Genomic DNA, 56,225 nt, shown 5'->3' with positions numbered 1-56,225 from the left:
ATCAGCGCGTTCTTGTTGCCGGTCTTCAGGTTCCGCTCGACCGAGTCCTTGGCCGCCTGCTGGGTCTTGACGTCCAGCGTGGTGACGATGCTGTAGCCGCCGCTCTTGAGCCGCCGTTCCCGGTCGTACGAGGTGGCGCCGAAGGTCTCCTGATCCATCCACCAGCGGTAGAAGAAGTCGCAGAAGAAGCCCCAGTGGTTCTTGTTCGCCGACACGCAGCCGTTCGGCGTGCGCTTGTCCTTGACGGTCAGCTTGACCGCCTTGGCGGTGGCGGCCTCCTCGGGCGTGATCGCGCCGATCTCCACCATGTTGTCGATGACGTAGTCGCGGCGCTGCACCGCCTGCGGGTAACCGCTCTTGGTGGTCGGGTCGAACGCCGAGGGCGCCTTGACCATGCCGGCCAGCATCGCGGCTTCCTCGATCTTCAGGTCCTTCGGGTGCTTGCCGAAGTAGACCTGGCTGGCGGCGAAGACGCCGTACGCCTGGTTGCCGAACGGCGCGAGATTGAGGTAGCGCTCCAGGATCTCTTCCTTGGAGAGGTCCGCGTCGATCTGCATGGCGTACTTCATCTCGCGCAGTTTCCGGGCGCTGGTGTCCTCGGTGGCCGCCACCACGTCCTGCGGGTGGGTCGCCGAGTAGGCGATGGCCAGCCGGACGTACTGCATGGTGAGGGTGGAGGCGCCCTGCTGGGTGGCGCCGGCGCTGTTGTTGGCGACGAACGCGCGGGCCACGCCCTTCATGTCGACGCCGTTGTGGTTGTAGAACTCGTGGTCCTCGGCGGCGATGATGGCCTGCTGCATGATCGGCGAGATGTCCTTGAGCGGGATGTCCCGGCGGTTCTCGTCGTACATGGTGGCCAGCGGCGTCTTGCCGTCGGAGGCGTACAGATAGCTGATCTGCGGGGCCTTCTTGACGGTCAGCTCGCTGGGCAGCTTGTCGAAGGTCTCGGCCCCGGCCTTGGCGGCCAGGCCGGAGAGCGCCACCGCGGGGAACGCCGCGGCGGCCACGACCACGCCGGCCAGCAGGCCGCAGATCAGCAGCGACGCGGCGTTCGTCAGCAGGTGGTGGTCACGCTTCCGCATCCAGGTCACCTCGCCAGGGTACGGGAGAGCGCGCGACAAGGCACCGAGGGCGTCTCCGGCGGATTTCCCCATTTCCTGTGGGCGGCCGGCCTCGTTGTGCTAGTCGCAAACCCCTGGCGTGCGGTTGCGGTCTCTCGTTGCCGAGTCTCCCCCCTTCGGTGGGCCTCCGCAGCGTTTTCGGCGATCGAGGCCGGGTAGGTACTACTGGCTTGCTGGACGAAAGGCCAGGCTTGTCCGGATTAATGGATTTGCCAGACAACGTTGCGTAATCAGTTAACTACAGAGCATGATGGTTCGGCGAGCAATCGCATGTTGCCCGTGGTGCCTCGGGGGAGGTTGTCGCGGGTGACCCGGGGGGTTGATGCCTGGCGGCCGGCTGCAGGCCGGCGGCTGGACTGCAAGGGGGGACAGGAACAGATGGGCATGATCACAGACTGGCCCACACTGGCGGCGTGCCAGGACGGCGACCCTGACGCGCTGTTCGTGCAGGGCGCCGAACAGAACGTCGCGAAGCGGATCTGCCGGAGCTGCCCGGTGCGGTACGAGTGCCTCGCGGACGCACTCGACAACCGCATCGAGTTCGGCGTGTGGGGCGGCATGACCGAACGGGAACGGCGGGCTCTGCTGCGCCGGCACCCGCAGGTCGCCAGTTGGCGCAAGATGTTCGAAGCCGCGCTGCGGGACAAGGAGAAGTCGCTGGTCACCGCAGGCTGATCGCGGCGCCGATCGTGCGTAGCCCGTCGACGTCATGCACGTCGGCGGGCTGTGCCGTGACCGCCACGGTCGGCACCTCGGGGAACGCGTCGGTGAAGACCCGGGCCACCGCGCGCTCGCGTACCGCCTGCTGGGCCAGCGCGGCGTGCGCCCGCAGCGTCTCGACGGTGCTCTGGTGGCCACCGAGCTCGGCCAGCCGGGTCGCCGCCGCCAGGCTCTGCTCGACGGTGGGCGTCTCGACGACCGTCCGGTGCACCCGGTTCAGGACCAGCCCGACCAGCGGCATCCGCTCCTCGCCGAGCCGCCCGGCGAAGTAGGCGGCCTCCCGGACCGCGTCCGGCTCCGGCGCCGCGACCAGCAGGAACGCCGTCTCCGGCGCCTGCAGGACCCGGTACGTCTGCTCGGCGCGCTGCCGGAAGCCGCCGAACATCGAGTCGAAGGCCGCCACGAAGCCCGACAGGTCGGTGAGCAGCTGCGCGCCGAGCACCTTCTGCACCACCCGGGAGAACATCCCGAAGGAGGCGGTGACCAGGCTGAACATGCTTCGCCCGCCGCTGCGGGCCGGGGCCATCAGCAGCCGCAGCATCCGGCCGTCGAGGAACCGGGAGAGCCGGGCCGGCGCGTCCAGGAAGTCCAGCGCCGACCTCGACGGCGGCGTGTCGACCACGATCAGGTCCCACTCGCCGCGGGCGTGCAGCTGGCCGAGCTTCTCCATCGCCATGTACTCCTGCGTACCGGCGAAGGTGGAACTCATCGCCTGGTAGAAGGGGTTGGCGAAGATCTCCGCCGCCTTCGCCGGGTCGGTGTGCGCGAGCACCACGTCGTCGAAGGTGCGCTTCATGTCCAGCATCATGGCGTGCAGCTCGCCGCCGCTGGCCTCGACGTCGATCCCCTTCACCTGGCGCGGGGTGTTGTCCAGCTCGGTCAGCCCCAGCGACTGCGCCAGCCGGCGCGCCGGGTCGATGGTGAGCACGACCGTCCGCCGCCCGTGCCGCTCGGCCGCCCGCAGCGCCAACGCCGCCGCGGTGGTCGTCTTGCCCACCCCGCCCGCCCCGCAGCAGACCATGATCCGTACGCCCGGGTCGGCGAGGATCTGGTCGACGTCCAGGCGCGGCGCCGGGTGATCAGTTGGCACGAACCGAGCGTATCGGCATTGGCACGCCGGCGACCGGTGGCAGCGGCCGAGTGTGAGTCAATCGGCGCTGTCCGGCCGGCCGGCGTCGGCTCCGGCGAGGCGGCTGGCCAGGGCGTCCAGGCCGGCCCGGTCCACCCCGTCGGTCAACAGCGGCAGCTCGGTCAACGGCAGCCCCAGCTCCAGCAGCTCCGAGCGGAGCGACTCCTCCAGCGCCCGTCGGGTGGCCTGGTCGCGGGCCTCGGCGTGCAGCCCGGCCACCGTCGCCCGGTCGGTGGGCAGCCCGGCGGCGGCCAGGCCCCGGCGCAGGTCGGCCTGGGTGACCCGGCCGGCCAGGGCCGGCGGCCGGGTGCCGTTGACGATCACCCGGCCGACCGGGATGCGCAGCTTGGTGAGGTCGGCGACGGCGTCGACGGTCTCCTGCACCGGCATCTCCTCCAGCAGGGTCACCACGTGCACCGCGGTCATCGGGGACCGCAGCAGCGCCGCCACCCCCTCGCTCTGGGTCTTGATCGGGCCGACCTTGGCCAGCCGGGCGGTCTCGGCGGTGACGTTCAGGAAGGGGCCGATCCGGCCGGTGGGCGGGGCGTCGAGCACCACCGCGTCGTACACCCGGCGCCGGTCGGCCGTCCGGGTGGTGGCCTCCTTGACCTTGCCGGTGAGCAGCACGTCGCGCAGCCCCGGCGCGATCGTGGTGGCGAAGTCGATCGCGCCGAACTTGCGCAGGGCGCGGCCGGCGGCGCCGAGCTTGTAGAACATGTCCAGGTATTCCAGCAGCGCCTCCTCGGCGTCCACCGCGAGCGCCCGCACCTCGCCGCCGCCGGAGACGGTGGCGATCCGCCGCTCCTCGTAGGGCAGCGGCTGGGTGCCGAAGAGCTGGGCCAGGCCCTGCCGCCCCTCGACCTCGACCAGCAGGGTCCGCCGGCCGCCGGTCGCCAGGGCCAAGGCCAGGGCGGCGGCGACGGTGGTCTTGCCGGTGCCGCCCTTGCCGGTCACCACATGCAGCCGGCTCGGCCACGCCGCGCCGAGCTGGTCCGCCAGTCCCTCGCCCGATCCCACCCGTCGAGCCTATCCACCCAGTTCAGCCCAGCCACCGGCGCCGGTCAGGCCACCTCGCAAACCCACCAACCCGTTTTCTGTACGACGGTGAAGCGGAGCTCCTGCTCGGAGATCTTCTCGTCGCCGGTTGTCATGATCAACTTGGCCGAGACGAGCGTGTGGTCGTCGTTCTCCTCGACCACCGCGGGCGGGTCCCAGCGGAAGACCGGGGACTGGTAGGTCTGCGCGTACTGCTCGACCTCGGCCACCTTGCGGTCGATCTCGGCCCGGTCCCGGGCCTCCCGGCAGACCAGGCCGGCCGCCGCGGCGGCGTCCTTGTCGGTGTAGACGGCGCGCAGGAACGAATCGACCGCGGCGACCGGGTCCGGCGCGCCCTCGCCATCCTCGGCGTCGCGCAACAGCAGGAAGGCGGAGAGGCCACCGCCGCCGCAGAGCAGCAGCACCACCGCCAGCGAGATCGAGGCGATCAGCAGGCCGCGCCGCTTCTTCGGCGGCACCGCGCCGGCCGGCGGCGGGTAACCCGGCCCGGCCTGACCGGGCGGCGGATACCCCGGCATCGGCTGGCCGCCGGGGTATCCGGACGCTGGCTGGCCGGGGGGATAGCCGGGCGTCGGCTGACCGCCGGGGTATCCGGAGGTCGGCTGGTTGCTGGGGTATCCGGAGGTCGGCTGGTTGCTGGGGTATCCGGAGGTGGGCTGGTTGCTGGGGTATCCGGAGGTGGGCTGGTTGCTGGGGTAACCGGAGGTCGGCTGGTTGCTGGGGTATCCGGAGGTGGGCTGGTCGCCGGGGTAACCGGAGGTCGGCTGGTTGCTGGGGTAGGCGGGCGGTGGCTGGGCGCCGGGGTACCCGAAGGGAGGGCCGGAAGGTTGGGCCGACGGCGGCGGGTCGCTGGCGGGCTGCCCGGTGGGCGGATCGGTCGCCGGTGGGCCGGCCGACCACGGGTCGCGAGGTGGCTGCGCTGCGCCGTCGCCGGGTGGCTGCGTCATGATCTTCATTCCCCCGCTGTGGGCCTGGCCCGCCGGTGGCCGGGTGGTCGGCCGGTCGTCGATGGAGCTGGCGCTGTGCACCTGCGTGGTGACGGAGCATAGGCGCTCGCCCGAGCGTGAGGGTAACGCCCTCCTGCCAGTCCCGGACCGGGCGGCCCGGGCGGCCCGTAGGCTGTCGCCTCAGAAGCCACGCCACCGTAGAGCAATGCCGCAGAAAGGGAGTCCGCAAGCGATGCAGAAGTGGGAGTACGCCACAGTTCCGCTGCTGGTGCACGCGACCAAGCAGATCCTCGACAACTGGGGCGAGGACGGCTGGGAACTGGTCGCGGTCATCCCCGGCCCCAACCCCGAGCAGTTGGTGGCCTACCTCAAGCGGCCCAAGTCGTGACCGGTCCGCACGGCAAACTCGCCGAGCTGGGGCTGAGCCTGCCCGAGGTCGTCCCGCCGGTGGCGTCCTACGTGCCGGCGGTGCAGTCCGGCCAGCACGTCTACGTCTCCGGCCAACTGCCGATCGCGGACGGGAAGCTGCTGGCCACCGGCAAGGTCGGCGACGGGGTCTCGGCCGAGCACGCCAAGGACCTCGCCCAGCGCTGTGCCCTCAACGCGCTGGCCGCCATCGACTCGCTTGTCGGCCTGGAGAACGTGGTCAAGATCGTGAAGCTGACCGGCTTCGTCGCCTCGGCGAACGGCTTCACCGGCCAGCCCGCGGTGATCAACGGCGCCTCCGACCTGTTCGGCACCGTCTTCGGCGAGGCCGGCCGGCACGCCCGCAGCGCGGTCGGGGTGGCCGAGCTGCCGCTCGATGCCCCGGTCGAGGTCGAGGTCATCGTCGAGGTGGCCTGACCGCGACCGAACGCGGGTTCGACCGAAACTCGCAACCGGATCGTCAGGGGCGGGTCGTACCATCGCAGCCATGGCCGGGCATGTGACCGTGCCGGTGGCGGCCTTGGCCGACCGGCTACCGGGGTGGGTGACGCTGCTGCGCGCCCCGAACCCGGGGCCGATGACGCTCGACGGCACCAACACCTGGCTGCTGCGCCGGCCCGGCGCCGACCGCGCCGTGGTGGTCGACCCGGGCCCACTCGACGAGGCCCACCTGGCTCGCATCGTCGAGCACGGGCCGGCCGACGCCGTGCTGATCACGCACGGGCACGCCGACCACGTCGAGGGGGCGCACCGGGTCGCCGAGCTGCTCGGCGGGATCGACGTGCTGGCGGCCGACCCGACCCACCGCCGGGGCACCGGCCAGTGGTCGACCGGCGCCGGGTTCCTGGCCGGCGGGGTGCGGATCACGGTCCTGCCGACGCCGGGTCACACCGCCGACTCGGTCTGCTTTCTCGCCGAGGTCGACCGGGAGCGGGTGGTGCTCACCGGCGACACCGTCCTGGGCCGGGGCACCACCGTGGTCGCCCACCCGGACGGCGACCTCGGGGCATACCTGACCAGCCTGGCGACGCTCACCGCGTACCAGGGGGTGGTGGCGTTGCCGGGCCACGGCCCGGCGCTGGCCGACTGCGCCGCCGCGGCGGAGTTCTACCTCGCCCACCGGCGGGCCCGGCTCGACCAGGTCCGCGCCCTGGTGGCCGAGGGGGTGACCAGCGCTCCGGAGCTGGTGGCCCGGATCTACGCCGACGTGGACCGCTCGCTGTGGTGGGCGGCCGAGTGGTCGGTCCGGGCCCAACTGAGCTATCTCGCCCGGCAGGGCACCGCGACCGGCCAGGATCAGGATCGGCCCGACCGGGAATCGGCACCCGGGGCCGGGCGGTTGGAACCACAGTGACCTGCCCGGTGTGTGGAACCGTCGCCGTGCCCGGCGCGCGGTTCTGCCACAACTGTGGCGCCGCGTTGCCGGCCGCGGCCACCCTGCCGGCCGCCGAACGTCGGGTGGTTACCGTGCTTTTCGGCGACCTGTCCGATTTCACCTCCTGGTCGGAGGACCTCGACCCGGAGCGGGTCGGCGCGGTCACCGACCGGGTGCTGGCCGCGCTGGCCGGCGCCGTGAAGACCTTCGGCGGGCACGTCGACAAGCTCACCGGCGACGGCATCATGGCCGTCTTCGGCGCGCCGGTCGCGCACGAGGACGACGCCGAGCGGGCGGTGCGGGCGGCGCTGTCGATGCAGCGGGCCGTCCGCCGGGTGCTCGACGACGAGCGCGGCGGCGGCGCCCCGCTCGGCCTGCGGGTCGGCCTCAACACCGGCGAGGTGGTCGCCGGCATCCAGGCGTCGATCGAATACACCGTCATCGGCGACACCGTGAACACCGCCGCCCGGCTGGCCGACGCCGCCGCGATCGGCGCGGTCTACGCGGGGGTCCGCACCGCCGGGGCCACCCGCCGGGTGGCCTCCTGGCGGCAGCTGCGACCACTGCGGCTCAAGGGCAAACGGGAGCCCGTCGAGGCGTACGAGCTGCTCGGTCTGCACGACGCGCCCGGCACCCGGTCTGGGATCGGCGACGAGGCACCGTTCGTCGGCCGGGAACCGGAGCTGGGCCGGGTCGCCGGCCGGCTGACCGAGGTGATCGACCGCGGGGAGCCCCGGCTGCTGGTGATGACCGCCGAGGCCGGGCTCGGCAAGACCCGGTTCGCCACCGAGGTCGAACGGCTGGCCGCCGGCTACGACGTGGCCCGCTCGTTCGGCGCCACCGGGCGCCGGATCACCACCCACGCCGGTGCCCGGGTGCTCTCCGTGCAGTGCGCGGCGTTCGGCGAACGGCGCCGGATGGCCCCGCTGGCCGACCTGGTCCGGGCCGCGATCGGGCTGCCCAGCGGGCCGGCCACCACGGTCACCCGGGCGGTGGTGGAGGAGCGGCTGCGCCGGCTCGGCCAGCGGCTGAGCCGGCACCGGCCCGACCCGCCGCCGGTCGCGACCGAGCTGCTGCTCGCCCTGCTCGGCTACAGCGACCCGCCCCCGGCACATCCCGGCGTGCCGGCGGAGACCGCCGAGTGGACCACCAGCGGCGGGACGCCGGACGCCGAGGCGATGCCCGCCGCCGTCGCGGAGCTGCTCAGCGCGCTGGCCGCCGAGACCCCGCTGATGGTGATCGTCGACGACCTGCACGACGCCACCCCGGAGACGACCGAGGCACTCGGCTTCGCGCTCTCCCGGCTCACCGGCCCGGTCCTGGTGCTGATGCTCGGCCGCCCGGAGCTGGTCCGCACCGCCGGGGCGCTGACCTCGATCGCCGACGCCGAGGTGCACGCGCTTCCCCCGCTGCGCGGCGGCGACGCGGCGCGGCTGCTCACCACCTACCTGCGGGGCGGCCAACTGCCCCAGGTGGACGCCGACCGGCTGCTCTCCACCGCCCAGGGCAACCCGTTCTACCTGGCCGAGCTGGTCACCCTGCTGATGGAGCGCGGCGCGTTGACGAGCGTCCGGGGCCAGGCCGAGGGCGCCGTCTGGCGGCTGACCCCGGGCTCGCTCGGCAGCCGGCTGCTCTCCCGCGACCTGGCCGCCGTGCTGGCGGCCCGGATCGACGCGCTCCCGCCGGAGGCCCGGTCGGTGCTGCGGGACGCCGCCGTCGTCGGCGACACCGTCCCGCCCGGCAGCCTGGAGGCGCTGCGGGAACGGCGGACCGGCCGGGACGGCCGGCCCACCGCCGTGGTCGCCGTCGAGCTCGACCGCGCCGTGGAGGAGCTGCTGCAGCGCCGGATGCTGCACCGGGGGCGCGACGGGTACGTCTTCGCCACGCCGCTGATGCGGGAGGCCGCGTACGCCGGGATCGGCAAGGCGGATCTGGCGGAGCGGCACGCCGCCCTGGCCCACTGGGCGGCCGGCCCGGACGAACCGGGCACACCCGCCGCTGGCGGACCGTCGGCCGGTGCCCTGCCCGCCGGCGAGCGGGACGCCTTCGTGGCGATGCACGTCGAACGGGCCGCCGAGCTCGCCGACGCGGTGGGGCTGCGGGCGGACGCCGAGGCGCGGGCCGTGCTGCCGCTCGGGGTGGCCGCCCTGAGCCGGGGCGCCCGCCGGGCCATCGCCGCCGGCGAGCCGGTGCTGGCGATCGAGTACGCCGAGCGGGCCGCCGCGCTGGCCGGCGAGTCCCTGCCCCGCGCCGAACGGCTCATCCACGCCCGGGCGTTGCTGCAGGTCGGCCGGCCGTCCGAGGCGCTGTCGTTCGCCGAGAAGATCGGCGCCAACGCGGGCGAGGACGCGGCGGCCCGGGCCGGTGCGCTGCTCGTCGCCGGGCAGGCGTACCAGGCGCTCGGTGATCAGGAGCGGGCTGTCGCCAGTTGGCAGGACGCCCTGCAGGTGGCGACCGCCGCCGAGCTACCGGGGCCGCAGGCCTCGGCGACCCGCCGGCTCGGCATGGCCGACTTCCTCGGCGGCCGGCTCAGCGCCGCGAGTAGCCGGTTCGCGGCCGCGTACCAGGTCAACCTGGCGGCCGGCGACCTGCGCGGCCAGGCCTGGTCGCTGCAGAACCTGGCCTGGGTGACCACCACCCGCGGTGACTTCGCCGGCACCGATGCCGTGCTCGGCCGCGCCGCCCGGATCTTCGCCGAGCTCGGCGATCCGGTCGGCCGGGCCTGGCTGCGCGGCTCGACCGCGTTCGCCCGGCTGCTCGCCGGCCGGCTGGCCGAGGCCCGCCGGCTGGCCCGGCTGTTCCTGCCGTTCGGGGAGCGGGTCGGCGAGGCGTGGGCGGTGGGTACGCTGCGCGCCGTCGAGGCGTACGCCGCCGCCGAACTGGGCGACCTGGCCGAGGCGGACCGGGAGGCCCGCCGGGCGTACCGGGATTTCGCCGCCGCCTCCGACGACTGGGGGCGGGGCTTCTCGCTGGTGGTGCGGGGGGCGGTGGCCCGCGGGCTGGGGGAGCCGGCGCACGCCGTCGACCTGCTCGGCGACGCCCTCACCTACGGCGAGCGCACCGGGCATCCGCTGCTGACCGGGATGGCGGGCACGCTGCGTGGCTTCGTGGCCCTCGACATGGGGGACGTGGCGGCGGCCGAGCGCGACGCGCGGGCCGTGCTGGCCGCCATCGAGCCGCACAACCCGATGGCGCCGGCCCAGGTCGGTCCCCGGGTGCTGCTGGCCACGGCGCGCCTGGCGGCCGGGGATCCAGCGTCCGCGGTCGCCCTGTTGGCGCCGGTCGCCACCACCGGCGGCACCGGGTCGCTGCTCTTCTCGAAAGGTCAGGCGTTGGCCCGGTACGCCTCGGCGTTGCTGGCGGCGGGCAGCCCGGACCAGGCCCTGGACTGGGCCCGCCGGGCGGTGCGGGCGCCCGGTGAGGACGTCCGCGGTCAGGTGCTCGCCGCCGAGGTGCTGGCCGAGGTGCTGGCCGCGACCGACCAGCCGGCCGAGGCGCGCGCCGTCGCCGACGAGGCGGTCCGGTTGGCGTACTCGACGGAGCAGGCCAGTGAGCGGGCCCGGGCCGAGGCGCTGCGCGACCGGCTGGCCGGTGGCGGACCGGTCGGTGGCGGATCAGCGGCGGTGCCGGTCGGCGTCGGCGCCGCACCCGAACCGGTCGCCGGTTCGGCCGGCCCCGGGGATGTCGGCGCGGCCGGTCAGCGGCTAGCGTAGGTCCACTTCGGGTCAGCCGGGCTCGATCATCCATTGTGGATGTCCTTGGTGCTTGGGGGACGCATGAGGTGGCCACGATCCGCTTCGGGTTGGACAGTCGCGGTCTTCGGCGGAACGGCGCTGCTGCTCGGCGCGGTCGGTCTGGTCTGGCCGGACTCGCTGCTGGTGTTGCTCGGCTTCGAGGTGCTCGACGACGCCGGCCGGGCCGACGGCGACTACACCCGGACGTTCATGGCCGCGTCCTCGATGGCCTCCTTCAACATGGGGGTCTACTACCTGCTGGCGGCGGTCACCGACTGGCGGCCGTTCTTCCGGTTCACGGTGATCTTCCGATTGGTCACGTTCACCGTGTTCACCACGCTGGTGCTCACCGACACCGCGCCGGTCCGGTTCATCGGCGTCGCCGTCTGGGAGGCCGTCGGTGCGCTGGCCACGGGGATCGCGCTCGCGGTCGAACGCCGGCGGGGTGCCGGTTGAGCCGCCCGCGGCTCGTCGCCGGGCGGCCGGCCGTTTCGGGACGCGGTCGGTGCGGACGGCCGGCGCTCCCGGGTCGTTCGGTATTTTCGACACTGTGAGGAACACCCCGGCGGGCGCGCTACCGCTGCCGGTCGTGCCAGGTCTGACCGATTTACACGTATTTGCCCGAGGCGGTTACGCCACCGTCTACCGCGCCACCCAGCAGTCCGTCGGGCGCGAGGTGGCGGTCAAGGTGGAGAACCGCTCCCTGGACAGCGAACGCGACCAGCGCAGATTCATGCGCGAGGCGCGGGCCGCCGGCCGGATGTCCTCACACCCGCACGTCGTGGACCTCTTCGACGTCGGAGTCACCGCCGACCAGCACCCGTACCTGATCATGGAGATGTGCGACGGCTCGTACGCGGACCGGATGCGCAACTCGCCGCTCGGCGCGGCGGAGGCGCGCGACGTCGGAGTGAAGATCGCCGACGCGCTCGCCGACGCGCATCAGCTCGGGGTGCTGCACCGCGACGTCAAACCGGCGAACATCCTCTACTCCCGGTTCAACGAGCCCGCGCTGGCGGACTTCGGCCTGGCGATCATCGCCGAGAGCCGGGACGCCACGGTCACCCTTGAGGTGCTGACCCCGGCGTACGCGCCGCCGGAGATGTTCAGCCACCACCCGCCCGGCCCGGCCGTCGACGTGTACGCGCTCTGCGCCACCCTCTACGCCGTGATGAACGGTCGGCCGCCGCGCTGGTCCGACGACCTCAACCCGAGCCTGATCGGGGTGATGGAGCTGTTCAACCGGCCGGTGCCGGAGCTGCCCGGCATCCCGTCCGCCCTGGTCGACGTGCTCCGGCTCGGCATGGCGAACGACCCGGCGCACCGGCCGTCGGCCGAACAACTGCGCGACCTGCTCGCCGCCGTACCGCTGCGGCCGTCGGCACCCGGCCTGATCATCCCCGTCTCCGGCGCGCCGACCTCGGGAGCGCCGACCTCGGGAGCGCCGACGTCCGGGGCGCCGACGTCCGGGGCGCCGACGTCCGGGGCGCCGACGTCCGGGGCGCCGACGTCCGGGGCGCCGACGTCCGGGGCGCCGACGTCCGGGGCGCCGACGTCCGGGGGGCCGATGTCCTGGGCGTCGGGCTCGGGTGGCCCGATCCCCGGCCCACCCGGATCGGGGTGGCCGCAGTCGAGCGGCTACCCGCCGGGCCTCTCCGGTGGCAACCACCCGACCGTTCCGACCCCCGGCCGGCCCACCAGGTGGCAGTGGTTCCTCGGCGGGCTGGCGGCGGTCGCCCTGCTCGTCGGCGTCGCCGCCGGTTCCTGGTACGCGGCGAGCAGCAACCTGCCGACGCCGGCCCCGACCGGCAGCGCCCGCAGCCCGCAGCCGCCCAGCCCGACGCCACCACTGCTGACCGGCGGTGCGCTGCGGGGTTGCCTGGTGCCGCTTCCGGGCGGTGGCAGGTGCCCCGCCGAGATGGAGTGCTTCGGCCCGGTCCGGGTCAGCGGCTCCGGTGCCCGGGCCGAGCGGGTCCCCTGCGCCGGCCGGCACACCTGGGAGACGTACGCGAAGGGCGACCTGCCCGCCGAACTGACCGCCACCGACCACGAGGCGGTCAAGGCCGACCCGGTGGTGCGGCAGGTCTGCGGCGAGAACACCTTCCGCTCCACCACGCTGCTGATCGACACCGCCGGCTGGCAGTTCGAGGTGCTGCCGCCCACCGGCGACGCGCTGGCGGTCGGCGACCGGTCCTTCCGCTGCCTGGCCGGCCAGGGTGCCGGCGAACTCGACGGCCCCACCCTCGGCCGCTGACCCGGTCAGCGGCGGGTCGGTGAGCCGACCAGGCGCGCCTCGATCGGGGTGACGGCAAGCCGCGCCCAGCGCAGCACCCGCCGGTTCACCAGGCCGACCATGTCGTCCCGGATCCGGGTCAGCCAGTCCGCGGAGTCGCCCAGCCCGAGCGCGGGACCGGCCAACGCCGCCTCGGCGGGTCGCAGCGGCTGCAGGATGACCAGGTCGGCCCGGGCGAGCGGGTCGACGTCGGTCGCGGTCACCTCGTCGCGGACCACCAGCCGGGCCTGCCAGGCCCCGGTCCGGGCGGGGGCGGCGGCCACCGGTCCGACGTCCACGATGGTCAGTACCGGACGTAGCGGGGTGGCCGGCGGCCCGGTGAGACCCCGGCCGGCCGGGATGACGGGGATTGGCTCGCCGGCCCCGGCCGCCCCGCGGACGAACGGGTTCCAGGCGCCCGGCCGGGTGGTCTGCACCACCACCCGGGCCCCGAGCGCCATCGCCCGCAGCGCGATGAGCTGCGCCGGCCGGACACCGCCGATCAGGACCGCCCCGGTCGGCTCGGGGCGGAACAGCCGGACGCCGACGGCCGTACCATGGCGGTTGGCCCCGATCATCAACCCGGCGCCGCCCATCGGCAGGTCCAGCGCGTCCGATCCGGCGGGCGGCCGCCCCCGGCCGGCCGGCGCCAGACCCAGGGGCAGGGTGGCACGCAGCCCGGCAAGGTGTTCACCGTCCAACCGCCGCGCCGACCCGCCGCCGGCATCGAGCAGCCGGCGCATTCCCCGTACCGCCGCGGTCAGCCCGGCCGCGTCGCCGGCCGTCAGGCGTACGGTCAGGTCCACCGGAACCGATCCGGCGACCGACCCCGGCCCGGCGCCGATCGCCACGGTGACGGCGGCGGCGGGCAGCTCCAACAGCCGCGGCACCAGGCGGTAGGCGGCGTCGGTACCCGGCTGCGGCCAGCGGTCCACCCGCACGGCAGCCTGCCGAAGCCCGCCGGCCGCGAGCCACTGCCAGCTCTCCCGGGCCGGTCGCCGGCCGTCGTGGTGCGCCAGTTCCCCGAGTACGCCGAGCGCGGCGCGCTCCCCGAGCGGGCGGACCGGCACCGGGGCCAGCCGGCGGCGCACCCGGCGGACCGCGCCGGACAGGGCCCGGCCCAGCTCGTCGTCGGACCAGCCTCCGGTGCGCAGCACCCGCACCGCCACCAGCGCCCGCTGGTAACCGACCGGCCGATCGGCGACAAGCTGCCGGTACGAGACGGCGGACAGCTGACCGCCGTGGTCGACCGGGGGCAGTCCGCCGCCGACCGGGGGTAGCCCGCCGCCGCGACCGGAGGGCAGGTGGCCACCGCCACCACCGGGCACCCCGCCGCCACCCGCGGGCACCCCGCCGCCACCCGCGGGCAGGCCACCGCCACCAGCGGGCAGGCCGCTGCGACCCGCGGGCACGCCGCCGCGACCGGCGGGCAGGTGGCTGCCGGCACCCGCGGGTGGATCGCCGGCACCGTCGACGGCGGGTGCTGGCGTGCCGGCCAAGACCAGCTGCACCCGCAGCGGCGGGGACTCCGGGCCGACCGCCGGCAGCAGGTCGCGCGGCGACGGCAGTGGCAGTGGGGCGTCGGTCAGCAGCAGGTCGGGATTGCCGAGCTCCAGGATCGCGGTCAGGCCGGTCGCGTCGGCCAGCACGGCGGGGCCGGTCCCGGTCTGGTCCGCCGGTATCGGCGTGCAGCCGGGCGCGACCAGGTCGAGCAGGCCCGCCGATCGGTCCGCGCCCGGGTCGCCGGGGTCGAGCCGGCGACGCCGCAGGGCGTACCGGATGGCCAGCCCGGCCCATTCGAAGAGCCAGCGCCGTCGGACCCGGACCCAGGCGGCGGCGATGAGCAGCCCGGCGGCCAGCCCGGCCGCACCGAGGACGAGGGGGCCGTGCCCGGCGGCGGCGACCGGCAGCACCAGGGCGACCTGGGCGGTGACGATCTGGCCGGCCAGAATCCCGAGCAGCGGGCCGGCCGGACCGGGCACCGCCGCCACGGTTGGGCCGGCAGCTGCCGGCGGGGTGCCGGCGGGCACTGGCGGGGACGATGCGGGCGGCCGGGGACCGGGAGCCGGTCGGGGCGGTGCTGGAGTTCGTCTGTCCAACGACACCGCGACGACCTCCCGAGCCGACGAGGACCGGTCCATCGACGATGGCGACCGTCGCCACCGGTAACCGGTCGGTGGGCCTATCGTATTGGCCGGACCGGATCTCAGGGGGGCGGATGGCGTCGCGACAGGACCAGCTGCACTCGTACCAGTTCCTGGTTCAGCGCGTGGTCTCCGCGCTGGTGATGCGGCAGACCGACCCGGCGCAGCCGCCGTTGGGCCGGGCGGCCGGCGCCACCCTGGCCGGCGTGCTGGTCGCGGCGATCGCGCTCGGCGCGGTCGCCGTCTACGGGCTGGTCGTCGGCGGCGGCGATGCGGGCTGGCGGGACTCCGGCGCGGTGCTGGTGGAGAAGGAGTCCGGCGCGCGGTACGTCTACCGGGACGGGAAGCTGCACCCGGTCCGGAACTTCGCCTCGGCCCTGCTGATCGCCGATTCGGCGGAGCCGCGGACGGTGCTGGTGTCCCGGGCCGCCCTGGCGGGGGTGCCGCGGGGCATCCCGTTGGGCATCGCCGACGCGCCCGACTCGCTGCCGGTACCGCAGCGGCTGGTGGCCGACGGCTGGACGGTCTGCTCGATGTCGGCGGCCGACGCCGCCCGGTCGGCGGGGCTGCCGGCCCCGGGCGGCCCGGGGCCGCGATCCGCGCTGCTGGTCGGCGCCGCCGATCCCGGGGGGACGGCATTGGCCGGGGCCGGGGTGCTGGCCCGGCACCCGGACGGCAGCCTGCACCTGATCTGGGACGGCCGGCGGCATCCGGTCCGGAACCCGAGGCTGGTGCTGGCGGCGCTGACCTGGACCAGCCACCGGCCTACCGAGACGGCGCCGGCCCTGCTCAACGCCCTGCCGGTCGGGGCCGACCTCGGCCGGGTTGCGGTCCCGGGCCGGGGTGAGCGATCCACTGTCGACGGCGCCGGGGTCGGCGAGGTGTTCATGGTGGAGAGCCAGGGCGGGGGGCGCCAGTATGCCGTCGCCACCCGGGACGGTCTGGCCACCATCACCGAGTTGCAGGCCGATCTGATCCTCACCGACCTCGGGCAGGACGCACCGACCCCGCTCTCGCAGAACCGCTTCGCGGGGCTGCGCAAGGTCGGTGACCTGGTGCCGCCCGGTCCGACGGCGCTGCCGGCCAGCACGCCGGACCTGGTGCCGGCCGGGTCGGGCGCCGTCTGCGGGCGGGTGCGCGACGACGGTGCCGGGTTCGAACTGCGCACCGGTGCGGACGTACCGGACCTGACCGGGGCGGTGCCGGGTCCGGGCGGCGCGGCCGATCACGTGTGGGTGCAACCGGGCCGCGGCGCGGTGGTGGAGGCGGTGCCGGCGCCCGGCGCGTCCGGCGGCGCGATCTCCATCGTCACCGACCTGGGCCGGCGCCATCCGGTGACCAGCGCCGAGGTGCTCCGCCGGCTCGGCTACGGCGGGGTCACCCCGGCCCGACTGCCGGCCGGGCTGGTCGCGCTGGTCCCGGCGGGGCGGGCACTCGATCCCGAGGCCGCGCTGGCGCCGGCGGTTCCCGGCTGAGCCGGTCGATCTCGGACCTCGTCGAGTTATCCCCAGATTGTCCCTGGGGGCTACCGTGCGTACCCGACTACCGCTACGGTCGTGAGCGGAGTTTTCCGGTGACGGTGTGCGATCACACCTGATCGGGCGGAGCGAGCGCGACCGTTGCGTCCACAGTGGGCGCACGGGTCAGGGCATCACCGGGAGAGGGACGGGGTGACGTCGGGCGTGTCCCAGACAAAGGCAGAAGCCGCGGTCATGCGGCAGACCGCGCAGCGGTTCGAGCAGGTGGACGAGTCGCTGCAGAGCATGCTCAGTCGGCTGATGGCCGAGTTGGAGGAGTTGCAGACCGCCTGGCAGGGCGCCGGCGGCCGGTCCTTCACACAGGTCAAGCTGGCCTGGCAGCGGGACCAGGCGGCGATCGGGCGGGCGCTGCGGGAGACCGCCGCGGCGATCCGCACCGCCGGCCAGCAGTACGACGCCTCGGACGCCGAGGTGGCCGGCCGGGTGTCCGCGGTCAACCAGGGCAGCCTCCGGCTGCCCCTCTGACGGTTCCGGAGAGGGAGAGTCATGACCGACGGCGTGCTGGTCGTCCAGTTCGGCAGGTTGATGGCGGCCAGTTCGAGTATCCAGGTGGCGCTGAACACCCTCGAATCGCAGCTCGCCCAGCTTGAGGGGGACGCCGCTGGGCTGGTGGCGAGCTGGGACGGCGCCGCGCGGGCCGCATACGACGAGCGGCAGCAGCGCTGGCGCCAGGCGGCCGACGACATGAAGGTGATGCTGGCCGAGATCAAACGGGCGGTCGACGACTCCGTGGTCGACTACCAGCACACCGAGAAGAGGGCCACGAACCTCTTCTCCCCCTGACCGGGTGCTTCCCCGCCGTCCGGGTGGGTGGGGAAGCCCTGGACCGCGGGAACGGGCGCTCAGGCCGGCTCGGCCGGGCGCCACCGGCGGCGGACTCCTCGCGGCAGCACCACCGCGAGCAGAACCGCCAGGGCCGCGCCAGCGCCCGCTACGCCGGCCAGCGCCAGCGCCCGTTCCCGCGCTTCCGTCCGCCGGTCGCCGCCGCCCACCGCGGCCGGATCGGTGCCGCCGCGCCGAACCACCGGCGCCGGCGGCGGCCCGGCGGCCAGCGGCGCGGTCTCGGTGACCGCGCGGTACGGGTTCAGCACGCCGCCGCCGTACCCGTCGTCGCCGTCGCCCGGCGCCGGGTCGGCGGTCGTGACGATCCGCTCGATCACCTGCCGCGCCGACAGTTCCGGCCGGTACTGCCGGATCAGGGCCGCGGTGGCCGACGCGAACGGCACGGCGTAGCTGGTGCCGTCGTGTTCCCGGTGCCCGCGGCCGGGCACGGCGGCCAGCACCGCCTGGCCCGGCGCGACCACGTCGACGTACGGACCCACCTGCGAGAACGGTGCGCGCTGGCCGTCCGGGCCGACGGCGCCGACCCCCAGCACCCCGTCGTACGCGGCGGGGAAGGGCCGTGGGTCCGCCTCGTCGTGCCGGTTGCCGACGGCCGCGACGACCACCACGTCCGCGGCGACGGCGTCGGCGATGGCGGCCCGGACGGCCGGGTCGTCCCGGTAGAGCACCACCGAGAGGTTCAACACCGCGGCGCCCCGGGTCACCGCGTAGCGGATCGCCGCCGCGAACCGGGTGGCGGTGACGGTCCGGCCGGTCGCCGCACCGTCGATGACCAACTGTTCGCTGACCCGGACCGGCAGGATGCGACTGCCCGGGGCGAGACCCCGCAGGCCGATGCCGTCGCGGGGGGTGGCGGCGATCAGGCTCGCCACGGCGGTGCCGTGGCCCGGGCAGTCGACGGTCCCGTCGAGCTCCGGGTCGAGGTAGTCCCGGCCGGGGAGCACTCGATCCCGGAGTTGGAGGTGGCGGTCGTCGACCCCCGAGTCGAGCACGGCGACGGTCACCCCGGCACCGGTGGCCAGTGCCGTCAACCGCTCCGGCGCGTACCGTCGTTGGGACCAGGGCAGCTCGGCCACCGGTTCCGCCGGGGTCGACCGGTCCGTGCAGCCGTCGACGGTGGCCCGCTGGGCCAGCACCGGCCCGGCGAGAGCCCCCGTCGAGACGGGGTCAGCGGCCGGATCTGTCGCCGCCGCCGGAGCGACTGGTGGCACCGTCAGTGTGACGGCGATCACCAGGGCGAGCGGTGTGCTGCCGCCGGGCATCCGCGCCTCCAATCGTTCCGGTTACGGCATCGGATGTTATCGGTGCGTCGTCGCGGGCGGTGCTCGTCAGCGGACCCGCCGTCGTCCAGCCATTGTGATCTTGAAAGGACCTTGTAGGTTGTACGCGATGCCTGTGGCCTGTTCGGTGGAAGGGAGGTGGCCGTGACCGAATGGGAGCCGGCCACCGGGGCCGAAGCCGACATGCGGGACGCTCTACGCGCGAACGACCAGGAACTCTACTTCCGGATCCTCGCCCGCACCGAGCTGCTGCTACCGGTTTCCGCCCAAGCGCTCACGGGCCAGGTCCCGATGGGCTGGGGCACCTGGACCACCGGTGGTCGTACCCACGTACTCGCGTTCACCTCCGGCGCGGCCCTGAAGGCGTGCCTGGCCGAGAACGCGGGATCCGCCCGGCGGACCTCGTACACCGATCTCGCCGGCAGCTGGCCCAACCACGAGTGGTGGCTCGCGGTGAATCCTGGGCTGCCGATCGAGGGCTACCTGCCCGCCTGGTTCGTGGCCCAGCTTGCCCGCGGTGACGTGCGCCTGCCGGGCCGGACCTCCGCCGGCCGGCCTCGGCAGGACCAGGCCGAGCTGGCCGCCCGCAGCCGGGGTACGGCCGTCGTTCCCGGGCAGGGCGGGCAGCCGGAACCGGCCGCGGCCGCCCGACTCAGTTCGCCGGTACCGGCGGAGAACGGGCCGCCGCCGGTTGGCTCGGTCCATCCGGCGACCGCGCCCACCGGTGTGAGTGACGCCCTGATCAGCCCGACGGCCGAACACGTCACGGCCGGCTGGGTGACCACCGCGGCCGATCCGGCCCGCACCGGCGACCGTCCCCAGAACGATCGCCCCCCGAACGACCGCTCGCCGGCCGACCGCTCGCCGGCCGACCGCCCGCTGGCGGACCGCCCGCTGGCCGACCGGTTGGCGGGGGACCGGTCCGCTGCCGACCGGTCGGGGACGAAGTGGCCCGGGGCCGAGCGGTCCGCCGGACCCGGGGTGCGCCCGCCGGCCCAGAACGGCGGCCCACCGGGTCGGGACCGGCCCCCACCGAACCGGACCATTCCCGTGCAGGCGTTCCCCGGTGCGCCGGGTGACGTGGTCACCGGCGAGGTGATCTCGGGCGAGGTGGTGTCCGAGTCGGATCAGATCGCCAGCCCGGGACGGTCCGCCCCGGACGGCCCGCAGCACTCCTCCCTCTCGGCCTGGTACGCGGCGGCCATCGGCACGCCGACCGAACCGGTCGCGCCGCCGGCCGACCCGCTGGACCGGCCCGCCGACCCGTACGCTTCACCGGCCGAACCGATGGAGGCGGTGCCGGTCATCCCGGCCCCACCCCGCCCAAGCCCAGCGCCGGCCAGCCCAACGCCGGCCAGCCCAGCGCCGCACAGCCCAGCGCCGCACAGCTCGACCCCGGCAGGCCCGACCCTGGAGCAGGGCGGGCCGGGGTCCCCGGCCAGCTTCGACCCCGTCGACCGCTACCAGCCCCTCGCCCGGCCACACGCCGAGACACCCCAGGGATACGCCGAACCGCCCCAGGGATACGCCGAGGCGCCTCAGGCGTACGCCGAGCCAACCCAGACCGACGCCGGACCCGCCCAGGGCTTTGCCGAGGCGACTCAGGCCTATGCCAATCCCGCCCAGAGCTATGCCGAGCCGCCCCAGAGCTATGCCGAGCCGCCCCAGAGCTATGCCGAGCCGCCTCAGGCGCATGCCGAGCCGGCCCAGGCGTACGCGGCGGCCGAGGAGACCGGAGTAACCGGCCAGCCGCCGGCGGAGTCGGCGGCGGCCCCGGGTGTTGCGGCGTTGGCCGGCTTCGAACCGGCCAACGAGGTGGAGCGCAGCCTGCTGGAGGCCGCCGGCGACGGCAGCACGGAGACGTTCCTGTCGACCCTGCTGCTGGCCAAGGTGCTGTTGCCGATCGCGCCGGAGTCGATCCCGGGCACCCGGCCCGGCGAGGAGGGCTTCGTCTGGCGTACCGAGCCCATCGACGGCGCCACCCACGTCGTGGTCTTCACCTCCCCCGAGCGGCTCGCCGATCACCTACCGGCCCAGGTCGAGACGGTGGCGGTCAAGTTCGTCCAGTTGATTCGCCGGTGGCCCCGGACCGAATGGTCGTTCGCCGTGAACCCGGGTACGCCGGTCGGGGCAAAGCTCCCCGGCGCCCAGATCGTCGGGTTGGCCAACTGGGCCGTCGAGGTGGGTCTCGGCGACGACCCGGAGGTCGCCGAGCCGGCGCAGCAGGCCGCCGGTGAGCCGGCGGCGAAGTCGACCTACGCGCCGGCCACCGAGGATCCGGGCCGGCCGACGATGATGCAGAAGACCATCGCGCCCAGTCAGCTCGGTTACTACCTGGAACGCGGCTACGACCGGGTCTCCGGCTTCGTGCACCGGGCCACCGAGATCGCGCACCTGAACACCCCCGCCCAGCTGGAGGCCGCGCTCGGGCTGGACTACCCCGGCTCGCCGTTCTCGCGGGACGCGGCCGAGGTCTTCGTGGTCCGGTGGCCCGCCTACCGCCCGAGCCTCTACCGGATCCCGTACGGCGGCCAGAACGAGGCCGCCATGCGCGCCATGGAAGGTTGGGTGATCGAGCGCCCGCCGTTCCGCGGCAACGGGTTCGCCCCCGGTGAGGGGAGCGACGTGATCGCCGAGTTCAAGGTGGACAGTGTCCGGCTGCCGCACGGGGCGAAACTGTGCCGGATCGGCGCCGACGGGACCGAACAGGTGATCGCCGTGCTGGACAGCGACGGCCCGACCTGGCGGCGGGCCGGTGAGCCGGATGCGTGACGGCTACCTCGCCAACTGGCGCGGCCGGGAGTACGAGGCCAGCCCGGACGGCGACGACGTGCGGATCTACCAGCCGGAGCCGGGCGAGGGGTTCCAGGAGGTACGACCCGACCGGTTCGTCCGGGTGGTGCCGGCGGCCGAGGTCGAGGACCTGGCCTACGTCCGGACCATCTGCGCCTGGCGGGGTGAGCCGTTCATCGTGCTGGCCGAGCACGACACCTGGCTGCGGGTCGAGTACACCGGCGGGAAGGCGCCGGTGGCCGAGACGCTCGGCCTGGAGGCGTTCGACTTCGGCGTCTACCAGGGCTGGGCACCGGCCGCCGAGGTGACCGACCTGCGCGAGCAGCGCATCTAGCCGCCGGACCCGGGCTCCTGCCCCGATGCTGGCAGCGCGAGCCCCGGTGGTGGCAGCGCGAGCTGGCGGCCCGCCCACCGGGACCGCAGCCAGCGGTCGTGACTGGCGACCACGACCGCGCCGGGACCCCTGCTGCCCAACGCCTCCTCGAGTTCATCGGCCAGACCGGGCGAGAGGTGGTTCGTCGGTTCGTCCAGTAGCAGCAGCTCCGGCGGATCGGCGATCAGCAGCGCCAGGGCGAGCCGCCGCCGCTGCCCGACCGACAGCTCCCCGACCCGGCTGTCGAGGTCCCGTCCGGCGATCAGGCCGAGCGAGCGCAGCGGAACCGCCTCGGCCCGGTCGGGGCCGAGCGCCAGCTCGTAGGTCTCCCGGACCGTCCGGTCCGGACGGTCGAAGACGCTGTCCTGGGCGAGCAGCCCGACCGTCAGCCCGCGCCGCCGCCAGAGCTGCCCGCCGACCGCCGACCGCTCGACCGCCGACCGCCCGGCCGCCGACCGCCCGGCCAGCACCGCCAGCAGGGTCGACTTGCCGGCACCGTTCGCGCCGGTGACCAGCAGCCGGTCGGTGGCCGACACGTCGAGCCGGTCGATGGCGAGTCGCCCGGGCACCCGGACGTCCCGCAGCGCGACCAGCATGCCGTCGGACGAACCGGAGGTGAGGGCGTCGGTCCGCAGCCGCAGCGGCTCCGGGGGCTTGCGGACCTGGTCGCGTTCGAGCTCGGCCAGCCGGCGGGTGGCGTTGCGGACCCGGCGGGAGACCTGACTCTCCACCCGGCCGCCGGTGCGGTCGTACCCCATTTTCTCGTTGTCCCGGCGGGGCCGGCCGGGTGCGACGTGGCGGGCCGTGGTGGCGGCGGCGTGGCGCAGTTCGACGATCTTCTGCTGTTCCTCCTCGAACTGGCGCTGCCAACGTTCCCGCTCCGCGCGTTTCTGCTCCTGGTAGGAGGTGTAGTTGCCGCCGTACCGGGTGGGGCCGGCCAAGCCCGGGTCGAGGTCGATCAGGTCGGTGCAGACGGCGTCGAGGAACGCCCGGTCGTGGCTGGCCGCCACCACGGTGCCGGGCAGGGCGCGGAGCTGTTCGGCCAGGAACGCCGCCGCGTCGTCGTCGAGGTGGTTCGTCGGTTCGTCCAGCAGCAACGCGGTGGGGCGGCGGACCAGCAGCGCGGTCAGGGCGAGCCGTCCGCGCTGCCCGCCGGACATCGAACCCAGTGGCCGGTCGGCTGGCAGCCCACCCAGACCGAGGCCGGCCAGCACGATCGCGGCGCGCCGGTCGGCGTCCCAGGAGTCGTGCCGCTGCGCCCGGTCCAGCCGCTCGCCGTACTCGGCGAGCAGGTCCGCATAGCCGGGCTGGTTCTCGCCGGTGCCGGCCAGCGCCGCGGTCAGCCGGTCCAGCTCGGCGAGGTCATGGCGGGCCTCCCGGAGGGCGTCGTCGAGCACGGCGGCGATGGTGGCGTCCGCGTCGAACGGCATCTCCTGGTGCAGGAAGCCCAGCTCCGTCGGCCGGACCACCTGGCCGGCGTCCGGTTCGTCCGTGCCGGCGAGCAGGCGCAGCAGGGTCGACTTCCCGGCGCCGTTCTCGCCGATCAGCCCGATCCGTTGGCCGGGCGCGGCGACCAGGGAGACGCCGTCGAGCACCCGCCGGGTACCGAGGGTGCGAACGAGGTCATGGGCGAGCAGGGCGGAACTGGACATGCGACACCACCGACGGAAGAGGTCGTTTCACCCGCCGGGCGGTGCCTCGGGCGCGGGTGCGGGTGGGTGTCAGCGGCTCACATCCCCCGCAACGTACCTCGACCGGTGCGGCGGCGGCGACGGATTTACCGCCGGGTCAGGACTTGGCCCAGCGCAACACCTCGCCGAGCACCAGGTCGGGGACCTCGACGTGCGGAAAGTGGCCGGTGTCGTCCAGCAGGCGCCACTCGTACGGGGCGGTGACGTAGCGGCTGGAGCCCTGGGCGGTCCGGGGCAGGGACGCCTGATCCCGCCCGCCGTGCAGCTGCAGCGTCGGCGTCACCAGCGGTTCCTGCATCAGCCGGACGAACCGGTACCCGTGCAGCCGCAACACCGACCGGAACGCCCAGCGGTAGCCCTCCAGGGCGCAGAACGCCGCCTGCGGGATCTGCATCGCCTCCCGGCAGCGGGCCGCGTACTCGTCGAATCCGGCGCTCGCCACCCAGTTCGGCCCGCCCCACCGGCGCAGGAAGTAGCCGACCAGCGCCGCGTCGTCGCGGGTCAGCAGGTGCTCGTACCGGGGGATCTGGAACTTGAGGGTCGGGGTGGCGGCGGCGAACTGGCCGCGTGGGTCGGCGAAGATGCCGGCCCGCAGCCGCAGCGGGTGCGGCGCGGCCAGCACCACCAGGCGCCGCACCAGCTTCGGGTGGAACGCGGCGGTGGTCCAGGCGATCAGCCCGCCGGATCCGGAGCCGACCAGCACCGCCGACCGTTCGCCGAGCGCCCGGATCAGGCCGGCGACGTCGGCGGCGAGGGTGTAGCCGTCGTACCCCCGGGGGGGTTTGTCGCTCGCACCGTAGCCGCGCAGATCGACCGCGACCGCCCGGTAGCCGGCGTCCGCGACCGCCGGCAGCATGTCGTGCCAGGCCCACCAGAACTCGGGGAAGCCGTGCAGGAAGAGCACCAGCGGTCCGCTGCCGGCCTCGACAACGTGGAATCTGCTGCCGTTGGCGCCGACGAAGCGGTGGTTCCAGGGCCCGTCGGTAAGTACGCAGGACTCGTCAACGGGCCCCCGGCCCGCGCCTCGTCGCTCGCTCATGTCGCCCAGCCTAGGTGCAAATACCTGATCGCCTGTCCTGGTGGGCAGCCGATACCGTTCGGGGTATGACGTCGCTACCGAACGCCAACCGGTCCGGTCTGCCGGTGCCGCTGATCCGGGTGGCCGGCACACCGGCCGAATGCGGCTTCGGCTACGGCGCGACGGCGCGCGAGGTGATCATCGCCAATCTGGAGCTCTACCTGCGCAGATTCCGCGACGCCGCGGGGCTCGACCCGGCGACCGTACGCCGGTACGGGCTGGCGTTCCGGGCCGCGACGGCGACCCACCACCCGCGGGTCGCCCAGATGCTGGACGGGGTGGCCGAGGGCGCGGACGTGCCGGCCGCCGACCTGTACGCGCTGAACGCCCGGACCGAGCTGATCTACGGTGCCCGGCCCGACGGGGCGGCCGGCGGGTGCACGTCGGTGGGGGTGCTCGGGACCCACACCGCGAACGGCCACCTGCTGCTCGGCCAGAACTGGGACTGGCATCCCGACCAGCGGGAGGCGATGGTGCTGCTCGCCACCCGCGACGAACGGGGCCACTCGGTGCTGACCCTGACCGAGGCGGGGATGCTGGCCAAGGCCGGGCTCAACTCGGCCGGCCTCGGGGTCTGCGTGAACATGCTCGGCTGTGACCGCGACGCGCTGCCGGTGCTGGCCGGGGAGCGGGGCGCCGGGGTGCCGTACCACGTCCTGCTGCGGGCGGCGTTGGAGGCGCCGCACCTGTCGGCGGCGCTGAAGCGGGTCTGCGCCGGTGGGCGCAACAGCTCCATCAACCTGCTGCTCGGTCAGGCGGCCGAGGCCGGTGGCGAGCTGATCGACCTGGAGCTGGTGCCGGGTGACGCCGGCTGGCTGCATCCGGTGGACGGGATGATCACCCACGCCAACCACCTGGAGACGGCGCTGCCGGTGCACGACGTGATGAAGCAGCTCTCCGGCTCGTCGCTGTTCCGGTCGGCGCGGGCCCGGCGGTTGCTGCGGCCGGCCGCGGCCACCGGCCGGCTGACCGAGCGCGACCTGGCGGCGGTCTTCCATGACCACGCCAGCTATCCGCAGGCCATCTGCCGGCACGTCGACCCGGCCGATGCTCCAGCGGAGCGTTCGGAGACCGTCTACTCGGTGCTGCTCGATCTGGACGACCGCCGGTTCGGGCTGGCCGCCGGGCCGCCCTGCGGGCACCGGTACACCTGGCTGGACCTCGACCTCGTCGCCGGTCGGGCCGAGGGTCGCGACCAGGTGGCGGCGGCGTCGCCGAACGCCTGACGGCGGGTCGGCCACCGATGGTCAGACCGGTTCGACCCGGACGATGCTGCGGCGGATGCCCTCGCCACAGTCGATCTTGAGTAGCAGTGGGGCGACGGTGACCCGGACGTAGCTGCCGACCTGCAGCGGCCCCACCTCCGCGCCGTGCAGGGCGTAGCTGGTGCCGTCGTCGGTCACCAGCCCGTAGCAGGGACCGGAGCCACCCCGGACGATCCGGCCGGCGATCCGGTCGGTGGGCTGGTTGTCCGTCGGCTCCTTCGGCGGGCCGCTGGGCGGGCGCGCGGTGGGCGGCGTGGTCCGTGGCGGGGTGGCCGGCTTGCCGGTTGGTGGGGCGGCGGCATCCGTGGTCGGCGGCGGGCCGGTGGGACCGCCGGACGGTTCGGTGCCGGGCGGGCCGGAAGCGCCGGGCGGGCCGGCATCGGGCGTCGTGTCGGCGCAGCCGGCGATCAGCAGCACCCCGAGCAGGATCCCGGTGATGGCTCTGCGCGACGGCGGGGTCGGTGCGATCGGCGGGGTGATCATGTCGATTGGACGCGGTCCGGCCGGTCCGGGTTCCGTGCCGGCCGCTGTGTCGAGCTTCTCGTGTCAACTTTTATTGACGGCGTCCATGCTGTCAATCTATATTGACAGCATGGACGACAGTCAGCGCCTCGCCAACGCGGCCGGAGCCGCCGATCCCGCCACCGGTCTGCGGGCCGTCGCCGCCCTCCGCAAGCTGGTCGACCACCTGGAGGCGCTGCAGGTGCGAAACGCGCGGGCCAACGGCTGGGCCTGGCAGGCGATCGCCGACGCGCTGGGCGTCACCCGGCAGGCCGTCCACCAGAAGCACGCCCACCGGACCCGAGACTAGGGAGCGCAACGATGTTCGAGCGATTCACCAAGGACGCCCGCCGGGTCGTGACCGACAGCATCACCGTCGCCACCGGCGCCGGCGCCGACAAGGTCACACCCGAACACCTGCTGCTCGCGGTGGTGGCCGACGCGGACGGCGACGGCGCCCGGCTCCTCGCCGGGTACGGCGTGACCGAAGCCACCCTCACCGCCGCCCTGACCCCGGCCACCGGACGGGCCGGGCTGACCGAGGACGAGATCACCGCGCTGCGGACCGTCGGCATCGACGCCGACGAGGTGTTCCGCCGGATCGAGGAGGCGTTCGGGCCGGACGCGCTGCACGAACCGTCGCCGACCCGGCCGCGGCGGCGCGGTCGGCTCGGCAGCCCGTTCAGCCCGCCGGCGAAGAAGGTGCTGGAGTTGAGCCTGCGGGAGGCGATCGCCATGCGGCACCGCGCGATCGGTTCCGGCCACATCCTGCTGGCCCTGTTGCGGGTCGGGTTGTCAGGCCCGGCGGCCGAGGTGCTGACCGGGCACGGCGTCGACCACGACGGCGCACGCGACCGGCTCCGCGCCGACCTGCCCCGGGCGGCCTGACCGGCCATCCGGTCCGACCGCACGACGGACGACGGCGCCCGGGGAATGCTCCCCGGGCGCCGCCCACTGTCACCGGTGGCCGGGCCGATCGCCCGCACCGGACCGGATCAGGAGATCCGGATCTTGATCGAGGTGCCGTTCTCCTCCACCACCCGGATCTTCGTACCGGTCGCGGGGAGCTTCACACCGTGGTTCGGCAGCTCCTCGTACCAGTACTTCTTGGTGTCGTCGAAGAGCGGCGCGGCCGCCTGGCCCCGGATGTACTGCGGCTGACTGTTCAGGTGCAGGGTGAACGAGTCGGCCTTACGGAGGCTGAACGGCGCGTCGTAGACCTGCACCCGGGCCCGCCAGGGCGCCCCGGTCAGGTTGTAGATCGGACGCGGGCGCGCATCGATGATCATGTTGCGACCCTCGCCCGGGTGTTCGAACGTGTCGTTGTCCGCCCACCGGGTGTTCCAGTACGAGATGAGCAGACCCTCCTGGTACGCGTAGTGGTCCACCCAGTCCGGCTTGGTGTTGGTGTACCCGAAGAAGTACGGCCCGGTCTTCAGGTACCTGTCGTACGAGACGTACGAGCGGTGTCCGGCGATGTAGAAGTTGTCGAACAGGTCGGTGTAGGACTCCTCCACCACCGTGAAGCCGGCCAGGTCCCAACCGGCACCGTCGTCCTCGGCGCCGTCGCTGAGCACCGTCTCGCCGTCGGCGGTGACGGTGATCGCGTCACCGAAGAAGCCGCCCTCGGAGACCCCGCCGTCGGTCACGTAGCGGAACCGGAACGGCACCTCCTTGCCGGCCGCGGCGTCCATCGGGATCTCGATGTCGGCCCACTCGCCGCCGGTCGAGCCGTCGAGCGCCGGCCGGCCGCTGCCGTCGTCGCCGATCGGCTCACCGTTCACCGTGGCCGGCAGCGCCGTCCAGGTGGTGCCGCCGTCCAGCGACGCCTCGAAGTAGAGGTAGTCGTACCCCTCCTCGATGTCGTACCGGCCCTGCATCGACAGCGACGCGCTGGTCGCGCCGGTCAGGTCCAGGGTGCGGGTCATCGAGGTGTTGAGGTCGTCGGCGTTGCCGGAGAAGTACTGTTTCTCGCCCTCGGCCGGTGCGCCGAGGTCGAACGAGTACTCCCGTTGCGGCAGCACCACGACCACCGCCTGCGGTTTCGCGCTGTTGTATTCCTGTGGACCGAGGGTCAGCGTCCGTTTCTGGCCGGCCACCACCACCTCGTAGTCGAGCCAGCCGAGCTGCAGCTTGTTCCAGGCGCCGAGGTCGCCGCCGCGCTCACCGATGCCGCCGTCGTTGCGGGCGCCGAGCCGGCTCTGGGCCATCAGGGTCCAGTGCTCGTTGTTGTTGTCCCCGCCGTTGAGCACGTTGTAGTCGTCCGGCAGGCCCAGGTCGTGCGCGTACTCGTGGTAGAAGACGCTGCGGCCGCCGTTCTCCGGCTGGATCGTGTAGTCGCCGATCCACATCCCGGTGTTGCCGATCTGGGTGCCGCCGAGCCGGTTGAAGTCCGGGCCGGTCTGGCCGGCGCTGGTGCCGAAGGCGTACCAGCGGTGGCTCCAGATGGCGTCCTCACCCATCACCGGGTCACCGTCGGCGGCGTCACCGCCGGCGTGCACGATCTGGAAGTGGTCGATGTAGCCGTCGGCCTCGTTGAAGTTGCCGTCGCCGTCGTGGTCGTAGCGGTCCCACTTGTCGAAGGAGCGCATCTCCTCGGCGATCTCGGCGTCGGTGCGGCCGGCGGCCCGCTGGTCGACGACCCACTGGTTGGCGGCGTCGCGGACGAGCTGCCAGACGTTGTTGCAGACCTGCGAGGCGCAGACCACCGGGTCGGTGCCGTAGACGTCCCGGTTGCGGCCGTAGCGGGCGCCGTTGTACTGGACCTTCACCCAGTCGGTGACGGTGCCCTCGACGCTGTACCGGCCGGAGGACTGCTTCTCGAAGTACTGCTTGACCGACTCGGTGCCCTTGCCGGTGCCGAAGTAGAGGTCGCGGAAGTGGTCCGCGTCGTAGTCCGGCTGCCAGACCGTGGAGTTGTCCACCGACCGGTCCGGCTCGGGGATCTCGTTGTGCAGCGGACCGTCGAACCGGGTCGGACCGGGAACGTCCGGGTTCAGGTCCTTGTCCGGGTAGTCCGGGTGCCGCTCGTTGCCGTACTCGGCCAGGATGACGAAGATCCGGTCGGTGGTCTCCCGGCCGAGCTCGACGTACTGGTCCTTGCTCTTCTTGCCGCCGGCGATCCGGGCCGCCGGCCCGGCGCCGACCGTCTCGCCGACCTTGACGACCGTGCTGCTGCCGCGCTTCTCGGCCTTGGCGCGGCCGGTGAGCACATCGGTCAAACCTTGTTCGCGCAGCTCGCGGCGCTTTTCTTCCAGCGGGTTAGGCAGTTCGTCGATGATGTGGGCTGGCTCGGACACCGACGGAGCGGCGACCGGCGTTTTCGTCAGGGGGGACGCCTGAGCCGATGGGCTCAGTGCGATGCCGGTGGCCGCCGTCAGCGACAACCCGAGCAGCCCCACTGCGACTCTGCGCACGTGGTACCTCCGGATGGCAGGAAACACCGACCCGACGGGGGTTGTGGGGTCGGGCGTATCGATCCTCAAGCGCGGACCTCAACGAACCTAAGCACCGGCAGGCGACGCTGTGAAGTAGCCTGCGTCGATTTGTTGCAAGAAATTGTCGATGGCTACTCGCCGTGTCACAAGAGAAGCGGCGGGCGGCACCCTCCGTGAGGGGGCCGCCCGCCGCTGTGACCTGCGAGGACTCAGTCCTCGTCGGACTTGCCCGACTGCATACCGGACGAAATAAGGTCCATCACGGACGAGTCCTGCAGGGTGGTGACATCCCCGAGCGAACGGTTCTCCGCGACATCCCGCAACAGCCGCCGCATGATCTTCCCGGACCTGGTCTTCGGCAGCTCCGGCACCAGCATGATCTGGCGCGGCTTGGCGATCGGCCCGAGCGTCTTGGCGACGTGGTTGCGCAGCTCGGCGATGAGCGCCTCGCCCGCGTCCCCGGCGGTCTCCACGTTCCCCCGGGGGATGGTGAAGGCGACGATCGCCTGGCCGGTGGTCGGGTCGGTGGCGCCGACCACCGCGGCCTCGGCCACCGACGGGTGCGAGACCAGCGCCGACTCCACCTCGGTGGTGGAGATGTTGTGCCCCGACACCAGCATCACGTCGTCGACCCGGCCGAGCAGCCAGAGGTGTCCGTCGGTGTCCTTCTTCGCCCCGTCCCCGGCGAAGTACATGCTCTGGAACCGGGACCAGTAGGTGTCGATGAAGCGCTCGTCATCGCCCCAGATGGTGCGCAGCATCGACGGCCACGGCTCGCGCAGCACCAGGTAGCCACCGCCGCCGTCGGGCACCGACTCGCCCTGGTCGTCGACCACGTCGGCGTTGATCCCCGGCAGCGGGGTCATCGCACTGCCCGGCTTCGCCGCGGTCACCCCCGGCAGCGGCGAGATCATGATGGCGCCGGTCTCGGTCTGCCACCAGGTGTCGACCACCGGGCACTCGTTGCGGCCGATGTTGAGCCGGTACCACATCCACGCCTCGGGGTTGATCGGCTCCCCGACGCTGCCGAGCAGCCGCAGCGACGACAGGTCGTACTGCTTGGGGATGTCGTCGCCCCACTTCATCATGGTGCGGATCAGGGTGGGCGCGGTGTAGATGATGCTGACCTTGTACTTCTGGACGATCTCCCAGAACCGCCCCTTGTGCGGGGTGTCCGGGGTGCCCTCGTACATGACCTGGGTGGCGCCGTTGGCCAGCGGCCCGTACACGATGTAGGAGTGCCCGGTGACCCAGCCGATGTCGGCGGTGCACCAGTAGACGTCCGTCTCCGGCTTCAGGTCGAACACCGCGTGGTGGGTGTACGCCGTCTGGGTGAGGTAGCCGCCGGTGGTGTGCAGGATGCCCTTCGGCTTCGCCGTGGTGCCGCTGGTGTAGAGGATGAACAGCGGGTGCTCGGCGTCGAACGGTTGCGGGGTGTGCTCCGGCGACGCCTGCTCGACCGTCTCGTGCCACCACCGGTCCTTGTCGGTCCAGGCGACCTCCTGACCGGTGCGCCGCACCACCAGGACGTGCTCGATGGTCGGGCTGAGCGCGACCGCGTCGTCCACGGTCGGCTTGAGCGCCGACGGCTTGCCCCGGCGGTAGCCACCGTCCGCGGTGATCACCACCTTGGCGGCGGCGTCCTGGATCCGGTTCGACAGCGCGTCGACCGAGAACCCGCCGAAGACCACGCTGTGCGTCGCGCCGATCCGGGCGCAGGCCAGCATCGCGACGGCCGCCTCCGGGATCATCGGCAGGTAGATCGCCACCCGGTCGCCGGCGGTGACGCCGAGGTCGGTCAGCGCGTTCGCCGCCTGGGAGGTCAGCTTCAGCAGCTCGGCGTAGGTGATGGTGCGGGTGTCGCCCGGCTCGCCCTCCCAGTGGATCGCCACCCGGTCGCCCAGCCCGGCGGCGACGTGCCGGTCCAGGCAGTTCTGCGCGACGTTGAGCTGCCCGCCGACGAACCACTTGGCGAACGGCGGGTTGCTCCAGTCCAGCGTCTGGTCCCACTCCTTGGCCCAGTCCAGCCGGCGGGCCTGCGTCTCCCAGAAGGCGAGCCGGTCGGCCGCGGCCTCGTCGTACGCGGCGGCGGTGACGTTCGCGTTCGCGGCAAGATCGTCCGGCGGCGGGAACTGGCGGGTCTCGTTCAGCAGGTTGGCCAGCGTCTCGCTCATGACGCCGCCTCGCGGTATTCGCTCATGGTGGGGCTCCTCATACCTCGCGTGTGAGTCGCATCTCTTCCGTAGCAGGTTAGTGGGGGTGTTATGGCAGGTGCGAGCGGTGATCGGCGCCGGCGCGCGGGCACGCGCCGAAAGGGCACTGACACGCGCCGGCCGGTCCCGCCGGTCCGATCCCGCCGGTCGGTCTCCGGCGGACGCTAGCGTGACGGGGTGACCGCCGATCCGCTCGCCCCGCTGCTCGCCCTCGCCGACGTGGCACCCGCCGTCGACCGGGCCCGCGAGCGGGTCGACACGTCGCTGCGGCATCGCGCGTTGCGCCGGCACGGCGGCCGGGTCGCGGCCGAGGTCAGCCTCCGGTCCGCGGTGGCCAGCGCCGCCCTGGAGGGGTACGCACACCAGCTCGAAACCGTGCGTAGTGGTGTCGTGACCGACCCAGTTCTGCAGGGGGCGCTGCGGGTCGCCGGTGCGCTGCCCGGGCTGGCCGACACCTGGACCCGCGCGCCCGGCCAGGTCCTCGCCCGGCTGCACGTGCTCGCCGCCCGGGATGTCGTCCCCGAGCCGCTGCTCGGCCGTCCGCTGGCCGATCGAGGTGTCGCCGGTGCCAGCGTGGCCAGCGGTGCCGGCGCTACCGGCCGGTCTGCCGACGCGGCCGAGGCGGCGCGGCTGGCCGGACTGCTCGAACTGGTCGCCGGCGGGACAAAGGTGTCACCGCTCGTGTTGGCCGCGGTGGTACACGGGGAGCTGCTGGCGCTGCGGCCGTTCGCCGGCCCGTCCGGGGTGGTCGCCCGGGCCGCCGCCCGCCTCACCCTGCTCGCCTCCGGCTTCGACCCGCGTGGGTTGGTGGCCGTCGACGTCGGCCACCGGGACCGGGAGCCCGAATACGTCGGCGCGGCCGGCGCCTTCGCCACCGGCACGCCGGACGGGCTGCGCTCCTGGCTGCGGCACTACCTGGCGGCGGTCGAGGTCGGGGCCGACCAGCTCGCCGCGATCGGCGACGAGACACTCGCCACCGCGAGCTGATCCGGCGCCGCCGTGGGACGGCTGCGTCCAGGTGGCCGCCGTCACGTCGGGTGGCCGTGGTCAGGCGGTGGCGGTGCGGGTGCGGCGGTGCCGGCCGTACCAGGCGATCCCGATCGCGACGCCCACCCCGACGCCGATCGCCGCCGCGGCAACCGGCACCGCCGGGCGTTCCCGCAGCCGGCGGCCGACCGGGATCGGGTGCCGGAACTCCAACACCGGCCAGGCGTTCTCGGTGGCCAGCTTGCGCAGCGCCCGGTCCGGGTTGACCGCGGTGGGATGACCGACGCACTCCAGCAGCGGCCGGTCGCTCACCGAATCGGAGTACGCGTACGACTCGGCCAGGTCGTAACCGCGCTCGGCGGCCAGCTCGGTGACCCCGTCGACCTTGCTCTGACCGGCGGCGTAGAACTCGATCTCGCCGCTGTACCGGCCGTCCTCGACGGCCATCCGGGTGGCGATGATGTCGGTGATGCCGAGCAGTTCGCCGATCGGGCGGACCATCTCCTCGCCGGAGGCGGAGACGAGCACCACGTCCCGCCCGGCGGCCTGGTGCTCCTCGATCAGCGCGGCCGCTTCGGCGTACACGTAGGGGTTTATCAGCTCGTGCAGGGTCTCCGCGACGATCTGGCGGACCTGCTCCACCGGCCAGCCCTTGCAGAGCGCGGCCAGGTAGTCCCGGGTGCGGGCCATTGTCTGCTCGTCGGTGCCGCCCAGCCGGAACATCAGCTGCGCGTAGGCGGACTTGACCACATCACGACGCGTGATCAGACCATCCCGGTAGAACGGCCGACCGAACGCCAAGGCACTCGACTTGGCGATGACGGTCTTGTCCAGATCAAAGAAAGCGGCACTTCGGCCCACGGCGGGCAAGTCTAGCCGGCCGAACCGACCCCGGCGCCCGCCCGGGGCGCTGCCCGCGTCTCACCAGGTAGAAGGGTCTGATCCGCTGCTCAGCTCGCCGGGTGACCGCGGTCACACCCCAATCCGCGGGATTTCGCGCGGAGTGGAGCCAACACCACTCGACGTATACGGGGTAACTCAGGCATGCTTGGTTCACGACACGGTTTCACATCTTGGCCCCCCGACAGGCCCTCGGCGGTTGCACCCCCCGTAACCGCTGAGTGGGTTCGGCTCGACCCCCCCGGAGCCGAACCCCAGACGACCCCCGTCTCCCCCCGACGGGGGTCGTCGCTTGTCCGTAGAAGCGCTTCCCCGCAGGTCACGGCGCCGTCGGCCTCAGGTCAGGGCGGCGATGGCGATCGCCAGACCGAACGTAATCGCGAATCCCTCGCTGATCCACCGCAGACGCGGCGCGCGGCCGGTGAGCGTCGGCAGGTCGTGCCAGCGCAGGACGGTCGGTACCGCGCCCGCTGCGGTCAACCCGGCGCCGATCGCCCACAGCCAACCGGGCACCGTCTGCCAGTCACCCAACCGGTACGCGAGCAGTAGCGCCAGCGCAGCCCAGAGGGTGTTGGAGACCAGGCCCAACCGGTCCCGGCCGCGCAGACCGCTGAACCAGCTCATTGCGGGCGCGTAGAGCGTGAAGCCGAGCGCCAGCAGGAGGCCGAGCGGGGCCAGTGGGTTGGCCTCGCCCGCGTCGCCGGACTCGGCTTGGGCGCCGAGCATCCGCAGCCCGATCGGGTCGACGTCGGTCGTGGTGTTGCCGAGCAGCGCGACGGCCCGCCCGGCGGATCGATCGAACCCGATGTATGTGCGGAAGCCGCCGGTGCCGCCGTTGTGCCAGACGATCTCCTGGTCGCCGTAGCTGGTGGTGAACCAGCCGTACCCGATCTTTGACCGGTCGTCCTCGGTGAAGCGGGGGGTGGCGGCGTCGGCGCCCGGGGCGGTGCCGGCGAGCATCGCGGCCAGCAGTTTGCCGAGGTCCTCGGCGGTGGTCCAGCCGCCGATGCCGGCCGGGGCCCAGCCGGTGCCGGTCCAGGGCGCGGCGGGCCGGCCGCTGGCGGTGCTGCCGTCGGCGTGCCCGGCCGGCAGTTGGTCGGCGTCGGCGGCGAAGGTGGTCCGTTCCATCCCCAGTGGACGTAGGATTCGCTGGGCGAGCAGCTCCGGGTACGGCTGGCCGGTCCTGGCGGCCAGCGCCTGGCCGAGCAGGGCCATCCCGTAGTTCGAGTAGTGCACCTCGCCCCGGCGGTCGCCGGGGGTCCGCCCACCGGTGGTCTCGGCGATCCACGCCGCGTCCTGGCCCGCATACGGGTTGCCGGCGGACAGGTTCGCCCAGTAGAGGCGCAGCCCGTGCCCGATCGAGGTGATCGGCAGCTTGGGCAGCCCGGCCCGGTGGCTGGCCAGCTCGGCGAGGGTCACCCCGCCGACCGGGCCGGACACCTCGGGCCAGGTGTCGCGGAGGGTGTCGTCCGGGTCGACGGTGCCGTCGGCGGCCAACTCGGCCAGCAGCATGCCGGTGAGCACCTTGCCGAGCGAGCCCATCTCGAACGGAGTGTCCGCTGCGACCGGTGACCCGGCGCCCCGGTCACCGAGGCCGGCGGTCCGTACCCGGCCGTCCTCGACGACGGCGACGGCCAGCCCGCGATGACCCGCCGGATCTCCCACCGCGGCACGGGCGGCGGCGGCCAGGTCGGGATCGCCGGTCCGCCGGTCGGAGAGGACGGGCGGGCCGGGCGCGCCCCACAGGGCGACCAGGCCGACGATGGCGGCGACGGCGACGATGACGAGTGCTTTCTGGCGCATGATTGCTCCTTCCAGCGAATTCCAGCGAACGGCGGTGCCGGCGAGTGGCGGTGCCGACGAACAGCGGTGCCGGCGAACGGCGGTGGTGAGGTGACGGTCAGCGGCGGGCGGCGGTGAGGATGGCGAGCAGCGGGACGACCCGCTCGGCCGGGATGGCGTACTGGCCCCGGGCGCTGGTGCGCAGCCAGCCGGCGGCGGTGAGCTGGCGGAGATGGTGGTAGAGCTGGCCGGTCGTGCCCAGCCCGTCGATCTCGGCCAGCTCGGCGGTGCCGCGCCGGCCGCCGAGGATCTCCCGCAGCAGCCGGAGCCGGACCGGATTGGCCAGCGCGGTCAGCGCGCCGACCAGCTCGGCCCAGTCGCCCGCCAGCAGGTCGTCGACGGTCTGGCCGTACTGCCAGTCGTAGCCCTCGTTGGCGAGCCGGACGGTGCCGGTGTAGAGCACCGCGCCGCCGCCCTCGGGAAAGCGTTGTTTCACCCCGTCGAGGGCCCAGAAGGTGCCGCCCGGGGTGTCGGCGGGCTGCTCCGCGTCCGACCGGGCGAGTTCCGCCACCTTCGCTTCGAGCGCGGCAAGGCGCTCCTCTACCGTAGCCACGACTCCAATATTACGTAGCTACGTAGGATCGACAACTCCAGTGGGTCAGCTCACGTACCAGTCGAAGATCTCCCAGCCCAGCGGCGAGACCATCACCAGCAGCATCAGCACGCTGGCCGCGCTGGTGCCCGCCAGCCACCGCCACCGCCGGCGATCCGCGCGCACCACCGGGGAGACCAACGGCGGCGCGGCCAGGACCAGGCAGAAGGCCGCCGGGATGAAGCCGAGGCCGACCACGACCACCGCCGGCCAGGACCAGCCCGGCGGGGCCTGCTCCGGGAAGTAGGCCGCGTCCGTCGCCAGGAACGCGATCAGCGCGTACGCGTACCCGGCGACGATCAGGAACTGGATCGCGCCGAGCAGATCGAGCACGCGACGGTTCGCGGTCATCGGGGTCATGGTGGTCATGTCCCGGGACGGTATCCGGTGCGCCGGCTGCCCGTTGCCCCGCCGGTGGGCCGCAATGGCCTGGCTGGGTAAGGGCGTCGGCAGCCGCTGGGTCTGCTGTACCGTGCTGCGCATGCCTCGTCCGCGGTCCGTGGGTCGGACTCTGCGCGCATCCGCCCGGCGTACCTGGGATCTGGTCCCGGGAGCAGTCTGGCTGATCCTGGTCCTGCACCTGCTGGTGGTGCTCTGCCAGACGGCGGTCTTCCCCAACTTCCGGTCGCCGGACGAACGGCACCACGTCGACCTGATCGTGCTGGTCGAGCGGGGCGAGGCGTGGCCCTGGCCGGCCCAGGGCACGCTGTCGATGTCGCAGGGCGCCGCGGCCGGCGGCTTCACGATCTCCGGTGGCCTGCCGGGCCGGCTCCGGCTGGCCGAGGAGAGCCCACCGCCGCGTGCTGAGCGGCCGTCGTTTGTGGAGGCCGGCGGCACCGCGGCCGACGAGGACCTGCCACGCAACCAGCTCATCCAGCATCCGCCGCTGTACTACCTGGCCGGCGCCGCGGTGGTCGCGTTGATCCCGGGCTGGGAGAACGCCCCGTTCGACCGGATCTTCCTGGTGCTGCGCTGGTGGAACGTGTTGTTCGCGGTGGTGCTGCCGCTGGTGCTGTGGGCGATCGCACGGCGGCTCAAGCTGCCCGACCCGATCCCGATCGCCGCCGCGCTGGTGCCGATCGCGATCCCCGAGCTGACCCACAACCAGTCCTCGGTGAACAACGACAACCTGCTGATCGCGGTCTTCGCCCTGCTGACCCTGCTGGTGGTGCGGGTGTTGACCGGCGACACCTCCCGGCGTACCGCGGTCGGAGTCGGCCTGCTCGCGACGGTGGCCCTGTTGACCAAGGGGTTCGCGTTGTTGATCCCGGTCTGGGTCGGGCTGGCCTACCTGGCGGCGGCGCTGCGGTTCCGGCGCCCGGCGGCGTTGGTCTCGCTGGTGATCGCGGGGCTGGCCACCATCCCCGGGATCGCCTGGTGGGTCAGGAACAAAATCGTGTACGGCTCGCTGCAGCCGCACGGCCGGTTCAGTGAGAACCCGGTGCTGACCGCCCAGTACGGCTGGTCGGACGGTGGGGCGGGTTGGTTGCTGCGACTGGTGGAGCGGATGAACACGCTCTTCTTCGTGCACGACCAGACCGGCGACCGGCTGCACCACGCGCCCTGGAAGATGGCGATCGTCGCGGCCACCCTGGTCCTGCTCGGCGTGGTGGTGACCCTGGCCTGGCGGGTGCTGCCGCGGACCACCACGTTGGTGCTGCTGGTTCCGGTCTGCGCGATCCTGGCGATCGTGGCCAAGGGCTCCTGGGAGCAGTTCGCCGACAGCCGGCTCTACGCCGGCATGCAGGGCCGCTACCTTTACAGCGGGCTGGCCGGGCTCGGCGTGGTCGCGGTGGCGGGGGCGGCGAAGCTGCCCGGCCGGGTCCGCCGGTGGGTGCCGCTCGGACTGCTCGGGTTCGCGGTGGCGATGCACGCCGTGTACCTCTGGTACACGCTCTGGCTGTTCTGGGCGCCGGGGGGCGTGGGCCGGGTCGAGGGGGTGCGGCGCGGCGTCGCCGCCATCTTCGACTGGTACGCCTTCCCACCCGCCGTCCTGTCGTTGATCGTGCTCGGGACGGCGGTCGCCGGGGTCGCCACCGTGGTCGCGTTGGTCCGGGTGGCCCGGACCGAGCCGGGTGGCGGGGAAACCACCGGAGAGCCGCCGGCCGGGTCGCCGGACACGCACGGCGACCGTGACACAACCGCGCAGCGACCGGATTCGAGCGACCACGGCGTATTGCTGCGGCCCGGTAACGCGACGTGACGCGGTTCGGAACCGTGAGTGGTTCTCGTTCTATCGGGGGCCTTCAATAATTGCTGCGCCCGCCGTTGTTGCGGCTGGTCGTGAGTCGTCCTCATCGCGTTGACCAGGGCCGATGGCGATGGCTGCGGCGCAGTGAAACGTGAGCCTATGTCGATGGAATCGCACCCGGAGTGCGAAGCCGATTTGATGCTCGTGTCGCGTGGCGTTACTCGCCGGTCGGGTGCGATAGACACCGCATAATGCGTCGCGGGTCGCCTGGCATACGGCCAAAAGCGACATTACGAGGAGTTAGGGGAGAGCGGTGAAGCTCACCTTCGTACGCAAAACGATCAAGTCACAAGTGAACAACTGTCCTTCGCTGTACCGCACCGACCGCGACACGTTCGTGGTCCAGGGCTGGCGCGTCTCCGACCCGGAGGCCCTCGCGCAGCTGGACATCCCGGCGCACGAGACCGTGGTCGAGGTTCCCACCGACGTGCTGGCCGAGGTGGCGAAGGCGCTGTAGCCAACGGCGAGCGGATCGCCGGACAGGACGCCGGCCGGCGGCGGACCGAGCTGATCGGTTCGCCGTCGGCCGGTTCGGTCGACTTCCGAGCAGCGCAAAAAGCCCGATGAGCTGTACCGTGACGCCTACCTGAACGCCTGAACGCGGCCTAGGAGCAGGTGATGTCCGGCAACCAACCCGGCGGCGCACGGGGCTCACCCGGTGGGGCGCGCGGCGCGCTGGGGGCGGCGCTGCGCGAACTGCGGGCCCGGGAAGGCATGTCCGGGGTGGCGCTGGCCGCCCGGTTGGCCTGGGTCCAGTCGAAGATCTCCCGGATCGAGACCGGCCGCCAGTTGCCGACCGAGGGCGACCTCGCCGCCTGGACCGGAGCCACCGGCGCCGACGACGCCACCATCGCCGCGCTGCACGAGCGGCTGCGCGCCGCCCGTGCCGAACAGGCCCCCTGGCGGCGGGGGGCGAACCACCCCGGCCAGTCCGGCACCCAGCGCTACATGATGGACGCCGCCAGCGACGCGGCCCTGATCAGGAACTTCGAGGTCGGCGTCGTGCCCGGCCTGCTGCAGACCGCCGACTACGCGCGGGCCCGGCTGGCCGAGAACGTCGAGTTCCACGGCGCCCCGGCCGGCGACCTGGAAGAGGCACTGCTGCTGCGGCTCCAACGGCAGCAGGTCCTCTACGACTCCACCAAACACTTCCAGTTCGTGATCATGGAGTCCGTACTGCGGGTGCTGCTCTGCCCGGTCGACGTGATGCGCGGCCAACTCGACCGGCTGGCCGCCCTGATCGGCCTACGCAACGTCGAACTCGGGGTGATCCCGGCCGGCTGCCGGCTGCCGCTGGCCCCGCTGCACGGCTTCGTGATGTTCGACGACGCCGTCACGGTGGAGACCTGGGCGGAGGAACAGAGCCTGCAGACCGCCGCCGACGCGGACCGGTTCGCCGCCATCTTCGACCAGCTCCGCGCCGCCGCCCGGTACGGCGAGCAGGTGCGCCCGATGCTGGCCGGCGCGCTGGCCCACCTGCGCGCCCCGGCCTGACCGCCCGCCTGACCGCCCGCCCCCGGTGCGAGACCGGAGGCGGGCGGGATCCGATTCCCCGGGGTCAGGTCACGACTCGTGCAGCGCGTCCCGCAGGGTCAGCGCCGCCAGGGACGTCGCGGACCGGGCCGCGCTGGTGTCGGCCAGCGCGTCCAGCATCGCCATGTCGTGGATGACGCCCTGGAACCGCACCTGGGTGACCGGCACCCCGGCCTCGCGCAACCTGGTCGCGTACGCCTCGCCCTCGTCGCGCAGCACGTCCGCCTCGTTGGTGGTGATCAGCGCCGGCGGCAGGTCGGCGAGCTGTTCGGTGCTGGCCCGCAACGGCGAGGCCATCGGGTCGCTCCGCCGGCCGGAATCGGGCAGGTACTGGTCCCAGAACCAGATCATGCCCTCCCGCCCGAGGTAGTAGCCCTCGGCGAACTCCCGGTACGAGTCGGTGTCGAAGTCGGCGTCGGTCACCGGGTAGAGCAGCACCTGAGCCCGGAACCGGGGACCGTTGCGCTCCTTCGACATCATCGCCAGCACGGTGGCCATGTTGCCGCCGACCGAATCGCCGGCGATCGCCATCCGGGAGCCGTCCAGGCCGTACTCCGCGCCGTGGTCGGCCACCCAGCGGGCCACCGCGTAGCTCTCCTCCAGCGCGATCGGGAAGCGGGCCTCCGGCGACCGGCTGTACTCGGGAAACACCACGGCGGCGCCGGACTGCGCGGCCAACTCGCGGATCAGCCGGTCGTGGGTCGCCGCGTCACCGAACACCCAGCCGGCGCCGTGGATGAACAGGATCGCCGGCAGGGTGGTGTTGGTTGCGCCGTTGTTGCCCATCATGTTCTCGGTGGCCTGCCGGACCCGGGCGCTGAGCCGGCCGAACGGGTCCTCGCGGCCCGCGTTCTGATCGCGCCGGTGCCCGTTCTGCTGTTGCGGCGGCGGCCGGACGATCCGTACCCGGATCTGACCGGACGGACCGCCGGGCACCGCCACGTCCTCGATGTCCGCGTCCGGGCGGGGGGTGGCTCCGGCCTGTAGTTCGTCCAGTTTCGCGCGGCCGCGGTCGGGTCCGAGCTGGAACAGGAACGGCGGGTTGGCGGTGAGCGTCGCCACCTCCCGGGCCGCCGGATCCAGCACGGTGGTGGTTGTCGACTGAGCCATGATCGCTCCTCTCTCGCGACGCTGAGGTGCCGCGTCGCGGCGGCGAAATGCTCTCGCCGGCCGGTTACCCGGGTGAGCGGCGAGCTACCACGATCCGAGCCCCGACGGCGACCGAATCGTCGGGCCCGGACGACCGGTGGTTTCCGCCGCCTCAGAGGGGGCTGAGTTCGGGCAGCCGTTCGCTTAGCAGATCAACTCGTCCGGTGGCGGATGTCCACAGCCGGGTCGGTTGTCCACAGGTCGCCGAATCGGCGTCACTCGTGGGCGGCGTCCGCAGCACGGTGGGTGGGACCCCGCATCCCGTTACCGCGCAGGAGGCCGCGATGCCACCCCGTACCCAGGCCCGCACCGGAGGGCGCCGGCCGCTCGTCGTGACCTCGGACGCCGAACTGCTCGAAGAACTGCTGCGGCTCGCGGCGGCCGGCGGCGCCGAGGTGGAGGTGGCCGCTGATCCGGCGGCGGCCCGGTCCCGGTGGGCGGCGGCCCCGCTGGTCATGGTCGGCACCGACCAGACGCAGGCGTGCCTGCGCGCCCGGCTGCCGCGCCGCCCACGGTTGGTCCTCGTCGGGCAGGCCCGCGACGGCGACCCGGCCTGGGACCTGGCCGAGCTGATCGGTGCCGAGCACGTGGCGATGCTGCCCGCCGCCGAGCCGTGGCTTGTCGACCGGTTCGCCGAGACCAGACCCGGGCAGCGGCCCGACACCGTCGGCCGGGTGGTCGCGGTCCTCGGCGGCCGGGGCGGCGCCGGGGCCAGCGTGCTGGCCGGCGGACTCGCGGTGACCGCCGCCAAGGCCCGCCTGCGCACCCTGCTGGTCGACGCCGACCCACTCGGCGGCGGCCTGGACCTCGTCCTGGGCTGGGAGGAGATGCAGGGTCTGCGCTGGCCGGCCCTGACCGCCGCCGACGGTCGGGTCGACGCGCCGGCCCTGGTGCGGGCCCTACCCAGCCGGGGCGACCTGGTGATGCTCTCCTGGGACCGGGGCGACCCGCTGGAGCTGCCGGCCGAGGCGATGGCGGCCACCATGGACGCCGCCCGCCGAGGTCGGGACGTGATCGTCGTCGACGTTCCCCGGCAGCTCGACGATGCCGCCGTGATTGCCCTGCAGGCGGCCGACCGGGTCTACCTGGTGGTCCCCGCCGAGTTACGGGCCACCGCCGCCGCCGCGAAGGTGGTCAAGGCGGCCAGCCCGCACTGCGCCGACCTGTCCCTGATCGTGCGCGGCCCGGCGCCCGGCGGTCTCAAGGCCAGACACGTCGCCCGCTCCCTCGACCTTCCGCTGGCCGGCACGCTGCGTCCGGAGCCGGCACTGTGCCGCGGACTGGAACGCGGCGAGGCGCCGACGTCGTCCGGGCGTGGCCCGCTCACCTCCCTGTGCCGGCGGCTGATCGCCGACCTCACCGGCGCCACCCTGGCCGGTGCGGCATGACCGACGAGCTGGCGGCCAGGATCCGGCAGCGGTTCGCGGCAGAGGGCACGGCCGTCACCCCAGCGGCCATCGTCTCCGCGGTACGCGCGGAGCCCGGCACCGCCGTACTGGGCGACACCACCGTGCTGCGGATGGCGACAAGCGTGCAGAACGACCTGGTGGGCGCCGGCCCGCTGGCCCCGCTGCTGGCCGACCCGGAGGTCACCGACGTCCTCGTCAACGGCGGCGAGGTCTGGGTCGACCGGGGCGGCGGCCTGACCCGGCTGCCCGGCACCCTCGGCTCTCCCGAGCGGGTACGCCAGCTGGCCCAACGGTTGGCGGCGGGCTGTGGCCGACGGCTCGACGACGGCACTCCCTACGTCGACGCGCGGCTGCCGGACGGCACCCGTCTGCACGCGGTCCTGCCGCCGGTGGCGACCAGCGGGCCGTACCTGTCGTTGCGGACCTTCCGGCAGCGGCCTTTCGGCCTTGACGAGCTGGTCCGGCGGGGCACCGTGCCGGCCGAGGCGGCGCCGCTGCTGGCCGCCGTGGTGGCCGCCCGGCTGGCCTACCTGGTGGTCGGCGGCACGGGTTCTGGCAAGACCACCCTGCTGAACACCTTGCTCGGGTTGGTGCCGCCGACCGAACGGATCGTCCTGGTGGAGGACGCCGCCGAGCTGCGCCCGACGCACCCGCATGTGGTGGGTCTGCAGGCTCGCAACTCCAACGTGGAGGGTGCCGGTCTGATCGGGCTCGGTGACCTGGTTAGGCAGGCGTTGCGGATGCGACCCGACCGGCTGGTGATCGGCGAGTGCCGGGGCGGCGAGGTGGTCGACCTGCTGAGCGCCCTCAACACCGGACACGACGGGGGAGCGGGCACCCTGCACGCCAACCGGCCGGCCGACGTGCCGGCCAGGCTGGAGGCGCTCGGCCTGCTCGGCGGGTTGCCCCGACCGGCCCTGCACGCCCAGGTGGGCGCCGCGTTGCAGGTGCTGCTCCAGGTCCGCCGGACCGGCGCCGGCCGGGTCCTGGACGCGGTCGCCCTGCTGCTCCCGACCGGCCCGGACCGGCTGGTGACGGTAGTACCAGCCTGGCAGCGGGACAGCGGTCCGGGACCGGCCGCGCCGGTGCTGGCGGACCTGCTCGCCGAACGTTCGGTCCCGATCCCGCCGGTGCTGACCAGGCCGGCATCGCCCCGACCGGCGCTGACCCCGCCAGCCTCGCCCCGGTCGGCGTCGATGCGGCCAGCGTCGCACCTGCCAGCGCCGATCCGGCCAGGGCCGGCCCCACTGGCGTCGGCGCGGCCGGCGTCGCCTCGGCGGGTGCCCACCGAGCCGAGGCCGGCGTCGATACCGGACAGGCCATCGATGCCGGGGTTGACGGGCGGACCGGCCCGGGCCGGTCGACCGGGCGGAGCGCCGTGGTGACGGGCGGCTGGCCGGTGGCCGTGGGGTGGGCGATGGTCGGCGGTTGGGCGGCGACGAGCGGCTGGGCGCTGCGGGGCGGCTGGGGTCCGGCGACCGGCTGGGCGTTGGCCGGTGCCGGGTGTCTGCTGGCCGCTGCGGCGCTCACCGCCTGGCCGGGCCCGGGTCGTCGGTCCCGTACCCGGGCCCGGCGCATGCTGCGGGCGGCCGATCCAGTCGCCTCCGTTAGCACGGTCGGACGGAACGCCTCCGTGGGGACCGCAGGCCCGGGCGCGTCCGTGGGAGCTGCCGGCCTGGGCGCGTCCGTGGGAGCTGCGAGCCCGGCCGCGTTTCTGGGAACTGCCGCCCTGGGCGCGCTCCTGGGAGCTGCCGGATCAGGTCGCCGGCCTGGGTCGGCCGATCGGTTATGGCCGCTCGGGTGGTTGCGTCCACCGGGCGGATGGGTGGCGGGTTCCTGGTCGCCGGACGCCTGGTGGCCGGCTACCGGGGCCGGCAGGTCGCGGCGGGCCGTCGCCCTGCTCTGCGCGGGTGTCCTCGCCGGGGTTCCCGGATTAATCGTCGGTGGTCCGGTGGCGGCGTTCGTGGCAGCCAGCTACGGCGCGCTGGCGGTCCGGGCCGGGCTGCGCCGCCGGGCAGCCGAGAGGCTCGCCGCCGGACGCCGCCAGCGGCTCGACGGGCTCTGCGCGCTGGCCGCCGATCTACGCGCTGGCCAGCCCGTGCCGGCTGTCCTGGCCGGGCCGTCGACCAGGTCTGTCGCTGCGGCGGCAGATGCGGCCGGGTCCGCTGTGTACCGGTCCCTCGATGCCCGGCCCGGGTCTGACCGGATCGACGATCTCACCCGGGCGGCTGTTCGGTTGGCTGAGCGCACCGGTGCGCCGCTGGCGGACCTGCTGGAGCGGATCGAAGCCGACGGGCGGACGACCGACCGAGGGCTGGCGGCGGCCGCCGCACAGGCGGCTGGCGCGCGGGCCACCGCGTGGCTGCTGGCCGGGCTTCCCCTGGGCGGAATCGCGTTGGGCTACGGGATCGGCGTTGACCCGATGCGGGTGCTGCTGCACACCCCGGTCGGCGCTGCCTGCGCGGTGTCCGCTGTCGTCCTGCAGGTGGCCGGACTGGCCTGGGCGGACCGGTTGGCCGCAGCCCCGGCGCGGCAGTCCTGATGTCCGGCTACGTGATCGCCGCTGCGACTGTGGTGGTGCTCGTGACGGCGATCGGTGTGGCTATGGGTGCGGCGGGCGCGCCGACCGGGCGGCTCGTCCGGCGTCGGTTGGCCGTCCTGACCGTCCTGACTGGCGGGTCGAGCCACACCGCCGACGCCGCGACCGGCGACGACGAGCAACAGCCAGCCACGGCGCTGCGGCCTGCGCTGCTCCGATCCGTTGCCGTGCTGTGCGGGGTCGCGACCGCCGTCCTCGTCGGCGGCTGGCTGGGCGTCGCCGCCGGTGTCGCGGTGGCGGTCGGCGTCGGACCGGCGTTGCGCCGAGTGGAGCCGCCCGAGGCCCGCCGCCGCCGGCTGCGGGAGGCCGCGGAGCTACCGCTCGCCGCCGACCTGCTGGCGGCGGCACTGCGGGCCGGCGCTCCGGTGGACGGGGCGGTCGCGGCGGTAGCCGAGGCGCTGGGTGGTCCGCTCGGCGGCCGGCTGGCCCGGGTCGGACGGACAATGCGCCTCGGCGGAGACCCGGCCGAGGCGTGGGAGCACCTGGCGCCGGTGACCGGCGGCCGGCGGCTGGCCGATGCCGCGGTCCGGTCGGCGGCCAGCGGCGGCGCGCTGGCCGGCGCGCTGCACCGGCTCGCCGACGACCTGCGCGGGGACCGGGCGGTAGCGGCCGAGGCGGCGGCCCGCCGGGCCGGCGTGCTGATCGTGCTGCCACTCGGCCTGTGTTTCCTGCCGGCCTTCATTCTCGCCGGTCTGGTGCCGGTGATCGTCGCCGTGCTCGGCGACGTGCTGTGAGATCCGGCCGGCCGACCCCGGCCGGCCGGTCGGCCCACCGAGGGACGGTTGGCCGCCAAGAGAAAGGGGACAATGTCGTGCGCAGACTGCTGACCCGGTTACGCGGCGACGCCGGGATGAACACCGCCGAGTACGCGGTCGGAACCCTGGCGGCCGTCGCCTTCGCCGGCATCCTGCTGAAGGTGCTCACCTCGGAAAGCGTGCAGGCGGCGCTGACCGGCGTGATCGATCGGGCGCTGAATTGACCGGGCGCCGGCGGGCCGGCGGCGAGCGCGGCTCGTTCACCGTGGAACTGGCCGTCGGCCTGCCGGCGCTCATGTTCCTGCTGTCGGTCGGCCTCACCATCGTCGTCGCGACGACGACAAAGGCCCAGTGCGTGGACGCGGCGCGGGAGGCGGCACTGGCCGCCTCCCGCGGAGCCGACGGTCAGGCCGCCGGAGCACGGGTCGCACCCCGGGGAGCGACGATCGCGATCACCGACGCCGGGGAGACGGTCACCGCCACGGTCCGGGTCCCGGTCCGGGCGCTCGGCGTCCGTCTACCGCTGGTGGTGGTGGACGCGACGGCGGTGGCCGCCGTCGAACCAGGCGCCCCGGAGCCGTGGTCATGACCGGCCCTTCAGCCGCCGGCCGGACTTACCGGCAGGAGGTGCGTGGCCCGGTCATGCGGCGGGACGTGCGCGGGCCGGCCACCCGACGGGACGTGCGCAGGCTGGTCACGCGGCGGAGCGTACGTGGACCGGTCACTCGGCCGAGCGTTCGCGTCCGTGGCCGGGTCGGCCATCGGGACGTGTGCGTGCCGGACGCCCGGCGGAACGTTCCCGGACCATTCGCCCGACGGAACATGCGCGGGCCGGTCAACCGATGGGACGTGCGCGGTCGGAGCGCACGTGACAAGGGCGCCGCGTCGATCCTGGTACTGGCGGTGGGGCTGGTCCTGGTGGCGGCCGGGCTGGCGGGAGCGGCGGTCGGCGCGGCCCGGGTGGCCCGGCACCAGGCCCGGGTCGCTGCGGATCTGGGCGCGCTCGCCGGGGCGGCCCGAACGCTGGCGGACCCTGCTGGAGCCTGCACCGCCGCCACCGAGATCGTCCAGGCGAACGGCGGCGAAGTGGTCGCCTGCGCGGTCCTCGGCCTCGACCTGGAGTTGACGGTCCGGGTCCACGTGTCGCCGCTGCCCGGACTCGCCCGCGCGGCAGAGGCGACAGCCCTGGCCGGCCCGGTCCGCGGCTGATCTCCCGGCGGCCATCCGCCCTGTCCGGCCGGCCCCTCTGCACCGGCGGCGGCCGGCAACATTCGTTCTGGCCAGGCCACCGCCGCAACCCGGCCACGTGCGATCTGTCCTCACTGGCGCCGGCCGATTGATGATCTGAGCGGCACTGCTGTTACCGGACTGGTTTAACAGCAGTGGCGCTCAGATCATGAGTTGCAAGCCAACAGACGACTCGCAGAACCAGGCGGTTCTGCGAGTCGGGCTCTCGTCACTTTTCCGGCCGGGACACTCCGGATGAACGACACCCATGCGGACCGGCTGAACGCCAGCACGGGGCCGGAGGTGTCCTTGCTGTCGCGGACCATGACCCCGCGAGAGGGTGTGGCCACCTCGACGCAGTTGCCTTCGCTGTCTGACCGGGTTGACTTACGCCATTGCATGGGACCGCTCCTTGATGAACTTGACCGACTCTGCCGGGGACATGGCCAGCTCTTTGAGCTGGTTGTACACCGATGACAAACGGCTGGTGTCGCTGCGTGATTCGAGGAATAGTGGCCCGGCCAGGGTGTCGATGTAGCCGAGTGGCGGGTCGTTGTCACCAAAGCCGACGATGAGATTAGTGTGGAGGGTCGGGGATGGAGTAGCATCCGGCTGCTGGGGTTTGGGGAGACTCCTGGGACCAACGGTGCGGAACTCGGAGCATCGGTTCGTATGCACCTGGGTGCGAGCGATCTTAATCGATCTACTCGCTGGAGCCGCCCCGGTTCGTCGAGCCGCTGTTCCGGCTGTGTCGCTCCAGACAGGGAACAGGTATGGCTCCGAACGTAGATCTTGTGGCGACTGCTGGCCCGTGGGTGGCCGTTCTCGTGGTTGGCATACCGGCCATCTGCAAGATCGTCATTGTGGCCCTGGCGCTTCGCGGCTCCGACCCCAAGGATCGACCTCGGATCCTCACGGCGGTGGCGGAGCTGTTCCGCTGGTGGTCGCGTCGTGAACAGCCAACGGACGATTCGGATAGCCGGGCGGGGTGAACCGCCCGTCACCTGCCGGTCGGGGCAACCCGGATGAACGACACCCATGCGGACCGGCTGAACGCCAGCACGGGGCCGGCGGTGTCTTTGCTGTCGCGGACCTGGGCGGTGTGGTCGACGTACCGAGCTTCGACGCACGCCCCGTTGCCGCCGCTGCGGGTGCTCTTGCGCCACTGGGTGTCCATGGCGCACCTCCCTATTCCTGGTGCCCCGTGTCGCGGATCTGTTTGATCATCGCAGCCGAGGCGGATGCGGACAACGCCGACGCCCGGAGGCTGTTGAAGACCACGGTACAGCGCCGGACGTCCTCGCCCTCGGCGTACAGGTCGCCGGTCAAGCCCTCGATGTAGACCACGCTGGAACTCTCCGCAAAGGTCAGGATGTGGAAGCTCGACAACATCGACGCGTAGGCGCCTTCGCGGAACGGGATGACCTGGACTGAGACGTTCCACAGCTTCGCTGTCGCCAGCAACGCGTCGAGCTGGGCACGCATGACTTCGGGTCCACCGATCTGCCGGTGTAGAACCGCCTCGTCGATCACGGCGACCATGCGGAGACTGCCGTCATGGATCAGCTTCTGCCGCTCGATCCGTGCCGCTACGCGTTGCTCCACCGCTTCGGGCGTGGGCTGGGTGGCTTCACGGGTGGTGATCGCTCGGGCGTACGCCTCGGTCTGGAGCAGCCCCGGAACCACCAGCGTCTCGAAGTTCTGTAGCTCCTGGGCTGCGGATTCCAGCCCGATGTACTGGCGGTAGGTCGGCGGCAGGTCGCCGTACTTCGCCCACCATCCGCGCTGCTTACCGGTCCGGGCCATTGAGAGCAACGTGTCGCGCAGCTCGGCGTCGGTGACGCCGTACCGGTCCAGCAGCGCGTTGAGTGCCGGACCTTTGATGCCTACGCGGCCTTGCTCGATGCGTCGTTGGGTGCTCGGTGACACCTCGATGATCTCGGCTGCCTGTTCGGCGGTCACGTTGGCTTCGTCGCGCAGCCGCCGGAGGTGTGCGCCGAGCTGGAAGCGAAGGAACGTCGGGCTCTCCATCCCGCCATTGTGCACATGCGGACCCGGGAAGCAACAGCCATACGCAAGGGAATGTGAATGGCTATCGGTCATTGACCTAGTGAATCTGCGCGCGCAATATGGATGGGTCCGGTGGGTGTTCCCGGGCGGGACCGGAGGGAGACCGTCCATGGGTGAGGGCAACAGCAGCTCGGGTTACTGGAAGCCGAAAGATCGGCAGCTCGCTGACTGGTTGTGCCCGGAAGATCAGGATGCCGAGCAGATCATGCGGCGGGTGCGGGAAGCCTGGCCCGAGCCGGATGACGACGACCAGGACGAGCTATGAGCGCGTTCCCGCCCCGGGCCGTCGAGATCGACACCTTGTTCATCGTTCTCGCGCTGCACGAACCGGGGGACCGGGTCTGCCGGGCGTGTGGCGGGCCGCTGGGGCAGGAGACCGGCCTCTGCCGAGCCGGGCGGGTGGCGGTCAAACGGCTGGTGGAGCTGGGGTGGGACCTCGATGCTGAATCCGGGTGACATCGCTCAGCCGGGAGGCCGGCGACGTTCAGCGCGCCGGAGAAGGGGCGGCGCGCAGGTACTGGGCGGGCCAGGCGGCGGGGGCGCCGAGGGCGGCGGCGGCCTGGTGCGGCCAGTACGGGTCGCGCATCAGCTTCCGGCCGAGGAAGACCAGGTCCGCCTGCCCGTCGGTGAGGATCCGCTCCGCCTGCTCCGGTTCGGTGATCAGGCCGACCGCGCCGGTCGGGACCCCCGCCTCGGCCCGGACCTGTTCGGCGAGCGCCACCTGATAGCCGGGACCTGCCGGGATCGAGGCGTCCGGCACGGCCCCGCCGGACGAGCAGTCGATCAGGTCGACGCCGACCGCGGCCAGCTCGCGGGCCAGCACCACGCTGTCCTTCACCGACCAGCCGCCGTCCACCCAGTCGGTGGCCGAGATCCGGGCCAGCACCGGAGTCTGCTCGCCGACGGCCGCCCGGACCGCCTGGGCGACCGCCAGGGGGAACCGCATCCGGTTGGCCAACTCGCCGCCGTACCTGTCGGTGCGGTGGTTGATGAGCGGGGAGAGGAACTCGTGCAGCAGGTAGCCGTGCGCGAGGTGGACCTCGACCACGTCGAAGCCGGCCTGCCGGGCACGTACGGCGGCGGCCGCGAACGCCGCCACGATCTCCTCGATGCCGGCCTCGTCGAGCGCGCGGGGCAGCCGGTACGACGGCTCGAACGGGGTCGTACCCGGCCCGACCGGGGTCCAACCGCCCTCCTCGTCGGGCACCCCGCCCCGGCGCGGGTCCCACGGGCGGTAGGTCGACGCCTTGAACCCGGCGTGCGCGAGCTGGATGGCGGACGCCGCGCCCTGCCCGGCGATGAAGGCGGTGATCGGCTGCCACGCCTCGGCGTGCGCGTCGGACCAGATGCCGGTGTCCTGTGGGCTGATCCGCCCCTCGGGCAGGACCGCCGTGGCCTCCGCGAACACCAGACCGGCGCCGCCGACCGCCCGGGAGCCCAGATGCACCAGGTGCCAGTTGTCGGGCAGCCCGTCGGTGGCGCTGTACTCGCACATCGGCGACACCACGATCCGGTTCCGGAGGGTGACATCGCGCAGGTGGTACGGGCTGAACAGCACGCTCACAGTCGTACCCCATTCTCGTGGTCCTGCCGAAGTCGCAGCGTAACCGGCCCGTGGTCGGGACCACCGGTGGGCGGGTGGCCGGCGGATGGGTAACGATGGGGGCATGTCGAAGACGCAGGGCAGGAACGACGGCAGCTACGTCATCCCGGGCGGGGAGTTCAGCCGGGATCAGCGCTACATCGCCACCCGGATCACCGCCGACGGGCAGGACGGGTACCCGGTGGAGCCGGGCCGGTACCGCCTGGTGGTGAGCCGCGCCTGCCCGTGGGCGAACCGGGCCATCATCGTCCGCCGGCTGCTCGGTCTGGAGGACGTGCTGTCGATGGCGGTCGCCGGGCCGACGCACGACAAGCGGAGCTGGGCCTTCGACCTCGACCCGGACGGGCGCGACCCGGTGCTCGGCATCGAACGGCTGCAGGAGGCGTTCTTCGCCCGGTTCCCCGACTACGACCGGGGGATCACGGTGCCGGCGATCGTCGATGTGCCGACCGGTCAGGTGGTCACCAACGACTACCCCCAGATCACCCTCGACCTGTCCACGCAGTGGCGCCCCTACCACCGGGACGGCGCCCCCGACCTCTACCCGGAGGACCGACGGGACGAGATCGACGAGGTCAACAAGGTCGTCTTCACGGATGTGAACAACGGGGTGTACCGGTGCGGCTTCGCCGGCAGCCAGGAGGCGTACGAGAAGGCGTACCGGCAGCTCTTCGACCGGCTCGACTGGTTGTCGGAGCGGTTGGCGGTGCAGCGGTACCTGGTCGGCGACTCGATCACCGAGGCGGACGTGCGGCTGTTCACCACGCTGGCCCGCTTCGACCCCGTCTACCACGGGCACTTCAAGTGCAACCGGCAGAAGCTGACCGAGATGCCGGTGCTCTGGGCGTACGCGCGGGACCTGTTCCAGACCCCGGGCTTCGGCGACACCATCGACTTCGACCACATCAAGCGGCACTACTACGAGGTGCACCGCGACATCAACCCGACCGGGATCGTGCCGGTCGGTCCCGACCTGGCCGGCTGGCTGACCCCGCACGGCCGGGAGGAACTCGGCGGTCGGCCGTTCGGTGACGGCACCCCGCCGCCGCCCCCGCCGGCCGCGGAGCGGGTGCCGGACGGGCACACCCCGCTCGTCACCTGACCGGCAGCCGGCCCCGACCACCGTGGCCGCCCTGGTCGGTTGCCACCCGGCAGGGGTGGATCAGGCCGTCGCGACGGCCCAGGCGAGCAGCAGCAGTCCGGCCGCCAAGGCGACGGCGCCCACGCTGCTGACCGTGTTGCCCCAGGACCATCGGCCGGGCTGGCCGACGCCCATGTGGATGAACATGCCGCCGGACTGGACCAGCGTGCCGGCCAGCAGCAGGCCGCCGACGGTCCAGGTCAGGTTCGCGCTCAGCGCGGCCCGGGCGGCCACGTCCAGGGCGACGAGCGTCATGACCAGCAGGACGCCGGCGTGCGCGTGACCGGCCCGGAAGAAGCTCTTCTGGAAATCGGTGAGTTTCTCGGTCGCGAGCAGGCGCAGCAGCGAATGACCGCCGAACATGACCGTGGGAATGCTGATCAGGGCGATGACGGTGAGGACCTGGTCGGCCGTGCCGTTCATGGCGAACACCCTTCCGAAGCACTATCTTGTCGTTGACAAGTTACTGCCGACGACGGAAACTTGTCAACGACTAGATGGGATCGGCATGAAGCAGCCGTACCACCACGGAGACCTGCGGCGAGCCCTGCTGGCCGCCGCGGTCGAGGCGATCACGCAGGTCGGCCCGGCGGCCGTCAGCCTGCGCGACCTGGCCCGGCGGACCGGTGTCTCGCACGCGGCGCCTACCCACCACTTCGGGGACAAGGCCGGGTTGCTCACCGCCGTGGCCGTCGAGGGCTTCGAACTGCTGGCGGTGGAGTTGGAGCGGGCCGGTGACGACCTGCTGGAGGTCGGGCTCGCCTACGTACGCTTCGCGGCCGGGCACCGGGCGCACTTCGAGGTGATGTTCCAGCCCGGTCTCTACCACGCCGACGCGCCCGAGGTGCTCGCGGCGCGGGCGCGGACCAGGGCCGCGCTCTCCGGCGGGCTGCGGACCGTCGCCGCCGGCAAGGGGGAGCTGGCTGAGGCGCCGCTGGCGGCTTGGTCGATCGTGCACGGCTTCGCCTCGCTCTGGCTGGCCGGCGCGCTCCCCGGCGACCTGGACCCGGACCCGGGCGAGGCGGCCCGGCCGGTGATCCGGATGCTCTTCGAACGCCGCACCGACGGGTAGCCGTCGGCCGGCGGGCCAGGCCAGTCAGCCGCCGTCGGTCAGGACCAGGTCGACGCGGCGGCGGCCAGCGGCTGCAGTCGGTGGCCGGGCGGCTGCCACTCCACGATCAGCGCGGTGGCGTCGTCCTGCAGCCGGTCGTGCTGGTGTTCCAGGATCGCGTGCACCAGCCGGCGCATGGTCTCCGGCGTCGGCAACCGGTCGGCCAACGCCCGGTTGACGAAGTCGGCGAGCCGTTCGATGCCGAAGAACTCGCCGTCCTCGGTCCGGGCCTCGGTGACCCCGTCGGTGTAGAGCAGTAGCTGGTCGCCGGGATGCAGGGTCTCGGAGACCACCCGGGGGGCGGTCCTTGCGAGGTAGCCCAGCCCCAGCGGAAGCGCCGTCGGAGCGTCCAGCGTCTTGATCATTCGGCCGTCGCGCAGCAGCAGCGGCGCCGGATGGCCGGCCGTGATCGCATCCAACCGACCGGTGCGGCAGTCCAGTTCGACAAGCACCGCGCTGGCGAACCGGCCGGGCTGGTGGGCGTGGATCTGCTTGTCCACGCTGCGCGCGGTGTCCACCAGGCCCAGCCCGCACCGGCGGGCATTGCGGTACGCCCCCAGCGCCAGCGTCGCCAGCAGGCTGGCGTCGGTGCCGTGGCCGACCGCGTCGAGCAGCGCCACCGAGAGCACGTCGCCGTTGAGGGCGTAGTCGAAGACGTCGCCGCCGATGTCGTAGCAGGGTTCCAGGATGCCGGTCACCATCACCTGGTGGGTGGCGAAGCTCAGCGGCGGCAGCAGACCCCACATGATCTCGGCGGCGAGCTGCAGCGGCTCACCCCGCCGGGCCCGTTCGATGCTGTCGCCGTACCGGTGTCTGGTGGTCAGCAGTTGGGTCACCGCCGTGGCCACCTGCTGGCCGGCGTCCCTGGTCTCGGCCGACGGCGACCCGGGCGTGCTGATCTCCAGTACGCCGAGCCGGTCACAGCCGTGCGCGAGTGGCAGCCAGGCCCGGTCGGTCCCGTCGCCGGTTCGGTGCTGGGTGTGTCCGGTGGCGAAGGCCCGGCCCGCCATCGTGCCGTCCACCGCCTGCGGCTCCCGGACCGGAACTCCGGGGCCGCCCAGCGGCATCAGCCGGGTCTGGGTGTAGTCGACGACGTAGATCACCAGTTCGGCGACGCCGAGTACCGGGGCCACCGACATCACAAGCGTGGGCAGCTCGGCAACCCCGACATAGGGGGCGGATTCGAGCAACCAACGCATCGCGCGGCCCGGACTCGCCACCGTCACCTCCGCGCCCCTGCCCAGGGCCGTCGGTGCCCCGGTGGCCCCACCGTACGTGAACCCGGTGGGGCCAACCCACTCTGGCCGGGCGTCGCCCCTGAACAGGGGGTCGGGACGGCCCCGGACCGGTGATCAGCCGGGCGTCGCCGGTGGGGTCGGGATCACGACGTTCTCCAGGGAGACGCTCGGGCTGCTGCTCGAGTTCCACGCCGCGTCGAACGCGACGATCCTGACCAGCTGTGGGGCCCCGCCGCGCCGCTGGATGGTCGCGGTGTTGGTCGGCACCTTGGCGGCCACCCGGGTCTCGTCGACGTAGTAGGTGTAGATCACGTGGTATTCGACCACTCCGACGTTGTCCGTCGCGGGTGTCCAGGTCAGCGTCAGCTGGCCGTCTGCGGTGACGCCGGTCACCTCGGGTGCTCCCGGGGCGGTCGGTCGTTCGGTCTCGTCCCCGCTGCGCGGGAAGCTGGGCGGCTGCGAGATGTAGGTCCGGTACGAGATGGCGGACATGTTGCCGGCGGCGTCCCGGGCGGCGACCGAGAAGTGCAGGCTCGCTCCGGTCGGGCTGAGGGGGAGCACCGTCGGCTCGGCGGTCGGCACCATCCGGCTGACCCACTGGCTGTAGAACTGGTCGCCCTGGTAGATCCAGTACTGGGTCACGCCGACGTTGTCGGTCGACGGCGTCCAGATGATGGTGGCGGTGGTCGGCGTGACCTCGATCACCTGCGGTTGGCCGGGGATGGTGGGCCGCTGGGTGTCCGGCGGTGGGGCGGGCGGGTCCACCACGATGTCGTCGAACGACCCGCTGGCGGAGGTGGTGGCCAGGCCGATCCGTCCGGAGCTGAACTGGCCGTCGGTGGCGGTGACCGAGGCGGTGCCGAGGGCGCCGGTGATGGTGCTGCCCTGGACGGCCAGCCGGAGCTGGTGCCAGCCGCCGAGGGTCGCCGTGGCCGGGGTGCTGGCGAGCACGGTGGTCTGGCCGGAGCTGACCCGGCCCAGCTCCAACGAGCCGGAGCGCAGCGACAGGTAGTAGTAGCTGGTGTTGGACTGGACTCGGGCCAGCAGCGCGACCGAGGACGAGGCGGTGCCGAGTGCCGTCGGCTTCACCCGGGCGGTCACGCTGTAGTCGGTCCAGCCGGCCTCGCCGGCGGTGACCCGACTCGCGGAGCGGGTGCTGCGCTGGCGATAGACCCTCGTGTTGTCCTCGGTGAGCACCGACCAGAAGCCGCCGCCGCGGGTCCACCCCGCGGCGTCACCGTCCTCGAAGTCGTCGGTGAACAGGCTCGCCGCGGGCGCGGCGGCGAGCTGCTGGTCGGGCGTGGTGGTCGCGGCGGCGGAGACCGGAACCGGCCAGCTCAGCGCCAGCGTGGCGGCGACCAGGACACCGGCGGCGGTGCCGGCGCCGGCCAAACGGCGCAGCCGGCTGCGGGCGGGGGCAGGGATCGGAGTACGCATGGCGACCTGCTTCCGAGGGAGGACGGAACACGGCCGGGACGGCGAGCGTTGCTCACTGTAACTATTTGCATTCGCGTACGTCAATGCGTTGCGGTCGGTTGGTCGGGTTCGGTGGGGACCGGGTAACTTGGTGGCGTGCAGGCGCTGTCATTCACCGATCCTCTGTGGTGGGTGACGCGACGGCTGCGCCAGTTCCTGACCGGGCTGACGATGCTCGCCCTGGCGTTCGGCGCCAGCGCCGCGCTTGCCGGTCCGCCGGCCGTCGCCGACGCGCGGCCGCTGCTGCGGGTGATGAGCCCGGCCGACGCGGCACCCGATCCGGTGCCGCCCACCGTCCGGCTGGCCGACCCGACGACCGAGGTGACCGACCACGGCGCCCGGGTCACCGAGCCGGCACCGGCGATCCACAGCGGAGCGACGCCGGCCGGTGACGCCGGTCGGCTGC

The 56,225-nt window shown here is 73.2% G+C and carries 50 protein-coding genes and 5 pseudogenes (2 of these 55 cut by a window edge); 32 read left to right on the top strand and 23 right to left on the bottom strand.

Features of this window, described 5'->3' with window-relative positions; genetic code table 11:
* Positions 1–1,082 carry the 5' portion of a transglycosylase domain-containing protein gene (locus tag O7627_RS32000; protein WP_278097165.1) on the bottom strand. The gene continues 1,327 nt to the left of window position 1, outside the view, so only the first 1,082 of its 2,409 coding nucleotides appear in the window; the start codon lies at positions 1,080–1,082; its stop codon lies off the left edge, out of view.
* Between the two features lie 417 nt (positions 1,083–1,499).
* Between O7627_RS32000 and O7627_RS31995 the strand changes: the two genes are divergently transcribed.
* On the top strand, positions 1,500–1,796 hold the full coding sequence (locus tag O7627_RS31995; protein WP_278097164.1) for a WhiB family transcriptional regulator: 297 nt from the start codon (positions 1,500–1,502) through the stop codon (positions 1,794–1,796).
* On the opposite strand, the gene O7627_RS31990 is transcribed toward O7627_RS31995, so the two are convergent.
* Genes O7627_RS31990 through O7627_RS31980 form a run of 3 tightly spaced genes read right to left on the bottom strand, consistent with a single transcriptional unit; the run spans position 1,783 to position 4,973 of the window.
* Positions 1,783–2,931, bottom strand: coding sequence for an ArsA-related P-loop ATPase (locus O7627_RS31990; protein WP_278097163.1), 1,149 nt, complete (start codon positions 2,929–2,931; stop codon positions 1,783–1,785). The two genes, O7627_RS31995 and O7627_RS31990, sit on opposite strands and share 14 nt — an antisense overlap.
* A 57-nt stretch (positions 2,932–2,988) precedes the next feature.
* Positions 2,989–3,987, bottom strand: a complete 999-nt coding sequence (locus O7627_RS31985) for an ArsA-related P-loop ATPase (protein WP_278097162.1) — start codon at positions 3,985–3,987, stop codon at positions 2,989–2,991.
* Positions 3,988–4,031: 44 nt separating this feature from the next.
* A complete protein-coding gene (locus O7627_RS31980; protein ID WP_278097161.1) occupies positions 4,032–4,973 on the bottom strand; it encodes a hypothetical protein in 942 nt (313 codons plus the stop codon).
* A gap of 232 nt (positions 4,974–5,205) precedes the next feature.
* On the opposite strand from O7627_RS31980, the gene O7627_RS31975 reads away from it, so the two are divergent.
* The 7 genes and pseudogenes from O7627_RS31975 to O7627_RS31945 all read left to right on the top strand — a co-directional run.
* On the top strand, positions 5,206–5,361 hold the full coding sequence (locus tag O7627_RS31975; protein ID WP_239676687.1) for a DUF4177 domain-containing protein: 156 nt from the start codon (positions 5,206–5,208) through the stop codon (positions 5,359–5,361).
* Positions 5,358–5,816 carry a RidA family protein gene (locus tag O7627_RS31970; protein WP_278097160.1) on the top strand — a complete coding sequence of 153 codons (459 nt, stop codon included), beginning with the start codon at positions 5,358–5,360 and terminating at the stop codon, positions 5,814–5,816. Before O7627_RS31975 ends, O7627_RS31970 begins: the two co-directional genes overlap by 4 nt.
* Positions 5,817–5,886: 70 nt before the next feature.
* Complete coding sequence (locus O7627_RS31965; protein WP_278097159.1) at positions 5,887–6,753, top strand: MBL fold metallo-hydrolase; 867 nt, start codon at positions 5,887–5,889, stop codon at positions 6,751–6,753.
* Positions 6,750–10,364: pseudogene (locus tag O7627_RS31960) on the top strand (adenylate/guanylate cyclase domain-containing protein); the annotation flags it as partial. The gene O7627_RS31965 and the pseudogene O7627_RS31960, both read left to right, overlap by 4 nt.
* A 186-nt stretch (positions 10,365–10,550) precedes the next feature.
* A complete protein-coding gene (locus O7627_RS31955; RefSeq protein ID WP_278097158.1) occupies positions 10,551–10,964 on the top strand; it encodes a hypothetical protein in 414 nt (137 codons plus the stop codon).
* Between the two features lie 94 nt (positions 10,965–11,058).
* A pseudogene (locus O7627_RS31950) lies at positions 11,059–11,880 on the top strand (serine/threonine-protein kinase); the annotation flags it as partial.
* A 143-nt stretch (positions 11,881–12,023) separates the two neighbouring features.
* Positions 12,024–12,785: pseudogene (locus tag O7627_RS31945) on the top strand (hypothetical protein); the annotation flags it as partial.
* Here O7627_RS31945 and O7627_RS31940 read toward each other — a convergent pair.
* Positions 12,768–14,810, bottom strand: coding sequence for a type VII secretion protein EccE (locus O7627_RS31940; protein WP_278097157.1), 2,043 nt, complete (start codon positions 14,808–14,810; stop codon positions 12,768–12,770). The pseudogene O7627_RS31945 and the gene O7627_RS31940 sit on opposite strands and share 18 nt — an antisense overlap.
* Before the next feature lie 188 nt (positions 14,811–14,998).
* Between O7627_RS31940 and eccB the strand changes: the two genes are divergently transcribed.
* From eccB to O7627_RS31925, 3 genes are all read left to right on the top strand, one after another.
* Positions 14,999–16,399, top strand: a complete 1,401-nt coding sequence (gene eccB, locus O7627_RS31935; protein WP_278097156.1) for a type VII secretion protein EccB — start codon at positions 14,999–15,001, stop codon at positions 16,397–16,399.
* A gap of 207 nt (positions 16,400–16,606) precedes the next feature.
* On the top strand, positions 16,607–16,927 hold the full coding sequence (locus O7627_RS31930) for a WXG100 family type VII secretion target (protein WP_347404693.1): 321 nt from the start codon (positions 16,607–16,609) through the stop codon (positions 16,925–16,927).
* Positions 16,928–16,948: 21 nt separating this feature from the next.
* The gene (locus O7627_RS31925) at positions 16,949–17,245 is read left to right on the top strand and encodes a WXG100 family type VII secretion target (RefSeq protein WP_278097154.1); all 297 of its coding nucleotides are present in this window, start codon (positions 16,949–16,951) and stop codon (positions 17,243–17,245) included.
* A 59-nt stretch (positions 17,246–17,304) separates the two neighbouring features.
* Here O7627_RS31925 and mycP read toward each other — a convergent pair whose 3' ends face one another.
* On the bottom strand, positions 17,305–18,567 hold the full coding sequence (mycP, locus tag O7627_RS31920; RefSeq protein WP_278097153.1) for a type VII secretion-associated serine protease mycosin: 1,263 nt from the start codon (positions 18,565–18,567) through the stop codon (positions 17,305–17,307).
* A gap of 162 nt (positions 18,568–18,729) precedes the next feature.
* Here mycP and O7627_RS31915 point away from each other — a divergent pair, with 162 nt between their 5' ends.
* Together O7627_RS31915 and O7627_RS31910 are read left to right on the top strand one after the other, a co-directional pair.
* Positions 18,730–21,357, top strand: a complete 2,628-nt coding sequence (locus tag O7627_RS31915; protein ID WP_278097152.1) for an SseB family protein — start codon at positions 18,730–18,732, stop codon at positions 21,355–21,357.
* Positions 21,350–21,712 (top strand): hypothetical protein, encoded by a 363-nt coding sequence (locus O7627_RS31910; protein ID WP_278097151.1) that lies wholly within the window; start codon positions 21,350–21,352, stop codon positions 21,710–21,712. Before O7627_RS31915 ends, O7627_RS31910 begins: the two co-directional genes overlap by 8 nt.
* Here O7627_RS31910 and O7627_RS31905 read toward each other — a convergent pair.
* Together O7627_RS31905 and O7627_RS31900 are read right to left on the bottom strand one after the other, a co-directional pair.
* Positions 21,709–23,403 carry an ABC-F family ATP-binding cassette domain-containing protein gene (locus O7627_RS31905; protein ID WP_278097150.1) on the bottom strand — a complete coding sequence of 565 codons (1,695 nt, stop codon included), beginning with the start codon at positions 23,401–23,403 and terminating at the stop codon, positions 21,709–21,711. The two genes, O7627_RS31910 and O7627_RS31905, sit on opposite strands and share 4 nt — an antisense overlap.
* Before the next feature lie 136 nt (positions 23,404–23,539).
* A complete protein-coding gene (locus tag O7627_RS31900) occupies positions 23,540–24,481 on the bottom strand; it encodes an alpha/beta hydrolase (protein ID WP_278097149.1) in 942 nt (313 codons plus the stop codon).
* Positions 24,482–24,546: 65 nt separating this feature from the next.
* Between O7627_RS31900 and O7627_RS31895 the strand changes: the two genes are divergently transcribed.
* Positions 24,547–25,746: a C45 family peptidase gene (locus O7627_RS31895; protein WP_278097148.1), complete on the top strand. Its 1,200-nt coding sequence runs from the start codon at positions 24,547–24,549 to the stop codon at positions 25,744–25,746.
* A 21-nt stretch (positions 25,747–25,767) separates the two neighbouring features.
* Here O7627_RS31895 and O7627_RS31890 read toward each other — a convergent pair whose 3' ends face one another.
* On the bottom strand, positions 25,768–26,268 hold the full coding sequence (locus O7627_RS31890; RefSeq protein ID WP_278097147.1) for a hypothetical protein: 501 nt from the start codon (positions 26,266–26,268) through the stop codon (positions 25,768–25,770).
* A gap of 109 nt (positions 26,269–26,377) precedes the next feature.
* Here O7627_RS31890 and O7627_RS31885 point away from each other — a divergent pair, with 109 nt between their 5' ends.
* Entirely contained in the window at positions 26,378–26,596 is a 219-nt protein-coding gene (locus O7627_RS31885; protein ID WP_278097146.1) for a hypothetical protein, read from the top strand.
* 11 nt (positions 26,597–26,607) lie between these two features.
* Positions 26,608–27,174, top strand: a complete 567-nt coding sequence (locus O7627_RS31880; protein ID WP_278097145.1) for a Clp protease N-terminal domain-containing protein — start codon at positions 26,608–26,610, stop codon at positions 27,172–27,174.
* A gap of 107 nt (positions 27,175–27,281) precedes the next feature.
* On the opposite strand, the gene O7627_RS31875 is transcribed toward O7627_RS31880, so the two are convergent.
* Both O7627_RS31875 and acs read right to left on the bottom strand, forming a co-directional pair.
* On the bottom strand, positions 27,282–29,687 hold the full coding sequence (locus O7627_RS31875) for an immune inhibitor A domain-containing protein (RefSeq protein ID WP_278098513.1): 2,406 nt from the start codon (positions 29,685–29,687) through the stop codon (positions 27,282–27,284).
* 245 nt (positions 29,688–29,932) lie between these two features.
* Positions 29,933–31,897 carry an acetate--CoA ligase gene (gene acs, locus O7627_RS31870; protein WP_278097144.1) on the bottom strand — a complete coding sequence of 655 codons (1,965 nt, stop codon included), beginning with the start codon at positions 31,895–31,897 and terminating at the stop codon, positions 29,933–29,935.
* Positions 31,898–32,113: 216 nt separating this feature from the next.
* Between acs and O7627_RS31865 the strand changes: the two genes are divergently transcribed.
* A complete protein-coding gene (locus tag O7627_RS31865; protein WP_278097143.1) occupies positions 32,114–32,923 on the top strand; it encodes an oxidoreductase in 810 nt (269 codons plus the stop codon).
* 60 nt (positions 32,924–32,983) lie between these two features.
* Here the strand turns inward: O7627_RS31865 and O7627_RS31860 are convergent, their stop codons facing one another.
* From O7627_RS31860 to O7627_RS31845, 4 genes are all read right to left on the bottom strand, one after another.
* Positions 32,984–33,784 (bottom strand): HAD-IB family hydrolase, encoded by an 801-nt coding sequence (locus tag O7627_RS31860; RefSeq protein ID WP_278097142.1) that lies wholly within the window; start codon positions 33,782–33,784, stop codon positions 32,984–32,986.
* A 375-nt stretch (positions 33,785–34,159) separates the two neighbouring features.
* Positions 34,160–35,626 carry a serine hydrolase domain-containing protein gene (locus O7627_RS31855; RefSeq protein ID WP_278097141.1) on the bottom strand — a complete coding sequence of 489 codons (1,467 nt, stop codon included), beginning with the start codon at positions 35,624–35,626 and terminating at the stop codon, positions 34,160–34,162.
* A 97-nt stretch (positions 35,627–35,723) separates the two neighbouring features.
* Positions 35,724–36,218: a helix-turn-helix domain-containing protein gene (locus O7627_RS31850; protein WP_278097140.1), complete on the bottom strand. Its 495-nt coding sequence runs from the start codon at positions 36,216–36,218 to the stop codon at positions 35,724–35,726.
* Between the two features lie 45 nt (positions 36,219–36,263).
* Positions 36,264–36,626: a hypothetical protein gene (locus O7627_RS31845; RefSeq protein ID WP_278097139.1), complete on the bottom strand. Its 363-nt coding sequence runs from the start codon at positions 36,624–36,626 to the stop codon at positions 36,264–36,266.
* Positions 36,627–36,738: 112 nt separating this feature from the next.
* Between O7627_RS31845 and O7627_RS31840 the strand changes: the two genes are divergently transcribed.
* From O7627_RS31840 to O7627_RS31830, 3 genes are all read left to right on the top strand, one after another.
* The gene (locus O7627_RS31840) at positions 36,739–38,460 is read left to right on the top strand and encodes a DUF2142 domain-containing protein (protein ID WP_278097138.1); all 1,722 of its coding nucleotides are present in this window, start codon (positions 36,739–36,741) and stop codon (positions 38,458–38,460) included.
* Positions 38,461–38,800: 340 nt separating this feature from the next.
* Positions 38,801–38,965 carry a hypothetical protein gene (locus O7627_RS31835; RefSeq protein ID WP_278097137.1) on the top strand — a complete coding sequence of 55 codons (165 nt, stop codon included), beginning with the start codon at positions 38,801–38,803 and terminating at the stop codon, positions 38,963–38,965.
* 161 nt (positions 38,966–39,126) lie between these two features.
* Positions 39,127–40,002, top strand: a complete 876-nt coding sequence (locus O7627_RS31830; protein WP_278097136.1) for a helix-turn-helix transcriptional regulator — start codon at positions 39,127–39,129, stop codon at positions 40,000–40,002.
* Positions 40,003–40,071: 69 nt separating this feature from the next.
* Here O7627_RS31830 and O7627_RS31825 read toward each other — a convergent pair whose 3' ends face one another.
* On the bottom strand, positions 40,072–41,151 hold the full coding sequence (locus O7627_RS31825) for an alpha/beta hydrolase (RefSeq protein WP_278097135.1): 1,080 nt from the start codon (positions 41,149–41,151) through the stop codon (positions 40,072–40,074).
* A gap of 371 nt (positions 41,152–41,522) precedes the next feature.
* On the opposite strand from O7627_RS31825, the gene ssd reads away from it, so the two are divergent.
* From ssd to O7627_RS31790, 7 genes and pseudogenes are all read left to right on the top strand, one after another.
* Positions 41,523–42,578, top strand: coding sequence for a septum site-determining protein Ssd (gene ssd / locus O7627_RS31820; RefSeq protein ID WP_278098512.1), 1,056 nt, complete (start codon positions 41,523–41,525; stop codon positions 42,576–42,578).
* Positions 42,575–43,744: pseudogene (locus O7627_RS31815) on the top strand (TadA family conjugal transfer-associated ATPase); the annotation flags it as partial. The gene ssd and the pseudogene O7627_RS31815, both read left to right, overlap by 4 nt.
* A gap of 749 nt (positions 43,745–44,493) precedes the next feature.
* Positions 44,494–45,141: pseudogene (locus O7627_RS31810) on the top strand (hypothetical protein); the annotation flags it as partial.
* Positions 45,141–45,932 carry a type II secretion system F family protein gene (locus tag O7627_RS31805; protein WP_278097133.1) on the top strand — a complete coding sequence of 264 codons (792 nt, stop codon included), beginning with the start codon at positions 45,141–45,143 and terminating at the stop codon, positions 45,930–45,932. The pseudogene O7627_RS31810 and the gene O7627_RS31805, both read left to right, overlap by 1 nt.
* A 116-nt stretch (positions 45,933–46,048) precedes the next feature.
* Positions 46,049–46,177 carry a DUF4244 domain-containing protein gene (locus O7627_RS31800; RefSeq protein WP_278098511.1) on the top strand — a complete coding sequence of 43 codons (129 nt, stop codon included), beginning with the start codon at positions 46,049–46,051 and terminating at the stop codon, positions 46,175–46,177.
* Positions 46,174–46,542, top strand: a complete 369-nt coding sequence (locus O7627_RS31795) for a TadE family type IV pilus minor pilin (protein ID WP_278097132.1) — start codon at positions 46,174–46,176, stop codon at positions 46,540–46,542. Before O7627_RS31800 ends, O7627_RS31795 begins: the two co-directional genes overlap by 4 nt.
* Before the next feature lie 233 nt (positions 46,543–46,775).
* Positions 46,776–47,162 carry an Rv3654c family TadE-like protein gene (locus O7627_RS31790; RefSeq protein ID WP_278097131.1) on the top strand — a complete coding sequence of 129 codons (387 nt, stop codon included), beginning with the start codon at positions 46,776–46,778 and terminating at the stop codon, positions 47,160–47,162.
* 185 nt (positions 47,163–47,347) lie between these two features.
* Here O7627_RS31790 and O7627_RS31785 read toward each other — a convergent pair whose 3' ends face one another.
* The 3 genes from O7627_RS31785 to O7627_RS31775 all read right to left on the bottom strand — a co-directional run bounded on the left by O7627_RS31785 (position 47,348) and on the right by O7627_RS31775 (position 49,211).
* A complete protein-coding gene (locus O7627_RS31785) occupies positions 47,348–47,581 on the bottom strand; it encodes a DUF397 domain-containing protein (protein ID WP_278097130.1) in 234 nt (77 codons plus the stop codon).
* Between the two features lie 599 nt (positions 47,582–48,180).
* Positions 48,181–48,357 (bottom strand): DUF397 domain-containing protein, encoded by a 177-nt coding sequence (locus O7627_RS31780; RefSeq protein ID WP_278097129.1) that lies wholly within the window; start codon positions 48,355–48,357, stop codon positions 48,181–48,183.
* Between the two features lie 11 nt (positions 48,358–48,368).
* Positions 48,369–49,211 (bottom strand): helix-turn-helix transcriptional regulator, encoded by an 843-nt coding sequence (locus O7627_RS31775; RefSeq protein ID WP_278097128.1) that lies wholly within the window; start codon positions 49,209–49,211, stop codon positions 48,369–48,371.
* A 148-nt stretch (positions 49,212–49,359) separates the two neighbouring features.
* Between O7627_RS31775 and O7627_RS31770 the strand changes: the two genes are divergently transcribed.
* Positions 49,360–49,515, top strand: coding sequence for a hypothetical protein (locus O7627_RS31770; protein WP_278097127.1), 156 nt, complete (start codon positions 49,360–49,362; stop codon positions 49,513–49,515).
* Entirely contained in the window at positions 49,512–49,706 is a 195-nt protein-coding gene (locus O7627_RS31765; protein WP_278097126.1) for a hypothetical protein, read from the top strand. Before O7627_RS31770 ends, O7627_RS31765 begins: the two co-directional genes overlap by 4 nt.
* Before the next feature lie 28 nt (positions 49,707–49,734).
* Here the strand turns inward: O7627_RS31765 and O7627_RS31760 are convergent, their stop codons facing one another.
* The gene (locus O7627_RS31760; protein WP_278097125.1) at positions 49,735–50,814 is read right to left on the bottom strand and encodes an NADH:flavin oxidoreductase/NADH oxidase; all 1,080 of its coding nucleotides are present in this window, start codon (positions 50,812–50,814) and stop codon (positions 49,735–49,737) included.
* Between the two features lie 85 nt (positions 50,815–50,899).
* Here O7627_RS31760 and O7627_RS31755 point away from each other — a divergent pair, with 85 nt between their 5' ends.
* A complete protein-coding gene (locus tag O7627_RS31755) occupies positions 50,900–51,955 on the top strand; it encodes a glutathione S-transferase C-terminal domain-containing protein (RefSeq protein WP_278097124.1) in 1,056 nt (351 codons plus the stop codon).
* Positions 51,956–52,015: 60 nt separating this feature from the next.
* Here the strand turns inward: O7627_RS31755 and O7627_RS31750 are convergent, their stop codons facing one another.
* Positions 52,016–52,417 (bottom strand): hypothetical protein, encoded by a 402-nt coding sequence (locus tag O7627_RS31750; protein WP_278097123.1) that lies wholly within the window; start codon positions 52,415–52,417, stop codon positions 52,016–52,018.
* Positions 52,418–52,496: 79 nt separating this feature from the next.
* On the opposite strand from O7627_RS31750, the gene O7627_RS31745 reads away from it, so the two are divergent.
* The gene (locus tag O7627_RS31745; RefSeq protein WP_278098510.1) at positions 52,497–53,066 is read left to right on the top strand and encodes a TetR/AcrR family transcriptional regulator; all 570 of its coding nucleotides are present in this window, start codon (positions 52,497–52,499) and stop codon (positions 53,064–53,066) included.
* A 38-nt stretch (positions 53,067–53,104) separates the two neighbouring features.
* Here O7627_RS31745 and O7627_RS31740 read toward each other — a convergent pair whose 3' ends face one another.
* A complete protein-coding gene (locus tag O7627_RS31740; RefSeq protein WP_278097122.1) occupies positions 53,105–54,325 on the bottom strand; it encodes a PP2C family protein-serine/threonine phosphatase in 1,221 nt (406 codons plus the stop codon).
* Positions 54,326–54,457: 132 nt separating this feature from the next.
* Positions 54,458–55,780 (bottom strand): hypothetical protein, encoded by a 1,323-nt coding sequence (locus tag O7627_RS31735; protein ID WP_278097121.1) that lies wholly within the window; start codon positions 55,778–55,780, stop codon positions 54,458–54,460.
* A 171-nt stretch (positions 55,781–55,951) separates the two neighbouring features.
* Here O7627_RS31735 and O7627_RS31730 point away from each other — a divergent pair, with 171 nt between their 5' ends.
* Positions 55,952–56,225 carry the 5' portion of a hypothetical protein gene (locus O7627_RS31730; protein ID WP_278097120.1) on the top strand. It continues 80 nt past the right edge of the window, so 274 of the gene's 354 nt are visible here — the first part of the coding sequence; its start codon is at positions 55,952–55,954; its stop codon lies off the right edge, out of view.

The organism is Solwaraspora sp. WMMD1047 (genome assembly GCF_029626155.1).
GTDB lineage: Bacteria > Actinomycetota > Actinomycetes > Mycobacteriales > Micromonosporaceae > WMMD1047.
This window is presented reverse-complemented; position numbering and strand designations above follow the sequence as displayed.

What these genes read in the sequence shown, in the direction of transcription:
- O7627_RS31900 (WP_278097149.1), bottom strand. Translation starts at nt 24,481, where the DNA reads ATGAGCGAGCGACGAGGCGCGGGCCGGGGGCCCGTTGACGAGTCCTGC.
- O7627_RS31925 (WP_278097154.1), top strand. Translation starts at nt 16,949, where the DNA reads ATGACCGACGGCGTGCTGGTCGTCCAGTTCGGCAGGTTGATGGCGGCC.
- acs (WP_278097144.1), bottom strand. Translation starts at nt 31,897, where the DNA reads ATGAGCGAGACGCTGGCCAACCTGCTGAACGAGACCCGCCAGTTCCCG.
- O7627_RS31975 (WP_239676687.1), top strand. Translation starts at nt 5,206, where the DNA reads ATGCAGAAGTGGGAGTACGCCACAGTTCCGCTGCTGGTGCACGCGACC.
- eccB (WP_278097156.1), top strand. Translation starts at nt 14,999, where the DNA reads ATGGCGTCGCGACAGGACCAGCTGCACTCGTACCAGTTCCTGGTTCAG.
- O7627_RS31845 (WP_278097139.1), bottom strand. Translation starts at nt 36,626, where the DNA reads ATGACCACCATGACCCCGATGACCGCGAACCGTCGCGTGCTCGATCTG.
- mycP (WP_278097153.1), bottom strand. Translation starts at nt 18,567, where the DNA reads ATGCCCGGCGGCAGCACACCGCTCGCCCTGGTGATCGCCGTCACACTG.
- O7627_RS31830 (WP_278097136.1), top strand. Translation starts at nt 39,127, where the DNA reads ATGTCCGGCAACCAACCCGGCGGCGCACGGGGCTCACCCGGTGGGGCG.
- O7627_RS31765 (WP_278097126.1), top strand. Translation starts at nt 49,512, where the DNA reads ATGAGCGCGTTCCCGCCCCGGGCCGTCGAGATCGACACCTTGTTCATC.
- O7627_RS31980 (WP_278097161.1), bottom strand. Translation starts at nt 4,973, where the DNA reads ATGACGCAGCCACCCGGCGACGGCGCAGCGCAGCCACCTCGCGACCCG.
- O7627_RS31885 (WP_278097146.1), top strand. Translation starts at nt 26,378, where the DNA reads ATGGACGACAGTCAGCGCCTCGCCAACGCGGCCGGAGCCGCCGATCCC.
- O7627_RS31890 (WP_278097147.1), bottom strand. Translation starts at nt 26,268, where the DNA reads ATGATCACCCCGCCGATCGCACCGACCCCGCCGTCGCGCAGAGCCATC.
- O7627_RS31785 (WP_278097130.1), bottom strand. Translation starts at nt 47,581, where the DNA reads ATGCAATGGCGTAAGTCAACCCGGTCAGACAGCGAAGGCAACTGCGTC.
- O7627_RS31770 (WP_278097127.1), top strand. Translation starts at nt 49,360, where the DNA reads ATGGGTGAGGGCAACAGCAGCTCGGGTTACTGGAAGCCGAAAGATCGG.
- O7627_RS31805 (WP_278097133.1), top strand. Translation starts at nt 45,141, where the DNA reads ATGTCCGGCTACGTGATCGCCGCTGCGACTGTGGTGGTGCTCGTGACG.
- O7627_RS31965 (WP_278097159.1), top strand. Translation starts at nt 5,887, where the DNA reads ATGGCCGGGCATGTGACCGTGCCGGTGGCGGCCTTGGCCGACCGGCTA.
- O7627_RS31735 (WP_278097121.1), bottom strand. Translation starts at nt 55,780, where the DNA reads ATGCGTACTCCGATCCCTGCCCCCGCCCGCAGCCGGCTGCGCCGTTTG.
- O7627_RS31750 (WP_278097123.1), bottom strand. Translation starts at nt 52,417, where the DNA reads ATGAACGGCACGGCCGACCAGGTCCTCACCGTCATCGCCCTGATCAGC.
- O7627_RS31910 (WP_278097151.1), top strand. Translation starts at nt 21,350, where the DNA reads ATGCGTGACGGCTACCTCGCCAACTGGCGCGGCCGGGAGTACGAGGCC.
- O7627_RS31800 (WP_278098511.1), top strand. Translation starts at nt 46,049, where the DNA reads ATGAACACCGCCGAGTACGCGGTCGGAACCCTGGCGGCCGTCGCCTTC.
- O7627_RS31775 (WP_278097128.1), bottom strand. Translation starts at nt 49,211, where the DNA reads ATGGAGAGCCCGACGTTCCTTCGCTTCCAGCTCGGCGCACACCTCCGG.
- O7627_RS31780 (WP_278097129.1), bottom strand. Translation starts at nt 48,357, where the DNA reads ATGGACACCCAGTGGCGCAAGAGCACCCGCAGCGGCGGCAACGGGGCG.
- O7627_RS31825 (WP_278097135.1), bottom strand. Translation starts at nt 41,151, where the DNA reads ATGGCTCAGTCGACAACCACCACCGTGCTGGATCCGGCGGCCCGGGAG.
- O7627_RS31905 (WP_278097150.1), bottom strand. Translation starts at nt 23,403, where the DNA reads ATGTCCAGTTCCGCCCTGCTCGCCCATGACCTCGTTCGCACCCTCGGT.
- O7627_RS31895 (WP_278097148.1), top strand. Translation starts at nt 24,547, where the DNA reads ATGACGTCGCTACCGAACGCCAACCGGTCCGGTCTGCCGGTGCCGCTG.
- O7627_RS31755 (WP_278097124.1), top strand. Translation starts at nt 50,900, where the DNA reads ATGGGTAACGATGGGGGCATGTCGAAGACGCAGGGCAGGAACGACGGC.
- O7627_RS31790 (WP_278097131.1), top strand. Translation starts at nt 46,776, where the DNA reads ATGCGCGGGCCGGTCAACCGATGGGACGTGCGCGGTCGGAGCGCACGT.
- O7627_RS31995 (WP_278097164.1), top strand. Translation starts at nt 1,500, where the DNA reads ATGGGCATGATCACAGACTGGCCCACACTGGCGGCGTGCCAGGACGGC.
- O7627_RS31855 (WP_278097141.1), bottom strand. Translation starts at nt 35,626, where the DNA reads ATGCGCCAGAAAGCACTCGTCATCGTCGCCGTCGCCGCCATCGTCGGC.
- O7627_RS31880 (WP_278097145.1), top strand. Translation starts at nt 26,608, where the DNA reads ATGTTCGAGCGATTCACCAAGGACGCCCGCCGGGTCGTGACCGACAGC.
- O7627_RS31840 (WP_278097138.1), top strand. Translation starts at nt 36,739, where the DNA reads ATGCCTCGTCCGCGGTCCGTGGGTCGGACTCTGCGCGCATCCGCCCGG.
- O7627_RS31955 (WP_278097158.1), top strand. Translation starts at nt 10,551, where the DNA reads ATGAGGTGGCCACGATCCGCTTCGGGTTGGACAGTCGCGGTCTTCGGC.